Below are 56,253 nucleotides of genomic sequence, written 5' to 3' on the forward strand. Positions count from 1 at the left end.
CTGCAACTGCTCTCCGGGCTGGTCGGGTTGCTGCTGCTGCCGGTGCTGCTGGCCGCGGTGCTGGAGGCCCTGGGCACGTTCCGCAGCGCGTCCACGCTGCGCAAGCCTCCTCGGGGGCTCGGCGGGCACGTGGTGCTGCTCGGGCTCGGCAAGATCGGGACACGCGTGCTGACGCGGTTGCGGGAGCTGCACATTCCCGTGGTGTGCGTCGAGTCCGACCCGGAGGCCAGGGGGATGGCCACGGCGCGGCGGCTGCGGGTGCCGGTGGTGCTCGGGGATGTCACCCAGGAAGGGGTGCTGGAGGCCGCGAAGATCCATCGGGCGCACGCCCTCCTGGCGCTGACCAGCGCGGACACGACGAATCTGGAGGCCTCGCTGTACGCGCGGTCCGTGCGGCCCGATCTGCGGGTCGTGCTGCGGCTGTACGACGACGACTTCGCGACCGCCGTGTACCGGACGCTGCGGGCCGCGCATCCGTTCGCCCTCACCCGGAGCCGGAGTGTGTCGCATCTGGCCGCGCCCGCGTTCGCCGGGGCGATGATGGGGCGGCAGATTCTGGGGGCGATTCCGGTGGAGCGGCGGGTGCTGCTGTTCGCGGAGGTGGAGGTGGCCGGGCATCCGCAGTTGGAGGGCCGGACGGTGGCGGAGGCGTTCCGGGCGGGGGCCTGGCGGGTGCTGGCGCTGAATACTTCACCTCCTGGGCGGCGAGGGGATGACGAGCCGGAGGGTGAGGAGCGGGTGCCGGCTTCGGGGCTGGTGTGGGATCTGCCTCCTACGTATGTGCTGGGGGTTGGGGATCGGGTGGTGCTGGCGGCTACTCGGCGGGGGTTGGCGGAGTTGCTGGGGCGGAGGCGGCGGGAGCGGGCGGGGGCGTAGACGGGGGCGTAGACGCCGGTTCGCTGCGCGGCTCGGCGTGACACGTCACCCGGCGTCGGTGCTGAGGCCGGGGCGTGGCGCAACCCGGCGCAGCGGGGTGCCGCCCGCGCCCACCCGTGCCGCCCTTAGCGGCACGCATGCCCGCGGGAGGGGGCGGGGGGAACTGCGCGACCGGCCACCGGACGCCCGCAGCCGCCGGCACCTCGCGCACCCCCGAGCTACTGGGCGTTCGGCCGCTCCTTCAGGTACCGCTCCGCGAACTCCAGTTCCAGCCGCACCTGCTTGATCCGTTCGTCCACCACCAGTGAGCCGTGCCCGGCGTCGTAGCGGTACACCTCGTGGATCGCGTTGCGCTTCTCCAGGCGCTTGACGTAGTTCTCGATCTGGCGGATCGGGCAGCGGGGGTCGTTGACGCCGGCCGAGATGTAGACCGGGGCCTTGACCTGGTCGACGTAGGTCAGGGGCGAGGACGCCTCGAAGCGGTCGGGGACCTCCTCAGGGGTGCCGCCGAGGAGGGTGCGGTCCATCGCCTTCAGCGCTTCCATCTCGTCGTGGTACGCCGTGACGTAGTCGGCGACGGGGACCGCCGCGATGCCCAGGGTCCACGCGTCGGGCTGGACGCCGAGGCCGAGGAGGGTGAGGTAGCCGCCCCAGGAGCCGCCGGTGAGGACGATGCGGTCGGGGTCGGCGAGGCCGGAGGCGACGGCCCATTCGCGGACCGCGGCGATGTCCTCCAGTTCGATGAGGCCCACGCGGTGCTTCAGGGCGTCGGTCCAGGCGCGGCCGTAGCCCGTCGAGCCGCGGTAGTTGACGCGGACCACCGCGTAGCCGTGGTCGACCCAGGCCGCCGGGCCCGCCGCGAAGGAGTCGTTGTCGTGCCAGGTCGGGCCGCCGTGGATGTCGAAGACCGTGGGGAGCGGGCCGCTGGTGCCCTGCGGCTTCTGGACCAGGGCGTGGATGCGGCCGCCGGGGCCCTCCACCCACACGTCCTCCACCGGCACCGAGCCGGGTGACTTCATGCCGGGCGGGTCGAGCACGACACCGCCGGTCGTGGAGCGGAGCGCCGACGGTTCGGCGGCCGAGGACCACAGGTACTCCACGCTGCCGTCGGGCCGGGCCGTGGCGCCGGAGACCGTGCCGGGCGGGGTCGGGATCTCCGACAGGGCGCGGCTCGCCAGGTCGTAGCGGAACAGCTCGCTGCGGGCCTCGAAGCCGTGCACGATGAGCAGGCCGGTGCCGTCCGGGTACCACTCGGCGCTGACGTCGCCGGGAAGCTCCAGCGCCAGGTCCGTCTCCTCGCCCGTGGCCACGTCCCACACCAGGGGCTCCCAGCGGCCGCGTCGCTGGTGACCGATGAGGAGGCGGGTGTCGCCGTCGACGGGGGCGAAGCCGAGGACCTCCAGGCCGAGCTCGCGGGTACCGCCCTCGGTGTCGTCGAGGTCGGCGACCGGGGTGCCGTCGGGACGCAGGACGCGCAGGGCCGAGTGCATCGCGTCGCCGTGCTCGGTGTGCTCGACGGCGATGAGCGAGCCGTCGTGGGCGAGGTCGCCGACGCCGGCGGACTCGCGGTGCCGGTAGATCTCCACCGGGTCCTCGCCGGTGCGGACGAGGTGGATCGTCGTACCGTCCTCGTCCGTCGAGCGGCCGACGACCGCCGTGCGCCCGTCGCGGCCGAGGGCGAGGCCCGCCGGGTAGGAGGCCTCCAGCCCGGGGGCGGCCGGTTCGTCCTCGCCGCCGGCGAAGGGCTGGCGGCGCCAGACGCCGAACTCGTCGCCGTCCTTGTCGTCGAACCACCAGATCCACGCGCCGTCCGGCGACAGCACGCCGTCCGTCGTGCCGTTCGGCCGGTCCGTCACCTGGCGCTGGTGGCCCGTCGACCTGTCCCACGCGTACAGCTCGTACGTCCCTGTCGCGTTCGACACGAACAGGGAGCGGTCCGGAGCGTCCTCCGCCCAGTCGGGCAGGGACACCCGGGGCGCCCGAAAGCGCTTCTCCCAGTCCGGCATCCGCTCCTGCTGTCCCGCCTGTACCACTAGCTCGTGCTGGTCCCGCTGGTCCCGCGCATCGGACGCGTTGCTCTCAGTCATGACCCCATACTGCCCGCCTCGACCGACATCGCGCTGCCGAGGCCCCCAGCCTGTGGATAACCTCCACCTATCCCCCTTCCCGGCAGGTCAGGGCGGATTGTCAGTGGCTGTCTGCACACTGCTCGACATGACCGGTCTACGCAGGACCGTCGAGGGGTTCCGGGCCGCGGCCGAGGTCCGGGCCTCGGTGCGGGACGAGACGCCCGAGGATCCGTCGCGGCGGGCCGACGGCCGCATATCCACGGTCACCGCTTTCCGACCCGGGGTCTGCGACACCCCGGCATGACGAGAGCCCCCGGCCGGACCGGGAGCACCGGCCGGGCGCCGCCGGTCCGCGCCCACCCCGCAGGCCGGACCCTTCGGGCAGCCCCGTACCTTTGGGGTGTGTACCGGTTTCTGCTGACGCCCCGATGGTGGGGGATCAACGTCTTCGTGCTGTTGTCCATCCCCTTCTGCATCTTCATGGGGTCCTGGCAGCTGGGCCGGTTCGAGGACCGTGTGCAGGACCACCGCACCGCGACCGAGCAGGTCGCCGAGGCGCGGAGCGAGGCGCCCCGGCCGCTCGCGAAGATGCTGCCGGTGACCAAGGCGACGTCCGGCAAGCAGGTCACCGCGACCGGCCGCTACGGCAAGCAGCTGCTGGTGCCGGGCCGGGAGCTCGACGACAAGCGGGGCTACTACGTCCTGACGCTGCTGCGCACCGGCTCGGGCGAGGCGCTGCCGGTCGTCCGCGGCTGGCTGCCCGGCTCACCGGACGCGGCCCGGGCCCCCGCCCCGCCCACCGGTGAGGTCACGGTCACGGGGGCGCTCCAGGCGTCCGAGAGCCCGGGCGACAACGGCGTCAGCGCGCAGGGCGGGCTGCCGTCCGGGCAGACCGGGGCGATCAGCGCGGCGTCCCTGATCAACCTGGTGCCGTACGACGTGTACGACGCGTGGGTCACGCTCGCCGAGGGCGACTCGGGCATGAAGGCGGTGCCCGCGAGCGCCCCGCCGGACTCGGGGCTCGACCTGAAGGCGTTCCAGAACCTCGGCTACACCGCCGAGTGGTTCGCCTTCGTCGGATTCGTGATCTTCATGTGGTTCCGGCTGCTGCGGCGCGAGGTGGAGTTCGCCCGGGACGCGGAGCTGGGCCTGGTCCCGGGCGAGGAAGAGCAGAACGAAGAAGAGCTGGACGAGAAAGAGCGGCGGGCGCCGGCCGTCTGACCGCGGCATCGGCTGTCTGACCGCGGCACCGGCCGTCTGACCGCGCCCTGGTGCTCTACGCGCCCGGCAGCACGCCCGTCCAGTACACGGTCCCCGCGCACGCGTTGGACACCGTGACCGAGCTCGCGCCCGAGCCCGTACCCGGCGTGTACGTCACCGCCACGCTGCCGTCGGCCGTGCCCTCCTCCGTGGCCAGCTGCGGGGCCGTGCCCGTCTCGCCGCCGGTGGAGGTGCCGCCCGTCTCCGTCGTGTCGCCCGTCTGGGTGGGTTCGGGGCTGGGGTCGCCGGGGCCGCCGACGCTGCCGCCGGGGGTGGGGCAGGTCTCCGTGGGGACCCAGGCGAACTTCACGTCGTAGGCGGCTCCGGGCTCCAGCACCAGCTGGGCGGCCTCCAGGGACGGGTCGGGCAGGCCCGCCGCCGCGTCCCCGGCCGCGTGCCGGGCGGTGCTGACCTTGCTGATGTCGGCCGCGCCCTGCGGCAGCGCGCTCACCGAGCCGGGGCCGGTGACCGTACAGCTCGCCGCGGAGACGTTGGTGACGCGGAAGGAGCCGTAGACCGCGCCCGTGGAGTCGGGGGCGGCGCTGCTTCCGGCGGCGGGGCCGAGCTGGGCCGCGGTGCACGCCGCGATGCCGGCGGCGGTGGTGGAGGAGGGGTCGGCGCCCTGGGTCGCGCCGGCGGCGGCGCCGCCGGTGCCCTTGTCCTTGTCCTTCTCCTTCTTGTCGCCCTTTTGCTTGCCCTCGGTCTTGCCGGAGGAGTCGCCCGTAGCGCTCTCTCCGCCGTCCGGTCCCTTGCCCTCGCTCGCGCCGCCCTGGGTCTCGGAGGCGTGGCCGATGGCGGACGGGTTGGCGTCGGAGCCGGTGGAGTTGGAGACGTGTACGAGCGCGGGGACCGCCGTGCCGACGAAGAGGAAGGCGGCGGCCATGCCTACGACGGCCTGCCGCTTGCGGGTCCGCCGCTGGGGCACCGCCTTGCGGAGGTACTCCAGCGTGCCGTCGCGCGGTTCCACCTCCTGCACCACTTGGTGCAGCATCGAGCGCAGGTCCAGCTCGTCCGAGTCGAACCCCTTGGGGCTCTGGTCGTCGGGGCCGTGGTTCACAGTTGCGTTCCCAGCGTGCGATTGCTTCGGATCTTGCCCGTGCGGCCTGGTCGGCTCGTGCCGGCCGGGCCCGTCACGGCCCGCGCTGTCCGGGGTGCTCATGCCGACGCCTCCATGGCCAGCCGGAGCGCCGCGATGCCGCGCGAGCCGTACGCCTTGACCGAGCCCAGGGATATGCCGAGGGTCTCGGCGACCTGCGCCTCGGTCATGTCCGCGAAGTAGCGCAGCACCAGCACCTCGCGCTGGCGGCGCTGCAGCCCCTTCATCGCCTTGATGAGGGAGTCGCGCTCCAACTGGTCGTAGGCGCCTTCCTCGGCACTGGCCATGTCGGGCATGGGCTTCGACAACAGCTTCAGGCCGAGTATGCGGCGGCGCAGCGCGGAACGCGAGAGGTTGACGACCGTCTGCCGCAGGTAGGCCAGGGTCTTCTCGGGGTCGCGGACCCGCTTGCGGGCCGAGTGGACCCGGATGAAGGCCTCCTGGACGACGTCCTCGCAGGAGGCGGTGTCGTCGAGGAGGAGGGCGGCGAGACCCAGCAGCGAGCGGTAGTGCGCGCGGTAGGTCTCGGTGAGGTGGTCGACGGTGGTGCCGGCCGCCGCCTCGTTCTCGGCACCGTCGCGCTGGTTCGGTATGCGGGCCGGCCGCGCCGCGGGCACGGGCGCGATCACCGGCATGCCACCGGGCGTACCGGCCATGCGGGGTCGTAGAGCCGCCGGACGGGGCGGTCGGAGGACCGTGCCGCGTGCCGAACTGAAGTCGAGTACCTCTGCCACGCCTGTTGGACACGCTCACCCCGGTGAGGGTTGTACGTGCCGGGCGTCACTTTCACGCCGACCGTCGCCGTGGACGGTCTACCCGCGTCAGGCTGCACAACAGATGGTGCGTCAAATGCCCTCATGCGTCCCGCTCTTCCCCTATGTCCAATTATGAACGGACGTCCCCACGCCCGGTTCCAGGCGTCCCCACGCCTGATGAAGCGCTTGCGGCCGAAGGGCGACCGCAAAGACGCTCCCCGCCCTCCGCACGGTTGCGGAGGACGGGGAGATAAATCCTCTGATGCCGAAGCGCCCTGGACAAGTGGTCCGGACCATCGATCAGCTCACATGTCGTACACAGATCCTACAAACCGCCTACGACACAGACAGCTCGGCGGCCACCACCTCGGCGATCTGCGCGGTGTTGAGCGCGGAGCCCTTGCGCAGGTTGTCCCCGCACACGAAGAGTTCGAGCGCCGTGGGGTCGTCCAGCGCCCGCCGCACCCGGCCGACCCAGGTCGGATCGGTGCCGACGACATCGGCGGGGGTCGGGAACTCCCCGGCCTCCGGGTTGTCGAACAGCACGACACCGGGCGCCGTGGCGAGGATCTCGCGGGCCCCCTGGACGGTGACCTCGCCCTCGAAGCGGGCGTGCACGGTCAGCGAGTGCGTGGTGATCACCGGCACCCGGACACAGGTGACGGCCACGGGCAGCTCGGGCAGGCCGAGGATCTTGCGGGACTCGTCCCGGACCTTCAGCTCCTCGGAGGACCAGCCGTCGTCGCGTGCCGAACCGGCCCAGGGCACGACGTTCAGCGCGACCGGCTCCGGGAACGGCCCGGTGTCGTCGCCGACGGCCCGCCGTACGTCACCGGGGCCGGCGCCCAGCTCCGTGCCGGCGACCAGGGACAGCTGCCGCCGCAGGGTGGCCACGCCCTCCCGCCCGGCGCCGCTGACCGCCTGGTACGAGGAGGCGACGAGCTCACGCAACCCGAACTCGGCGTGCAGCGCGCCCAAGGCCACGATCATGGAGAGCGTCGTGCAGCTGGGGTTGGCGATGATCCCGCGCGGCCGCATCCGCACGGCGTGCGGGTTGACCTCGGGCACGACGAGCGGCACGTCCGGGTCCATCCGGAACGTGCCGGAGTTGTCGACGACCACCGCGCCCTTGGCGACCGCGAGCGGCGCCCACCGCTCGGCGACCTCGTCGGGGACGTCGAACATGGCGACGTCGACCCCGTCCAAGGCCTCCTCGGTGAGCGCCATGACCTCGGTCTCCTCGCCGCGCACGGCCAGCTTGCGACCGGCCGAGCGGGGGGAGGCGATCAGCCGGATCTCGCCCCAGACGTCGGCCCGCTGGGACAGGATCTGGCGCATGACCGTGCCGACGGCCCCGGTCGCGCCCACCACGGCAAGCGTCGGACGCCCGGACCTGCCGGTCCGGGCGTCCTGTCGGAGGTGGGCCATCAGCGGCCGGTGCCTCCGTAGACGACAGCCTCGTCGCTGTCGGAGTCGAGCCCGAAGGCGGTGTGCACGGCGCGGACGGCCTCGGGTACGTCGTCGGCGCGCGTGACGACCGAGATGCGGATCTCGGAGGTCGAGATCAGCTCGATGTTCACCCCGGCGTCGGACAGCGCGCCGAAGAAGTCGGCCGTGACACCCGGGTTCGTCTTCATTCCGGCGCCGACCAGGGAGATCTTGCCGATCTGGTCGTCGTAGCGCAGCGAGTCGAAGCCGATGCCGGCCTTGTTCTTCTCCAGCGCGTCGATGGCCTTGCGGCCGTCGGTCTTCGGCAGCGTGAAGGAGATGTCCGTCAGGCCCGTGGAGGCCGCGGACACGTTCTGCACGACCATGTCGATGTTGAGCTCGGCGTCGGCGATCGTGCGGAAGATCGAAGCCGCCTCGCCCGGCTTGTCCGGCACACCGACGACGGTGACCTTGGCCTCGGAGGTGTCGTGCGCGACACCGGAGATGAGAGCCTGCTCCACCTGCTTCTCCCCTTGCTGCTGCTTCTTCTGAACGACTGGCTCGTTGCTGACCCACGTGCCCTGGAGTCCGCTGAAGCTGGACCGGACGTGGATCGGGATGTTGTACCGGCGGGCGTACTCCACGCAACGGTGGAGCAGCACCTTCGATCCGGACGCCGCCAGTTCGAGCATGTCCTCGAAGGAGATCCAGTCGATCTTCCGGGCCTTGGTCACCACGCGCGGGTCGGCGGTGAACACGCCGTCGACATCCGTGTAGATCTCGCAGACGTCGGCGTCGAGGGCGGCGGCGAGAGCCACCGCCGTGGTGTCGGAGCCGCCGCGGCCGAGGGTGGTGATGTCCTTGGTGTCCTGGCTGACGCCCTGGAAACCGGCCACGATCGCGATGTTGCCGTCGTCCACCGAGTTCTTGATCCGGCCCGGCGTGACATCGATGATGCGCGCTTTGTTGTGGACCGAGTCGGTGATGACACCTGCCTGGCTTCCGGTGAACGACTGGGCCTCGTGGCCCAGCTTTTTGATCGCCATGGCCAGCAACGCCATGGAGATCCGCTCTCCGGCCGTCAGCAGCATGTCGAGCTCGCGCCCGGCAGGCATCGGGGATACCTGCTCGGCGAGATCGATCAGCTCGTCCGTCGTGTCGCCCATCGCGGAAACCACGGCAACCACCTGGTGGCCGTTCTGCTTCGCTTCCACGATTCGCTTGGCGACGCGCTTGATGCCCTCGGCATCGGCTACGGAGGAGCCTCCGTACTTCTGCACGACAAGGCCCACGTGCGCTCCTCGCTCAATCCGTCTCTATCCGCTCATACGCATTCGTACCGCGGTCGGCTCAGTCTAACGAGCGTCCGAAAATCCCCTCCGCGATATCGCATGGTGAGATTTCCGGGGTACTCGTTCAGAGCTGCTCATGCCCACCTGGACACAGGCCACGCGAGAAAGTGCCCGGCGTCACAATCGTCCGTCGACCGGCCCCGGTAAGCCAACTTTCAAGCACTAGGGTTCGGCTGTGCGTGTACTCCTGGTGGAAGACGATGAGCCGGTCGCCGAATCCCTGCGCCGTGGGCTGAGGCGCTACGGCTTCGAGGTCGAGTGGGTGACCACGGGCGCGGCGGCGCTGCGGCACGAGGGCCCCTACGACGTCGTCCTGCTGGATCTCGGCCTGCCCGACACCGACGGCCTGGACGTCTGCAAGGCGCTGCGCGAGCGCGGCGACGTCCCGATCATCGTGATCAGCGCCCGCAGCGACGAGACGGACCGGGTGGTGGGCCTGGAGCTCGGCGCGGACGACTACGTCTCCAAGCCGTTCGGCGTCCGGGAGGTCATCGCCCGGATACGAGCGGTCATGCGCCGCACGCAGGCCCGTACGCCCGGGCCGGGCGCCCCGGCCGGCGGCCCCGACCGCTACGGCACGCGCCTGACGATCGACCGCAAGGCCGCCCGGGTACGCCTCGACGGCGAGGAGGTGGCCCTCGCGCCCAAGGAGTACGACCTGCTGGCCTTCCTCACCGAGGAGCCCGGGGCGCTGATGTCGCGCGAGCAGATCATGGAAGCGGTCTGGGACGCCAACTGGTTCGGGCCGACCAAGACGCTCGACGTGCACGTGGCGGCGCTGCGGCGCAAACTCGCCGGAGCGATCGCGATCGAGGCGGTGCGCGGGGTCGGCTTCCGGCTGGAGATCGTCAAGGACGGGCTGGAGATCGTCAAGGACGTCGGGACCTCATGAACCGGCAGCTCATCCGGAGCTACATCCTCCTGGTCGCGGTGGCCATCTTCCTGTTCACGGTGCCGGTCGCGTTCACCCTCACCAAGCAGCTGCGGGACGACACCAGGCAGTCCGTCCTGCGCGAGGCGAACACGATGGCACTGCTGCTGAGCAACGGCACCGGCGCCTCGTGCGAGGCCCTGACCGAGGTGGCCAGGGCGTACGGCGACGTACAGGCGACCCCCACCGCCTCCTGCGACCCGAAGCTGCCGGAGCCCGCCGCGGACGAGGCGCTGACCCGGGCCCTGGAGAAGAACGAGGTGACGACGGACTGGGGGTCCGACTTCGTCTGGGGCGAGCACCTGGAGGTCACCGTCCCCGCGCGGAGGGACGCGGCCGTGCGGATCGTCTACTCGACCTCGGACATGACCAGGCGGCTCTGGCAGATCTGGGGCTTCCGGGCCGGGCTCGCGGTGGTCGTGCTCGCGGCGGCCGCCGCGATCGGCGCGTTCGCCGCCCGCCGCATCACCCGGCCGCTGCGCCAGCTCAACGACATGGCCAGCAAGTTCAGTGACGGCGACCTGACCGCCCGCTCCCCGGTGACCGGGCCGCCGGAGACCCAGACCCTCGCCCGCACCCTCAACCAGGGCGCGGAACGCCTGGACACGCTGATCGCCGCCCAGCGCATCTTCGTGGCGGACGCCTCCCACCAGCTGCGCACCCCGCTCACCGCGCTGCGGCTGTCCCTGGACAACATCGCGGACGGCGTGGACGACGCGTTCGTGCACGAGGACGTGGAGCAGGCGACGGCCGAGGTCGTCCGCATGAGCCGCCTGGTCAACGGGCTGCTGGTGCTGGCCCGGGCCGAGGCCAAGGTGACGGCGGCCGAGCCGCTCCCGCTGATGGACCTCGTGCGGGAACGGCTCGCCGTGTGGAGACCGGCCGCCGACGAGCGCGGAGTCACCATCGCGCTCAGGGGGAGTGCCGACGGCCGGCCGTCTGTGCTGGCCAGCCCCGGTCATCTGGACCAGATGCTGGACAACGTGCTCTCCAACGCCCTGGAGGTGTCACCGGACGGCGGGACGATCACCGTCCGCGTGGACCCCGGGGGCGATGTGGTGGGGGTGTCGGTCCTGGACGAGGGGCCCGGCATGTCGGACGCCGAGAAGTCCCGCGCCTTCGACCGGTTCTGGCGCGGCCAGGGCCTGACCGGGAAGTCCGGTTCGGGCCTGGGTCTCGCCGTCGTCCGGCAACTGGCGACGGACGACGGCGGAACCGTGGCGCTCACCGACGCCCCGGGCGGCGGCCTGTGCGTGACGATCACGCTACGGGCGGCGCCCCACCGTGCCGGTGGCTGAGGCCCCTTCAGGTGCTCACCCCTCGGGCATCTTCGAGGAGTGGTGGTTCACGATCAGCCACGTGCCGTCCGGCTGCTTCTCGTAGGCGTAGGTGTAGCGCGCCTTGACGTCGCTCTTCTCCCCCGACTCCGGGTCGGTGAGCGCGAACTCGTACACACCCGTGTCGATCACGCTGTTCCGGTCGAGGACGTTGACGACGGACTCGATCTTCTTCCCGTGCGGCTTGTTCTTGAGGAAGTGCTCGAAATAGTCGACGATCTCGGCTCTGTCGGTACGCACGTTGTCGGAGACGGTCGGCAGCAGGACCGCGTCCTTCGCGTACAGGTCGGCGACCTTCTTCGGGTCACCCGTCCGCAACGCGCGGTTCCAGTTGTCGAACAGCCCGAGCACCTGCGCCTTGGTGACCGGCTTGGCGTGCTGCCTGCCCTTGCCCCCGGAGTCGGCACCGGCGACCCCGGCACCGGCGGCGAAGGTGCCGGCGGCGACGACGGCCACAGCGGTGGCGACGGCGACGCGCTTGCGTATGGACGTGGCTGCGGGACGGCGGGTCATGTTCATCTCCGGTGGGATCGAGTGGAGTTGCTGAGGTGACTCCAGACTCGCGTTTCGCCGGTTAGGGCCCGTGCAGCGGACGTACAGGGGAGATGCAGGATGCCCCCAACTCTCACCGCCTCCCCCGTACCGCCCGGATCACCTCGGCCAGGGCGGCCAGAATCCTGGCCCGGTCCTCGGACTCGGTTCCGTCGAGCGCGGAACGCACGAACAGCACGGACGCCAGGGCGACGATCAGCAGGGTGAGGACGCTGCACACGCACAGGGCGGCAACGAGAAGCGGATCCATTGCGGCTCCTTCGAGGGCCTCGGGACGGCGGGAACGTCCACGAAGGTGCCGGGAGGGACCGGCCGCCGAGTCGGGCAATCTGCGCGATCGGGCGTTGCTCCGCAGGTCAGCTCGGTAGCTTGGAACTTTCCGAGTCGGCCGAGTCGCCCGACTCGGAACCATCGGGGGCGGCGCGAGCACACGGGTACGGGGGCCATGAAGGAACCACACACCTACTGGACGGAACTGGCCAGGCTGCTGCAGCTGGCCGAGAAGCCCGACCCGGCCGCCGTGCACGCGGAGATCCGGGCAGTCCTGGCCTCCCCCCGTGGGGCCCCGTCGGACAGCAGCGTCGCGGACTGGGTGGAGATGCGCAGAGTCCCCCGCTCCGACGCACGAGTGGTGCTCTTCGTCGCCGCCCTGGAGAGCATCGCGCGCCGGAGGAACCCGGCCCTGCGCATCCCGACGAAGGAACACTGGCGCACCCTGGCGGCGCGGGCACGCGCGGAGCGCGGCAAGGGCAACGGGCTCACCGGCCCGGGTGTTCCTCCCCCCGCCATGTCCCGTACCTCCGGAGCCCGGCCGTGCTGGCGGGAGGACGTCACGGGCTCCCCGGCCTGGCGGCTGATGGGGCCGGGCGCGACGGAGCAGGCCGAAGCCCTCAAGGCACAGGCCCGAAGAACCGCCGACCGGCTGGCGGAGCTGTACGACGAGGCGCGGGCGGAGCTCGCCGACGACCCCTGGCACGACGTCCACTTGGCCCGGCGGATCTCCCGCTGGACGAACTGGCTCATAGGCCTGCTCCGGAGCGGCGGCACGGTCCTCGTCTCCCCCGCCGAGGCCACCCTCATCGCCCTGCTCCCCTTCCTCCATCAGGCGCACCGGGCACGGACGGCGGCCGAACTGTCCCGCGTCGGTCCGACGGACCTCGGGCAGCGGACCGCGCCGGACGAGGAACGGCGGCTGTACGAGGTGCTGCTGGCCGGCAATGAACGGCTCGTCCGGCGGGCGGAACTGGGTGCGCTGAAGGACCGCCCCGACGGGCGGCGCGAGATCGGATGGTGGCTGTTCCACCAGTGGGCGGGACGGCAGCCGGGGCGGCTCACGGAGTTCCTGTCGGCGGTGGGCGCCGAGGGCACCGGCCTCGAGGCCGTACTCGACCCGGAGCTCCTGGCGCGCCTGCTGGGCTCCGCCCACTCCGGACCCAACGAGTTGTTCGACACCGCCCGCCCGGACCATCTGCGCGAGTACCCCTACCAAGTGGACTTCGACGGCCGGGACTTCCAGGACGTGCGGGAACGGCTGGTGGGAGCCCTCTTCGCCGTCGCACACGGCATGGCGATCGAGGCCACGGACCTCTCGTCGGTGATCATCCGGCACGTGGGCGTTCCCGACCCCCTCGACCCGGCGAGGCTCCTCGCCACGGTGGACAAGGCCTCCTGGCAGCCGCGTGGGGAGGGAATCGGGCTCAGGGCCGGCTGCGGCCATCCCGCCGTGGTGGCCGCCCTCACCGAGCACACCCACCGGCTGGAGTCCCTGCTGCGGTCCGTGCGGCGGGCGGTGGCGCCCGGCTTCGACGCGCTGCCCCTGTACACGGGTGCCGAGGAGGTCCGTGAAGTCGACACCGCGGGCAAGGCCGTTCCCGTCGGCGGTGTCATCCGCTTCCGGCTCGACGAGGAACGCGTCCAGGAACTCCTCATGGGGGAGAACCTCTACCGCGACCGGTCCCTCGCCATCCGCGAGCTCTACCAGAACGCCCTGGACGCCTGCCGCTACCGCCGGGCCCGGTCCCAGGCCGCCGAGAGCGTCAGCGGGTACCGGGGACGGATCGACTTCACCCAGGGGTACGACAAGGACGAAAACCGGCACTACCTGGAGTGCAGGGACAACGGCGTCGGCATGGACGAGGTCACCCTGTCGGAGGTGTTCTCGCAGGCCGGCGTACGTTTCACGGATCTTCCGCGGTTCCAGGAGGAACGGCAGGAGTGGCAGAGCCGTGGCGTCACCATGCATCCGAACAGCCGGTTCGGCATCGGCGTGCTCAGCTATTTCATGCTCGCCGACGAGATCCGGGTGACCACCTGTCACATGAACGGTGCCGACGGCCGCTTACGCGAGATCACGGTCCTGATCAGCGGCCCCGGCCACTACTTCCGGGTCCGGCCCACCGGCCGTGCGGGATCCATCGGCACCACGGTCCGCCTGTATCTGCGGGACGACGACAAGGCGCCCTCCTGTGTCAGGGAGTTGCGCAGGCTCCTGGGCATCGCGGAGTTCGCGACCACCGCCCGGCAGGGCGGGCAGACCGTGACGTGGGAACCCGGTGCGCCGCGCCCCCGGGAGGCACTCGGGCTGCGAACCGACGGCTTCGAGGCCCACGGCCGCCTGGTCTCCTGGCCTGCCGGACCCGACGGGGCGGACGGCCAGGTCGTCTGGTGCCGGTACGGAGGAGGCGTCCTGGTCGACGGGATCCACACCGAACCCCGGGTACGGCGAGGCGTGCTGACCGATCCGGGCGATACGCGCCGGCTGCGCGGTGCCGTGGTCAACCTCACCGGCAGGACCCGGCCCCGCCGGCTCTCCGTGGACCGCACGGAGATCCTCGACACCGACGTCTGCGCGGACGTGGAGTCCCTGCTCAGGGCCGCGCTGCCGGCGCTCCTCGCGGCCAACCCCCCGCTTCTGGACGCCGAGTGGCTCGCCGAGATCGCGGGCCACAGTCCCCGGCTCGCCGACCTCGTGACGGAGGCGGCGGGCGCGGCCGGGTACGAGATGGAACTCCACGGCCATCGGTCGGCCATGGCCGCCACCGGGTTCTTCCCCCTGGACATCCTGACCGTCCACCAGCGCGACTCCACCCTCAGGGACTACGCGGCGGCCCTCGGCGAAACCCCGGCCGGGAGAGTGGGCGGCACCATGGACGACCGCATCCTGCTCTGGCGGCTGCTCGCCCACCGGCCCAACGCCGAGCTGACGGCACTCGCGGCGGTCGTTCCGGAGTTGGAACAGGTGGAGCGGGTGCTTCCCGCGCTTCCGTCCGACGTCCTCGCGTGCACCCCTGTCCTCGATGTCTGGAACGAGCGCCACTGGCCCTTCCGGGACATCGAGAGCGACCTGGCCGCTCCGGGGCACGCGCTGTTCCTGGCCGGCATCCGTGGGATCACCTACCGCGAGGCCGTGGAGCGCATGCGGGACCTGCGCCTGGCGACACCGAGCCCCACCGAGGAGGATCCCCTCGTCGACGAGATCAACCTCGCGCTCCTCAGCAGTAACCTGACTCCTCCACTCCCCCGCTCTCGTGGTTCGCTGTCGTCCTGGTTCCGCGGCGTCGGCACAGTGCCCCCGGGGCACCTGCTCAAGGCCCGTGTCGAGTTCGGCATCAGTCTCGGTGAGGCCGCCCGGCGCATGAGGGCGTTCGGACTCACCGTCCCGGAACCCGACCCGTCGGCGGAGGACCTGGACGAGCGGGCACTCGTCCTGCTCAGCCGTGACCTCAACGGCCGCAGCCCCTGGCTCGGAGTCCGCCGACCAGTGGCTCCCGGGCACCTCCTCAAAGCTCACCGCGAGCTCGGCATCGGCCTCGGCACCGCCGTCCAGTGGCTGAGGTGGTTCGGCTTCACCGTCACCGCGGACGTTCCCCTGCTGGAAGCCGCGGACGACAAGACACTTCGTCTGGTCAGCCACCAGCTGCGCGGGAAGGATCCGCTGGACCCCGAAGAGCCGGTTCCCCTCGGCCATGTGCTGCATGCCGCAGCCGAGTTGGAGCGGACGGTGCCCGACGTCGCACGGGACCTGCGGGCCCTCGGCTTCCGTCCGGAACTCGCCCCCGCCCGGGAAGAGCAGGCCGACGACTTCCTCCGGCGGAGCACGGAATGGGGGTGGGGCGCCCGTGAGTGGCGAAGCCTCGGCGAGAAGGACGCGATCCCGCCCGGCGTACTGGCCCGCGCCTCATCCGCGCGGGACGTGCCCCCGCCCGAGATGGCCCGGTGTATCGAGGCGCTGGGACTCCCCACACCCTCCGCGCTGCCGGACCGGGCGAACGACACGGACGTGGTGCTCCTCAGCGCCCACGCCAACGCCAAGGCCCCCTGGATCCGGGCGGACGATTCCATGACGGTCCATCAGGTGGCCAGGGCGTCGATCAAGACCGGACTCCCGCCGGCGGAGGTGGCGTCCCGGCTGCGCGCCTACGGTCTCGTACCACCGGACATCTCCTTCCCTCCGAGCGCCGAGCCCAAGGACGACATCCTGCTCGAGGTGGTGCGGCACCCCGGGACCTCCGGGGAGCCGCTCTCCCCGGACCGGCCGGTGTCGGTACACCACGTGGTCCTGAAGTCCGGCGGCCTCGGCATGCCCCCGCGGGCCGTCGTCGACCGTCTCGCCCAGTACGGGCTGATCGCTCCGCTCGAGGCGGCACCGGAGGACGCCTACGCGTTCGACCACTATCTCCTCGGCATGGACGACGAGACCAAGCAGCCGCTCGACGAAGGCCGGCCCGTGCCCCTGCACCATCTGGTCGCCGTCGCCCCGAGGCTGTCCAAGAAACCCCACGAGATCGCGGAACGACTGTCCGCGTTCGGTTTCCGGGTCCCCGAGGACCGGATCGGCCTGCTGGACGAGACCGACCACCAAATCTCCCGGCTGAAACCCGCCCCGGGCAAGCGCACCCCGCCCGCCGTCCTCGGCGAGCCGATCTCCGACTTTCTGTACATCGCCCGCCACTTCGGCCTGCCCGCCCGGGAACTCGTGGAGCGGCTGGAACGACTGGACGTCGATCTCCAGCGCGTCCGCGCCGCCGTCCGCGCCGCGCTGCCCGACGTACCCGGCCTGGTCATGGCGCGGGAGCCGGGCACCGACCGGCCGGCCGAGGCTACTTGACCTCGCGCATCCCCAGCGGCCCCGCGATCTCCTCCACCATGACCCGGCCCGCCTCGAATTCCAGCGTGTCGTCGCCCATGCCCTGGTCCGTGTCCAGGCCGTCGAGTTCGGCGAGGGGCTGGTTGAGGCGGACGTGGGCGAGGACCGACTGGAGGGCGCGGAGGGTCGCGGAGGCGGTGGAGCCCCAGTTGGAGAAGTAGGAGAACTGCCACCACCACAGGGCCTCCGTGGTGCGGCCCGCGCGGTAGTGGGCCATGCCGTGGCGCAGATCCGTGATGACGTCCGTGAGGTCGTCGGAGATCCGGGCCGGGACCGGGGCCTTGCGGGGCTCGTAGGGGTCGAAGACCTCGGAGTAGATGTCGATCGGGTCGAGGAGGCGGGCCAGGTTCTCGCGGAGTTCGTCGACGTCCGGCTCGGGGCCCGAGTCGGGCTCGTAGCGCTCGTCCGGCACGATGTCCTCGTGCGCGCCGAGCCGGCCGCCGGCCAGGAGGAGCTGGGAGACCTCCAGGAGGAGGAAGGGCACGGCCGATTCCGGCTCGTCGCCCTTCGCGACCTCCGTGACGGCGACCAGGAAACTCTCGACCTGGTCCGCGATCTGGACCGCGAAGTCGTCCGGGTTCTGGTCGGTCGCGTGCAGCGTGGCGTCAGACATCTAGGAGTCGTCTCCCCTCGAAGGCGCGGCCGAGGGTGACCTCGTCCGCGTATTCCAGGTCGCCACCCACCGGGAGGCCGCTGGCCAGGCGGGTGACCTTCAGGCCCATGGGCTTGATCATGCGGGCGAGGTACGTCGCTGTCGCCTCGCCTTCGAGATTCGGATCCGTGGCGAGGATCAGCTCGGTGACCGTGCCGTCGGCGAGCCGGGCGAGCAGCTCCCTGATGCGCAGGTCGTCGGGCCCCACCCCGTCGATCGGGCTGATCGCGCCGCCGAGGACGTGGTACCGGCCCCGGAACTCACGCGTCCGCTCGATCGCCACGACGTCCTTCGGCTCCTCGACCACGCAGATGACGGCGGGGTCGCGCCGGGTGTCGCGGCAGATGTTGCACAGCTCCTCCTGCGCGACGTTGCCGCAGGTCGCACAGAAGCGGACCTTCGCCTTGACCTCCATGAGGGCCTGGGCGAGGCGCCGTACGTCCGTCGGTTCGGCCTGCAGGATGTGGAAGGCGATCCGCTGGGCGCTCTTGGGACCGACGCCGGGCAGCCGCCCCAGCTCGTCGATCAGGTCCTGGACCACGCCTTCGTACAACGGACTGCCCTTCCTGGGACTTCGGGTTCTTCGGGGTCGTTCGTCGCGTACGGCCTTTCCGTACGTACGGTAGTTGTCCGCCGCCCGTCCGAGGAAGGCGGCGGGCGTCTCAGAACGGCAGACCGGGGATGCCGCCGCCGCCCAGACCCTGCGCGAGCGGGCCCAGCTTCTGCTGCTGGAGGGCCTGCGCGTTCTCGTTGGCCGCCTGGACCGCCGCCACGACCAGATCGGCCAGGGTCTCGGTGTCGTCGGGGTCGACCGCCTTCGGGTCGATCTTCAGGGCGCGCAGTTCGCCGGCGCCGGTGACGGTCGCGGTCACCAGGCCACCGCCCGCCTGCCCGTCGACCTCCGTCTGCGCCAGCTCCTCCTGTGCCTGCGCCAGGTCCTGTTGCATCTTCTGGGCCTGCTGGAGCAACTGCTGCATGTTGGGCTGGCCACCACCGGGAATCACGATCAGCTCCTTGCTCGGTACGGGTTTTCCCGTTCGGCACGAGCCTACGTGGTCAGGCCTGCCGTCGCCCCAGCACTCTTTCGAGTGAGTCCCCCTCGCGCCCTATACCGGATCAAGGAATACTTCCGGGCGGAAAAGTGGCGAAAGCTGCGTCTTCGCCACCCATTGGGGGGTAGGAAGGGTCCGGCGCGTCAGGTGGGTCGTCCGTCGCGCAGTGTGATTCGGCGTGAACCGCGCGTGGTCGTACAGGGTCGTACATGGTCGTTCGTGGTCAGTAGGGAGTGCCGGGTGGGTCAGCCGGAGATGCAGCCCGAGGTGCCGCCTCAGGACGGACGGGGCGAGGGGGCGACCCGGCCGCGGCCGGGCGATCTGACCGGGCGGGCCTTTCCGCTCGGGGACTGGGGCGAGCCGGCGGCCCGGCTGGACGAGCTGTACCGGTGGGTGGAGCGCGGGGCGCTGCGGACGGCGGCCTGGTATCTCGAGGACCGGGTGTGGAAGCGGCGGTGCGCGCGGGTGCTGCGCTGCGGGGCCGCGGCGGGGGCGGTCACCGGCGTCGCGCTGCCCCTGCTGGATCTGACCGGTGCCGTGGGCGGGGTCGCGCCCTGGGGGTGTCTGGCGCTGCTGCTGGGGGTGGCGTGTGTGGCCGCCGACCGGTATTTCGGGGTGACGTCGGGCTGGATGCGGGACGTGGCTACCGCGCAGGCCGTGCAGCGGCGGCTGCAGGCGCTGCAGTTCGACTGGGCGGTGGAGTGTGTGCGGGAGGTGCTGGGGCCCGCGGAGGGGACGGCCGGTGAGGCCGCCGAGCGGTGCCTCGCGGTGCTGCGGAGGTTCACCGAGGACATGAGTGAGCTGGTCCGGGTGGAGACCGGGGACTGGATGGGCGAGTTCCGGGCCGGGGGTGCGCCGGTGGGGGTGCAGGCGGTGGTGTTGTCCGGTGGGGGGCGGGGGGCTGAGGTGGGGGGTGTGAACGGGCGGTTCTCCGTGCCGCCGGCGGGGGGTGCGCGGCCGAACATGCCTCGGCAGCGGCCGCCGGAGCCGCGGTGACCGGTGCTCGGGGTTGTGGCTGGGGGCGGGTGGGTGCGCAGCCCGGCGTTGCGGGGTGCCGCTGCGCCCACCCGTGCCGCCCCCAGCGGCACGCATGCCCGCAGCTGGGGCGGCACGCATGCCCGCAGCTAAGCGTCCTGCGCGCACAAGGTCAGGCCCTCCGGGGTCCAGCACGGGACGTGGCCGTGGGTGCGGGTGACGTCCTGGCCGTTGCCTCGGGAGAGGTAGGTCAGGAAGCTCGATGCCAGGGAGTCGGCCGGGGGGCGGCCGTAGGTGTAGGCGTACTCGATCTCGCGGTACGGGTAGTCGCTCGTGCCGTGTTCGATGGCGTCGACGGAGGCGGGGTCGCCGTCCAGGCGCAGGGAGTGCAGGCCCTTCGCGCGGGCGGCGAGGTTGAGTTCGCTGTAGCCGACGGCGCCCGGGAGGCCGGCGACCGTGGTCAGCACCTGTTCCGTGGAGTCGAGTTCGCAGCGGATGACGGCCGCCGTCGGGTCGTCCTTGTGGACGCAGTCGACGGAGGAGTTGGCGATCTCGCCCCGTCCCAGCACCCGGCGCTGGAAGACCTGTCTCGTCCCGGAGCCCGCGTCCCGGCTGACCAGGTGGACGGGCAGGTTCGGGCCGCCGAGCTGCTTCCAGTTGCGGATCTCGCCCCGGTAGAGCCGCCGTACGTCCGCCGTGGAGAGGTTCTTCAGGCCCACGTCGTCGTTGACCACCAGCGCGAAGACGGACACCGCCACCCGGTTCTCGCGCAGTTCGGGCAGGCCGGCCGGCTTGGGGCCGTCCGAGAGGGCCACCAAGGGCGGTGAGCCCCGTCCGTCCCGTGCCGCCTCGGCTCCGGCCGCCGCGAGCTCCCGGATCCCGGCCGTCGAGCCGTGGGTGTCCACCTCGATGGCCGGGTCGCCGCCGCAGTCCCGTTCGTACTTGGCGGCCACCTCGCGCAGGACCGGCGCGAAGGCGGTCGAGCCGGTGAGGGTGAGGGTGCCGCTCGCGCAGCCGATCGGGGGCGGGTTGTCGTCCTGGACGACGACGATCGCCGCCAGGGTGACCACACTCACCGTGAGCGCGAGGGTGATCAGCCGCGCCGCCCGGCTGAACAGCGGCGGCTTGTCGTCCGGCGTGGCACTGCGGTTGGGGTGCACCTCGCCGTCGCGCAGGCCGCCGACCAGCCGGATCTCGTCGCCGACATCGCCGCCGGCGAGCAGCACGAGCAGCTTGAAGTGGTCGCCCCGGTTGAGCGGGACGCGAGGGATGCGCAGGGTGTTGCCCTCGTAGGCGAAGCCGCGGGCCGCGGTGAAGTGGTCCATGAGGTGGTCGGTGTCCGACGGCTGGGTCACCGACACGCCCCGGACGGTGCGGCCCGCGAACACGGCGGTCAGGCCGTGCAGTTCGGGGCCGGTGTAGTCGTCGCGGTCGATGCCCTGCGAGCCGTCGTTCTCGACGCGCAGCAGGACGAGCGTCGCGTCGGACATGTCCGGGGCCTCGTCGAACAGGCCGAGACGGCGGTTGGCGCGGCCCGAGCGCACGTCGTCGCCGATGGGGTTGTCCATCTGCACGCGGTAGCCGACGCGTTTGCGGCGCGGCACCCGCCGTTCGTACCAGACCATGACGCCCGAGGCGATGATGCCGAGGAGGGCCGTCGCCACGGCCACGAGGTTCTCCGCGCTCAGCCACTCCATCGTGCGTGCCCCCGCCGCCGCCCGGACGAAATCGATCGCCTGGTCACCGTACGGCTGTACGAGCGAGTATCCGGATTTCGTCGGCTTGAATTCGCCGGACGTTCAACGACTGCCGGGGAACCGGGAGTTGGTCATTCCTTCGAGTACGTCAGCTGCTCCCCGCTGCTCGTGTTCACGCGCTGGAGCGTGTAGTCCGTCAGGAGGGTGACCTCGGTGGCCTCGCCCGGTGTGCAGGCGGAGCGCGGCTGCCCGACGGTCACGGTGGACGGGCCGATCTTCAACGGGCCGTCGGAGCCGGGGTCGTCGGTCAGCTCGCCCTCGAAGACGCAGTGGTAGGTGCCGCCCGAGGCCGTGGGGCCGTCCGCCACGAGGGACAGGACCGGGTCGCCGGGCTCGCCCTGCCGGATGGTCAGGGAGCGGGTGTGCTGCCCGTCGGCGTTGTCGATGGTGGTGGTCCAGGTGCCGAGGTACGCCGTGGGGATCGCGCCGTTCGCCGGGGAGGCGGTGGTGTCCGCCCGCGAGGCCTCCGGGGAGGGGCCGGAGTCCGTGGGGGCGCCGGTGTCCTGCGTGGGGGTGGGGCGGTCATCGGCCCGGTCGCCCTCACGCCCCTGCATCAGCGCGTACACCGAGCCGCCCGCGGCCAGCGCGACGACCAGGGCGATCGCGACGAGCAGCGCGGTGGAACGGCCGCTTCGGGGCGGCTCCTGCGCGGGGCCGTAGGGCGGGGACGTGCCGTACGGGGGCGGGCCGTAGGGCGGGGTGGAGCCGAGGCCGCCGCCGAGGCCGCCGCCGTGGGCGGGGTAGGCGGGGCCGGGCTGGGGGTGTTGCTGGGGGTAGCCGTAGGCCGGTGCCGGTGCCGGTGTCGGGTACGGGGGCGGGGGTGCGTATGGGGCGGGCCGTACGCCCTGGCCCGCGACCATGGTGGGCAGGTGGTTCAGCGGTGGGCCCTCGCCCGGTTGGCCCGGCGGGGGCGGAGCGGTGGGTGCCTGTGGCACGGGGTTCGGTGACGATTCGTCGGCGGCTGGGGCGTGTTCGGGGGTGGCGCCGGCTCCGTACTCCGGCTGCGGGCCGGCGGGGGCTGGTCGCGCCCCCGCGGCGGAGCCGCCTGTGTCACTGCCCCGCGCCCCTTCCAAGGGCCCGTCAGCCGCACCGGCCCCCTCCGGGTCCTCCGCGTCCAGCAACCGCACCGCGTGCCGCCCCAGTTGGGCGACCAGTGCTCCCGGCAGCCACGGGTCGAGGGCGCGGCCGTCGGAGACGGTGTCGTCGGCGCCCGTGCGTTCCAGGACGCGGTCGAGGGTCGGGCGGGCGGCGGGGTCCTTGCGCAGGCAGTCGCGAACCAGGTCGGCGATGCCCTCGGGGACGCCCGTCAGGTCCGGTTCCTCCTGGGCGATGCGGAACATCAGCGCGTGCACACCGCTGCCCGCGGTGCCGAAGGGGAGGGCGCCGGTCGCGGCGTAGGCGAGGACGGAGCCGAGGCAGAAGACGTCGCAGGCCGGGGTGATGCGGTCGCCCCGCACCTGCTCGGGCGCCATGAAGCCGGGCGATCCGACGAGCGCGCCGGTGCGCGTGAGCCCGCCGTCCGTCACGGTCTCCAGGGCCCGTGCGATACCGAAGTCGATGACGCGCGGGCCGTCGATGGTGACCAGCACGTTGGACGGCTTGAGGTCGCGGTGGACGATGCCGGCGGCGTGGATGTCCTTCAGCGCGTGCGCGAGCCCGGCCGCGAGGATGCGGACCGTCCGCTCGGGCAGGGCACCGTGGTCGTGCCCGACGACCTGCTGGAGGCTCGGCCCGGCGACGTACCCGGTGGCGACCCACGGCACGGTCGCCTCGGTGTCCGCGTCCAGCACCGGCGCCGTCCAGTACCCGCCGACCCTCCGCGCGGCCCGCACCTCCTGCCGGAACCGCTCCCGGAACTCCTCCTGCGCGGCCAGTTCCTCGCGCACGAGTTTCACGGCGACCGTACGGCCCCGCTCGGAGCGGGCCAGATACACCTGCCCCATGCCGCCGGCGCCGAGCCGCGCCAGCAGCCGATAGGCACCGATGCCTACGGGATCCCCGGGCCCCAGTTTCTCCATCGCTCAGCCGCCTTCCCCCCACACGTGAGCAACAGATCGAGAATAGTGCGGGGGCGGGGCGGGGTGACCTGGGCGAACTCTACGGTTCCGTAACAGGCGGACCCGCCTGGTCGAGCACCGTGGACAGACGTTCCAGCAGCCGCACCGCCTCCGCCAGTTCCACCTCGCCGAACGCCTCGGCCAGCCGGTCGGCGAACTTAGCGTGCCCGGGGTCGATCCGGGCGATCGCCGCGCGTCCCTCCTCGGTCGGCGCGAGGAGCTTGGCGCGGCGGTGCGCGGGGTTCGGCCGGTACTCGGCGAGGCCTCGCTCCACCAGCAGGTCGGCGATGCGCTGGACGCTCTGCCGGGTGATGCCCATGGCGCGGGCGATGCCGGAGACGGGCAGCGGCTCCCCGAGGACCGCGCCGAGCACCTGCCACCAAGCGGCGGTGAGCCCGGCCGGCTTGGCCAGTTCCTCCGCGACGGCGAGGAACTGGCCGTTGAGCCTGAACACCCCGAGGGCGCCGCGGCTGAACAGGTCCTGACGCTCCCGGCTCACAGGGCGCCGGCCTTCTCCAGCACCGCGTACGCCGCCGGGTCGGAGTCGTGGAACAGCCGGTACCAGGCGTCGAGCACCTCGCCCTCGTAGACCCCGAGCAGCCGGAGGATCTCCCGGGCGAAGGCGACGGGCTCGGTCGGGCCGGCCGTGACCAGGGGGCCGTCGGTGACGGCGTCGGTCTCGACGTAGCGCTCGCCGCCCGCGTAGCCGGTCGCGGCCAGGTAGAAGGAGACCGCGCTGGTGTGGTCGCGGTCGTCGAGCAGGCCCTCCCGGGCGAGTCCGGCGGTGGCGCCGCAGATCGCGGCGACCGGGACGCCCGCTTCCAGGAAGGCCCGGGCCTTGCGGGCGAAGGGCGCGAGGTCGTCGCTCGTGTCCCAGAGGTCGGCGCCCGGGAGGATCAGCAGCGCGCTGTCCTCGGGCCGTACGTCGTCCAGAGCCGCGTCGGGCTGGACGCGCAGTCCGCCGATGCTGGTGACGGGGGCCGTGGTCGGGCCGACCGTGCGGATCGTGTGGCCGGCGCGGGCGAGCTGGGCCGTGGCGTGGCCGGTCTCCCAGTCGGCGAGGGTGTCGTAGACCGCGAGATGGACGGGCTTGGCGCTCATGACTCCTCCAGGAGTTCGAGTATGACAACATACTGTCGACTCGACAGCATGTTGTCAATAGGTCCTCCGTGCGACACCTCCCCGTCGACAACCTGTCGCGGAAACCCCCGGACCTCACACACGACGCCGATTTTCCGCCCGCACCCCGCATGCCTACGCTCGCCCGCATGACCCCTCAGCCGAACCCCGAAGCCGGCGCCGCCGTCAAGGCCGCCGACCGTGACCATGTGTTCCACTCCTGGTCCGCCCAGGAGCTCATCGACCCGCTCGCCGTCGCCGGCGCGGAGGGGTCGCACTTCTGGGACTACGACGGCCGCCGCTACCTCGACTTCTCCAGTGGGCTCGTCTACACGAACATCGGCTACCAGCACCCCAAGGTCGTCGCCGCGATCCAGGAGCAGGCGGCGAAGATGACGACGTTCGCGCCCGCGTTCGCGATCGAGGCACGGTCGGAGGCCGCACGGCTGATCGCCGAGCGGACCCCGGGCGACCTGGACAAGATCTTCTTCACCAACGGCGGCGCCGACGCCGTCGAGCACGCGATCCGGATGGCCCGTCTGCACACGGGCCGCCCGAAGGTGCTCTCCGCGTATCGCTCCTACCACGGCGGCACGCAGCAGGCCGTGAACCTCACCGGCGACCCGCGCCGCTGGGCCTCCGACAGCGGCACGGCCGGGGTCGCGCGCTTCTGGGCGCCCTACCTCTACCGCTCCCGCTTCTACGCCGAGACCGAGGAGCAGGAGTGCGCGCGGGCGCTGGAGCACCTGGAGACGACGATCGCCTTCGAGGGGCCCTCGACGGTCGCGGCGATCATCCTGGAGACGATCCCGGGCACGGCCGGGATCATGGTCCCGCCGCCCGGCTACCTCGCCGGGGTGCGCGAGATATGCGACAAGCACGGGATCGTCTTCGTCCTGGACGAGGTCATGGCCGGGTTCGGGCGGACCGGTGAGTGGTTCGCGGCCGACCTGTTCGACGTCACGCCCGACCTGCTGACCTTCGCGAAGGGCGTGAACAGCGGCTATGTGCCGCTCGGCGGTGTCGCGATCTCCGGTGCCATCGCGGAGACGTTCGGGAAGCGGCCCTACCCCGGCGGTCTGACCTACTCCGGGCACCCGCTGGCCTGCGCGGCGGCCGTGGCGACGATCAATGTCATGGCGGAGGAGGGCGTCGTCGAGAACGCGGCCCGGCTGGGCGCGTCCGTCCTCGGGCCGGAGCTGCGCGCGCTCGCCGAGCGGCACCCCAGCGTGGGTGAGGTGCGCGGCACCGGCATGTTCTGGGCGCTGGAGCTGGTGCGCGACCGGGAGACGCGCGAGCCGCTGGTGCCGTACAACGCGGCCGGGGAGGCGAACGCGCCGATGGCCGCCTTCGCCGCCGCCGCGAAGGGCGGCGGGCTGTGGCCGTTCGTGAACATGAACCGGACGCATGTGGTGCCACCCTGCAACATCAGCGAGGCGGAGCTGAAGGAGGGCCTCGCGGTGCTGGACACGGCACTGTCGGTGGCCGACGAGTACACGGTGTGAACAGGGACACTCGGAGTTATCAGTACGCGGAGTAAACACCTGTAAACCCGTCAGTAACCGACAACCTCGGCCCTCATTCGAACGCGTAAGGTGGCGTGCTCGTAGACATATACGCGCACGCCACCCGAACGCGACGAGGGAGACGCCCTGACCATGCCCGGCAGTACCGGCAACGGCGCCGTGACGCGCAGCACCCTGCGCCAGCAGATCGCGGACGCGCTCCGTGACGAGGTGCTGGCCGGTCGGCTCCAGCAGGGGCAGGAGTTCACGGTCAAGGAGATCGCCGAGCAGTACGGGGTGTCCGCGACGCCGGTGCGCGAGGCCCTGGTCGACCTCTCCGCGCAGGGGCTCCTCGACGCCGACCAGCACCGCGGCTTCCGGGTCCGCGAGTACTCGGCCGAGGACTTCCGCGGCATGATCGAGGCCCGCGACCTGGTCATCGAGGGGATGTTCCACGCCCTGACCTCCGGGCAGCGGGCCTCGCTCCAGCCCGACGACCCCCGGGTCTCCGCCGTGCTCGCCGGGGTCCGGCGGCGCGGCGAGGAGGCCCAGCGGGCCGCCGCGGCCGGTGACCTCACCGTCCTCATCGGCTACGACCTGCGCTACTGGCGCGAGCTCGCGGCCCTCTTCGGCAACCCGTATCTGGGCGACTTCCTGCACCGGCTGCGCGTCCAGACCTGGGTCGGCGCGGTGCAGCATCTGCGCCGCCTCCCCGACCTGCGCGGCGAACTGTGGGCAGGCCACACCTCGCTGGTCGACGCCCTGGCCGCCCAGGACACCGGCACCGCCCGGTCGATCATCTCCGGCTACAACTCGCACTCGCTCGCCCTGATCGAGCGCCTCTCCTCCTGATGGCCTGCGTCGCGGCTGTCCGTATGGGTATGGGACATGCACGACAGGAGCCTGAGCCGTGCCGCACCGATACCCTTCCCTGACCACCGTGCCAACCGACGCCACCCGACCGCTGAGCTGAGCGAGGAGCCTTCTTTGGCCTGTGACCTGTGGCTGGTACCGCTCGTCGACGTCTTGTGCCACACGCCGGACAACCCGTTCGCCGAGGAACTCGCGCAATACAACAAGGTGCTCGCCGAGGCCGGGTTGCCGCCGGTGCCGGTGTACCAGTACATGCCGGGCCTGTCCGGCGAGGTCGCCCCGGTCGCGGGCTTCGACTACGACGCGCTGCACTTCCTGCGCCGCGCCTATCTGCTCCAGGTGTGCGGCCTGCCGGTGACGCCCGTGGACGAACTGGGCGGCGACTACGAGCAGTTGCTGGAGATGTTCGAGTCGACGGCCCAGCAGTCGCACCTCGTATGGCACTACGACCACGCGGGCGCGTACGTCCCCGTCGACTTCCCCAGCCCGCTCGCCGACGACGATCTCCTCGCGGGCGGCGGCCCGCTGGGCTCCTCGCACGCCCTGCTGCGGGAGCTGGAGACGGTCGCCCCGGCCCTCGGCATCGACCCGGCCAACCCGCCGGCGGCGCCCCAGGCGCCCCTGGCCCCCACGGAGCTGGAGGAACCCGCCGTCCCCGCCCCCTACGACCCCAGCCCGTTCGCCCGCGAACGGCACGTCTGGCTCGGGCTGCACGCGGCGGTGACGCGGAGTCTGGCGCAGGGGTCGATGATCGTGTTCAGCTGAGAGTGCGCTGCTCGCGACAGGGGAGAACGGGAAACGGCAGCACCCTTCCCCCGCAGCACGGCCGTCAGTTCTGCTCGACGATGCGGATCGTACGGATGCCTGTGCCGCGGTAGCGGGTGGGCGTCCGGGTCAGCACGGGACGGCCGTGCGGCCACTCGACGGTGGGCAGGGCGAGGTGCAGCACGTGAGCGCCGCTCCAGTCCGGCTCGTCCTTGCCGAACGCATCGTCGTCCCCGCCGGCCGCCGTGCCCAGCCGCTTCCCCACAGCGGTCGCGGCGGGGAAGTCGAGCCCTTCGATGTCGACGGACGGCAGCGCGCCGAGGTGCTCGGCCACCCCGGCCCGCTCCCGCTCGGCGGCGGCGAGGCTGAGCGCCGGGATGTACACGCGCAGCGCGGGGTCCTTCCCCGCCTCGACGACGAGCCGGGAGGCCATGCTGTTGCCCGCGCCGAGCGCCAGGGCGGCGGTGTCGTCGAAGACAACGGCACGCGGCAGCGGGTACGGGGCCTTCTCGGTCACTGGACCTCCCCGATGCGCCCGGCCTCCAGGTCGGCCCACAGCCTCTCGCCGGCCTTCTCGTCCTCCTCGGTGTACGGCCTGTCGAGGAAGTGCTCCTCCACGTACGCCTTGGTCTCTTCGTACCGCTTGCGCAGCTCATCCTTGGTGGGCGTGGCACCTGCCAGCTCCGCCACGAGGTCCCGCATGCTGATGCCGCGGTCCCGGGCCAACTCCTGGAGGCGGTCACGGACAGCGGGGTCGACCTTGATCGTGGTGTCAGGCATGAGGGCAGTATACCGATGGTATACCGCCTCGGGGCGTACGAGTGCGACGATCATCCATGTTCCGTTTCTTCGCAGGGTCCGGCGCGCGGATGCGGGCCGGGCGTCTCGACAGGGGCTACGCGGAAGCTTGTTGACGGGTCAGCGGGTGCTGGTGGCGGAGCCGGTGTTCGACCAGCGCCGCGGGCGAGGGCACGCGCGAGGGCAATTCGCCGGTGAGCGCCGCCCGCACCCCCGCATCGCTCGTCCCCGCGTCCCACCACTCCACCACCAGCGGCGCGAGCCGCCACACCTGGGAGGCGCCCAGGGTGAGGCAGGGATGCGTGATGCCGAGCGAGCCGAGCAGGCGGGCGGCGTGGAGCGTGCGCTGACTCGACGAGCCGGGCGCATCGGGGGCGGGGGTCCGCACTTTTTCAGGTTCACCCGCCGGTGGCTCACATTCGTACGGAGTGTCGAACACCTCGTAGACGTCGTAGCCGGAGTGGCGTCGACCCCACCCCCGGCCCGCATCGGCCACCGTCCGCAGATACCGCGATTTCTCCAGCTCGCGCACGGCACGAGCGATCCGGCCCCGGCCTTCCCCGCGACACTTGGCGAGCGCGCGGGCGGTGACGCGGGTGCCGGGCGGGAGCGTCAATAGGTACGTCAGTACGCCCACCGCGCACCAGGAGAGGCTCCGGTCATGGAGAAGAGAGTGCGACAGGGATGAAATGGCGCGCGTGGGCGCCGTACGATGAACGCGCATCGGGAGGTGTTGCTCCTGGTGTCGAGCCCCCGGGTGTTGCTGCACCGCGGGGGCATTCTTCTGCTGCCGACTTGGCTTGTTGGCGCGACTCTATGGCCACGCAGAGCGACGAACGCAAGCCGGAACTGGGTTTTCCCAGGCGGCAGTTCACACATTTCACTCGGCGGAGTGAAGGGCGGCGAGGAGCAGCCGCGGGTGGACCGGGCGGTCGGCGGCCGTGGGGCGGTCCGCCAGGAAGGGGGCCAGGTCACACCGTCGAGAGCAGGGGACCGGGATGTACGAGATGCGGTTCGGGCCCGCCGTGAGGGGGGTGACACCGGATGGCCACGAACGGTGGGACGCGCCGCCCAGGACTACGGTTCTCCATGACCCCGAGCAGCCGGCCGGACAGGTTCGGATACGGGTAGCGGCCACTTGTGACCGGTTGACTTCGGTTGAGTTCGGGGATGACCGCAATGGCGCGGGGTGAGAACAAGACGGAGACGGGGCGGGCCGCCTTCACGGCGGAGCGTCAGCCGCAGGACTCGCGGTAGGACAGATGAGGGAGGAGTCCTTCCCACTGGTCCTTCGGGACGCTGAGTGGGTACGACTCGCACATCTGCCGGTAGATGCGGTCGGTGTCGAAGTCCAGGACGTAGGCGTTGTCGTCGGCCAGGGAGTTGCTCGACCCTCGGTCGAAGGTCACCGCCAGCCAGCTGGGGCCCTCGGGCGAGCGCGAGGGCGGCACGCGGACTTCCTTCGCGTCCGGCAGCTCCACGAACTCCGGGAAGTCCCACCTGCCGTCCGGGCCCACAGTCCAGATGCGGTACGGCATGTGCGTCACCACGTGACGGCCGTCCGGGGCCATGGAGACACGGGTGACCGCGCGGTCGAGCCGAAGATCGTGCGTCTTCCTGGGGTTCTTGGGATGGGTGACGTCCCAGAAGTGGACGGTTCCGTCACTGAGGGACGTCGCCAGCTCGCCGTTGGCCAGGGGGAAGTACCTGCCCGGGGCCGCAGGGATCCGGCCGCCTCTCACGGGGTGCGCGGGCCGGCTCAGGTCCCAGAGGCGGATCTCGTTGCCCGAGGCCTCGGTGATGAGCTGCTGGGACGCGTCGTCGTACATCGCGCTGCCCATCAGCGCCGCTTCTTCGATGAGCCCGCCCTTACGCGGCCTGGCCGGGTCGGAGACATCCCACAGTCTGAGGTCCTCCCCCTTCTCGACGGTCACCAGTGTGTCGTTCCCCGCGAACCACAGATCTCCCGATCGGAGGAGGTCGCCGCTCACCGGCGCGTCGACCGTCGCCCGGCGTACCGGGTTGGCCGGGTCCCGGACGTCGTACAGGGCGATGCCCCGCTCCTCCGCCGAGCCCGCCGCCAGCAGTTTCTTGTCTGAGCTGACCACGACACGCGGGACATCGGCGGTGAGCGGGATGGCGGCGCCCCTCCTCGGTTGGCCCTCGGGGCCGAATTCCCAGAACTGGAAGGTGTGCTCCAGGCCTCCGCTCCACTGGTGCGCGAGGATGACGGGCTTCTTGTTCGCGTTCAGGAAGTACTTCGCCTCCCAGCCCTCCGGCAGGGTGTAGCGGACCTTCGGAGCACGGAGGTCACTGATGTCCCACACCCGGGTCGGGGCCGAATGGTCCGCGCTGGGGCTGCGGGCGACGACCAGCCTGCCGTCGCTGCTGAAAGCACTGGTGCCTGATTGAAAGGGGGCGACCGGACTGCCCTCGATCACAGGTGCCCAGGCCCGGCCGGGCCACAGCCGTATCTCTCCGCCCACGTCACCGGATGCCAGATACCGGCTGTCCGGACTGTAGGCGACCGACTGGGCCGGCTCGCCCGTCGGCAGCGGGTCGCCCAGCGGCCGGTCCGCCACCTCCGACAGCTTCCCGGTCACATCGGCACGCTGAACGCCGAACCCCCTGTCAGCTCCGGCGAGGAGTTTGCCGTCCGGGCTGAAGCTGAGCGACGGGATGCCGAGTGTGTCAGCACCCCAGCGGTCGCGGTACTCCTCCACCTCGACGCGCCGCAGTTCTCGTCCGCCCTCCGTCTCCCACCAGGCGACCTTGCCGCTGCCCCCGGTCGCGACGACCAGGTCGCGCCTCGGATGCGCCGCGACCGCCATGACCGTCTCGGCCGACTCGGTGTCCCGGAGCACGGGCCGGTCCGGATCACCCAGGTCCCACAGCCGCACCTGGGCGGGTGCCTTGCTCCGCCCTTCCCCGACCCCGTTACCGGTGATCAGGTGGTCTCCGTCGCGCGTGAAGACCAGCGAGATCACGGCCGCCTCGGCGATCGTCCGCTGCGACCGCAGCGACGGGCTGGAAGGATCGCTCACGTTCCACAGCCGCAGGCGTCCCGCCTTGCTGCCCGCCGCCAGCGTCCGGCCGTCCCCGCTGAACGCGAGGGCGTAGGTCTGGCCCTTGGTGATCGATCGCCGCGCCACCCGCCCGGGGTTCTGTGCGTCCGTGGTGTCCCACAGCGTCAGTGACGTCGCCGTCTGCGCGGCCAGCAGCCGCTGCCGCGGGTGATAGGCGATGGCCGCGCCGCCGTCCACCGAGATCCGGCCCGCCTCCACGGGCGCAGACGGCTTCGAAACGTCCCACAGCCCTACCTTCCCGTCCCCATGGCTGGCGGCCAGCACCTCGCCGTCAGCGCTGAAAGCCAGTTGGAGGACCGGCTCGTGTTCCTTGTCGGCGGGTGTGAGGTGCGCCGGCGCCACCGTCGTGGCCGCCGCGTACAGGCTCGACCGGGTCTCCGAGGTCGCCGCGGTGCGGTACGCGGCGAGGCTGAGCCGCAGCGCCGTCTGCGGGTCGTGCTCGCGCATGGCGTCGGCCTGCGCGGCGAGCTCCCTGGCGATCAGGTTCCGTTCCCGGTCGGCCGCCTGGCCGTTCTCGTACGACGCCCAGCCCGCCAGCACCCCGGCCACCAGCGCGAGGGCGGCCAGCCCGGCGATCCAGGCGCGGGTGACCGATCGTCTGCGTTGCCCCGCCCGGTCGGCGGCGGCGACGAAGTCGCGTACCACCTGACGGACGGGCGGACGGGCCGGCCCTTCGGTCTCCACCAGCGCTTTCGCCTCGTCCAAGCTGGTGCCCGTCCACAGTCCGCTGCCGTGCTCGGACCAGGACTCCGCCGCCTCCGTCAGCCGCCGCAGCCGAAGCAGATCGTCGCGCACCTCGTCGATCCAGTCGCGCAGCCGCTGCCAGGCATACAGCAGTGAGTCGTGGCCGAGCTGTGCCCCGCCCTGCTCGTCCACGACGACCAGGCGCGCGTCGGCGAGGCGGCGCAGCAGGTCCTCGGAGCCGGTCAGTTCCTCCCGTGGCGCCCGGCGGCGCACCAGCCGTCCCTCGCCGTCGGCCACGCGGACCATGGCCAGCGTCAGTTGCCGCAGGCGGCCCTGGCCGTCGACGTCGAGGTCGGCATAGATCCGCTCGGCGGTGCGGGCGACGGCGTCACGGATGCCGCCCGCCTCCTGGTAGGCGGCGTAGGTGAGGGTCGTACCGCGTCGCCGGAGCCATATCTCGCGCAGGACGTGGGCCAGGAACGGCAGTGCGGCCGCGTCCCCAGGGCTGCTGCCCGCACGTTCCTCGCTCACCTCGCGCCGGAGGATCTGCGGGACGCCCTGCTCCCACTCCAGTCCCTCGTACCGCGCCGGTCCGACAATGGCCGCCTCGATCTCGGCGTCGTGGAGCGCGGGCACGGTGAAGTGCTCGCGCGCCACGAGCGGACCCAGGTGACCGTCGCGCAGGGCGTCGTCGTGGTAGTCGGCGCGCAGGGCCAGCACGATCCGGGGACCGTCGGACGCGGTGAGCGCGGCCGCGAATCGCCGCTGCTCGGCGGGGTCGGCGCCGTGCGTGAAGTACTGCTCCAGCTGGTCCACGACAAGGACGCCGGGTGGCGCCGTGGCAGCGGTGCCGGTCTGCCCGAACTTCCCCCGTTCCAGGTCCCGTTCGACCTCCGCCACCGGCCGCCCCATCGCCGCCGCCCAGGCCGCGGCCAGCGCCCGCAGCGGATGCGCCCCCGGAGCCGCCACGATCCGGACCGGCCCCAGCCCCGCCTCGTCGGCCGCCACGGTCAGCCCCGCCCGCAGCAGCGAGGACTTGCCGACACCCGAAGTGCCGATCACCGCCAGCGGCTCACCGGGCCGGGACTGCGCCACCCGCCGCAGCAGCTCGCGGGTCACCTGCTCGCGGCCGAAGAAGAGGTGGTGCTGCTCGGGCAGGAAGGGCACGATGCCCGGATAGGGGCTGACCGCGTCCGGGTCCGCGGCGGGGCCGGCCTCCGCCGCGGGACGGGGAGCGTAGCGGCCGTTCGCCGTGAGAACCAGCTCCGCCATCCGCGCGGTGCCGCCGCCGTAGGGCCGGGCTGGGCCGCCCTGGAGGCGCTGGTCGAGGAGCCGGTAGAGGCTGCCCGGGGTCATCAGGCGGGGCCCGCCCGTGTCGCCGTAGCGCAGCAGGCTGAGCAGATGGCCTGTGAACAGGGTGTGCTCGGCACCCTCGGGAGCGTATGCGAGGGTGTCGCGCTGAGCGGAGGCCAGCAGGTAGCTGCCCTGGGGCCGGCTGCCGCCGAACGGATCCGAGGTCGTCGGACGGGTCGGCTCGCGCGCGTTCCCGGCGAAACAGCAGTCGAGCACGATGAGCGGATCCGCGGGCCCGTCGCTCAGATAGCGCTCGATCTCGGAGTACGGCACCGAGTGCGCGGTGTCGGTGAGGGAGCTGGTGGCGGCGGTGGCGAGATAGAGCCGCCCGCCCGGCCCGCGCAGTCCGTGGCCGACGTGGCAGAAGACGACGACTCCGCTCTCGTACCGCCCCTGTGTGGGCCCCGCGCGGTCCACGGCCTCGGCGAGGGCCGCCAGCACCTCGCTCGGCGACCGCGGGTCGCACAACAGCCGTACCCGGTCGCCCATGCCGCACTCCGTGGCCAGCACCTCGGCCAGGGCCCGCGCCGACGGTACGGCGGACGGCAGGGGGCGCAGCAGGTCACCCGGGTGGTTTCCGGTGCCCACGACCACCGCGTGGCAGCCCGGCCCGGTCAGGTCCGGCCTCCCCCGTAACGGCACGCTCAGTTCTCCCGTCCGGCCGGGCGGCTGCCGGGCCCCTCCCCGGTGTCCGGCGCGTCGGCGGCCGACGGCTGCTGAAGGGCCTGCGTCACCCGCTGGGCCAGGTCACTGGTGCTTTCGGCCGTCAGACCGCGCACCTTTTCGGAGGTGACCACGATCTGGGTCCCGTCCGGCTGGTTGATGGTGACCGTCTGGTTGCCCCGGCGGTTCTGCAACCACATCACGACGGCCGCCCCGACGGCCGCGGTCGGCCCGCCCGGTGCCAGCAGCAGGCTCAGCACCTCGCTCCACGCGCCCATGGCTCCCGGGGGAGCGCCGGCCGGCGCCTCCCGCCGGACCAGGCCCCGCAGCTCGGGATCCTGACGCAACCAGTCGTACAGGTCGTCCGTGGCGCCCGCGCGCTCCCCGGTCTCCGTCGCGACAGCCAGTGTGATGCGCACCTTGCTCCTTCGGCGAACACCAGTACCCCACAGCAACTGAAGCTACAAAACTAACATCCCCAACTACCCGCGCAAACGGAGCAGTTGGGGATGCGTCGTGAATGACCGGAGGTCACCCGGGATCAGAGGAACGAGTTGATCTCGATGGTCTCGTCCCGGCCCGGACCCACGCCGATCGCGGAGATCGGGGCGCCCGACATCTCCTCCAGCGCCTTGACGTAGGCCTGGGCGTTCTTCGGCAGGTCGGAGAAGGACTTGGCCTTGCTGATGTCCTCGCTCCAGCCCGGCAGCATCTCGTAGACCGGCTTCGCGTGGTGGAAGTCGGTCTGGGAGTACGGGAGCTCCTCGACACGCTTGCCGTCGATCTCGTACGCCACGCAGACCGGGATCTGCTCCCAGCCGGTGAGGACGTCGAGCTTGGTGAGGAAGAAGTCGGTCAGGCCGTTGACGCGGGTCGCGTAGCGGGCGATCACCGCGTCGAACCAGCCGCAGCGGCGGTCGCGGCCGGTGGTCACGCCCTTCTCGCCGCCGATGCGGCGCAGCGCCTCGCCGTCCTCGTCGAAGAGCTCCGTCGGGAACGGGCCCGCGCCGACCCGGGTCGTGTAGGCCTTGAGGATGCCGATGACCCGGCTGATCTTCGTCGGGCCCACGCCGGCGCCGGTGCAGGCGCCGCCCGCGGTCGGGTTCGAGGAGGTGACGAAGGGGTACGTGCCGTGGTCGATGTCGAGGAGCGTGCCCTGGCCGCCCTCGAAGAGGACCACCTTGTCGTCCTCCAGGGCCTGGTTCAGGACCAGGACCGTGTCGGAGACGTACGGGCGGAGCTTCTCGGCGTAGGCCAGCAGCTCCTCGACCACCTGGTCCACGGCGATCGCGCGCCGGTTGTAGAGCTTGGTGAGGACCTGGTTCTTGATGTCGAGGGCCGCCTCGACCTTCTGCGTGAGGATCGACTCGTCGTAGAGGTCCTGCACACGGATACCGACACGGTTGATCTTGTCCGCGTAGGTCGGGCCGATGCCGCGCCCGGTCGTGCCGATCTTGCGCTTTCCGAGGAAGCGCTCCGTCACCTTGTCGACCGTGACGTTGTACGGCGTGATGATGTGCGCGTTGCCGCTGAGGAGGAGCTTGGAGGTGTCGACACCACGCTCGTTCAGACCGCTCAGCTCGGAGAGCAGGACCGACGGGTCGACGACGACACCGTTACCGATGACCGGCGTGCAGCCGGGAGACAGGATTCCGGAAGGGAGGAGGTGCAGTGCGTACTTCTGGTCGCCCACGACCACCGTGTGGCCGGCGTTGTTGCCGCCCTGGTAGCGCACTACATAGTCCACGGATCCACCGAGCAGGTCGGTGGCCTTTCCCTTGCCTTCGTCACCCCACTGAGCACCGAGCAGCACAAGTGCGGGCACGCGCGTACACCCCTTCCGGGCGGGGCATGTCCATGGTCGAGGGCGAACGCGGCGGTGTACCACCGTGTGCACCGCGACCGCCGTTGGCCGCCAACCGTCGGACCGGATGCCCCGGAATAGACGAAGCCCCTGGCGCAATAGCGCAAGGGGCTCTTGCACAAAGATGCTACCCGAGGAAGCGAGGCATGGCCGAGGTGGCGATATCTCCGACGTCCGAGCAGCTGCTGGTGGTCATAGACCCGGTCGCCCGCCGGACGGACAACGAGTCCGTGCGGATCGCGAAAGACGTGCTCAGCGGGGGTGCCGGCACGAAGGTGTGCCTGCCGGAGGGGCCGGAGGAGTTCGCCCGGGCGCTGGCCCGGCGGGGCTCGCGGCGCCCGGTGGTGGTGGGCGACGACCGGGCACTGATCCGCGCGGTGTCGCTGCTGCACCGGCACCGGGAGCTGTCGGGGTGCGCGCTGTCGGTGGTGCCGGTCGGGGGCGTGCTGTCCCTCGCGCGTTCGCTGGGGGTGCCGACGGGGACGGTGGCGGCGGCCCGGGCGGTGCTCGACGGGGTCGAGCGGCGGATGGACCTGATGGTCGACGACAGCGACGGGGTGGTGCTCGGCGCGTTGCGCATACCGCCGCTGTCGCCCTTCCCGGCGGCCGAGGGCCCCGAGGACACCACGGGCCGCCCGTGGCTGCGGACCTGCCAGTCCCTCGTCCGGACCCTGGTGCCGGCCGGCCGCCCCTCCCGGTTCGTCGCCGCGCCGGAGCCCGGGCCCTCCCGGCTGCGGGTGGAGGTGGACGGCGAGACCCTCGTCGACCTGCACCAGCCGGTGGAGGCGGTCTCGGTGTCCCCCACGGCCTCCGGAACGGCCTCGGTGGAGGTCCGCCCCGTGTCCGTGGGCGCCGAGGCCTCTCCCCTGCTCGCCCAGGGCCGCACGGTGACCGTCTCGGGAGCGCACTTCCGCTACCGCGCGGACACGGTGGTGTCGGGGCCGGTGCGGACCCGGACGTGGAGGGTGCGGGAGGGGGCTTGGGGGCTGACGGTGCCGGCGGGGGCCTGAGTCAGCTCTCGGGGGGCTGGAATCCGGTGGTGTCGAGGGTGCAGCCGAACGGGTCCGGGATGTCGAGCTTCTCCCCGAAGGGCTTGGAGAGCCGGAGCTCGTAGCCCTTCGCCGACGGGGACCCGTAGACGACGGCCTGCTGTTCCTGCATGTCGAGGATCAGGTAGACGGGGACACCGGCCTTGGCGTAGACGTCGACCTTGTCGGTGAGGTCGTCGGTCCGGGTGGAGGGGGAGGTCAGCTCGGCGACGAAGGACAGGCTTTCGCCGTCCAACTGGTTCCTGTCCGTCTCGAAGACGCGTTCATGGGCCGCATGGATGTCCGGCCCGAAGGCCCGCTCGTGCCCTGGAAAGACATAGAGAAACGGCGAACGCTCGATCACGTGCCGCTCGGGCAGATGCGGCTCCAGTTGGCTGCACACCAGACGCATGACGCGCCGGTAGTACCCCTTCGACCACGGCGACACGACGATGTTCCCCCTGACGATCTCGGCTTTGTAGCCGTCGGGCACGTTCAGCTCGTCGAGTGCGCTCAAGAGCTCCTCGAAGCCGCTGTGGGGCTTGGTACCGCTCATCACCGGTCGCTCTGCCATGAGTGTCATGATGCGCCCTCCCCTTGGATGCAGACCATCCACCACTCAGTGTAGCCAGCCGGTCACTCCACCCCGAACGTCTTCTCCCGGTGCACCCGCCAGCGCTCCATCATCGACCCGACCTCGCCCTGGAGGAATTCGAAGAACGCGAGGGTCTCGGAGAGGCGGCGGCCCGCCGGGGTCGTGGCGCCGAGGCTGGTGACGCCCTCGCGCAGGGCGCCTTCCCAGCGCTTGAGGACGGCCTCGCGGTTGGTGAGGGCCTCGTACCACTGGTCGCCGTGGACGCGGTAGCGCTCGCGGCGGGAACCGGGCTCCCGTTCGCGGGAGACCATGTGCGTCTGGGCCAGGTAGCGCACCGCCCCGGACACCGCCGCGGGGCTGATGCGCAGCTGGTCGCCCAGTTCGGCGGAGGTCAGCGAGCCCTCGTCGGAGGCGAGCAGCGCGGCGAAGACCCGGGCGGGCATCCGCGGCATACCGGCCTCGACGAGCTGCGCCGCGAAGGACTCCACGAACCTCGACACGGCCTCCGCGTCCCGGCCGCCTCCGGCTGATTCCGTCATGTGATCCACCCTATCCGCGATTCATACGCTTCCTTAACTTCACAAATTTCTGAAAGAAACGTACGTTCTGAAGCATGACGCAGGCCATCACCGTCTCCGGACTGCACAAGTCCTTCGGGCGGACACACGCTCTCGACGGGCTCGATCTGGAGGTCGCCCCCGGCGAGGTCCACGGCTTTCTCGGCCCCAACGGCGCCGGGAAATCCACCACCATCCGCGTCCTGCTCGGCCTGCTGCGCGCCGACTCGGGCGCCGCTCAGGTGCTCGGCCGCGACCCGTGGACGGACGCGGTCGAGGCGCACCGCCGTATCGCCTACGTCCCGGGGGACGTGACGCTGTGGCGCAACCTCTCCGGCGGCGAGGTCATCGACCTCTACGGCCGTCTGCGCGGAGGACTGGACACGAGGCGCCGCGCGGAGCTGATCGAGCGCTTCGAACTCGACCCCACCAAGAAGGGCCGTACGTACTCCAAGGGCAACCGGCAGAAGGTCGCCCTGGTCGCCGCGTTCGCCTCGGACGTCGATCTGCTGATCCTGGACGAGCCGACCTCGGGGCTTGATCCGCTGATGGAGGAGGTCTTCCGGCGGTGCGTCGAGGAGGAGCGCGACCGGGGCCGGACCATCCTGCTCTCCTCCCACATCCTCAGCGAGGTGGAGGAGCTGTGCGACCGGGTGAGCATCATCCGCAAGGGCCGTACGGTCGAGACCGGGTCGCTCGCCGACCTGCGGCATCTGACCCGCACCAGCGTGGTCGCCGAACTCGCGGGACCGCCCAACGGGCTCGCGGAGCTGCCCGGCGTCCACGACCTCGACGTGCGGGGGCGCCGCGTCCGGCTCCAGGTCGACACCGACCGGCTGGACGGCGTCCTGCGGTCGCTGAGCGAGTCCGGTGTGCGGTCGCTGACGTCGACGCCGCCGACGCTGGAGGAGCTCTTCCTGCGGCACTACCAGGAAGAGGCGGACGGGGTGGCGGCCCGATGACGGCCTTCGCGGTGCGGCCCGGCAGCTCACGCCAGCTGGCCGGGACGGGCACGCTGCTGCGGTTCGCGCTGCGCCGCGACCGGCTGATGATCCCGGTGTGGATCGGGGTCAACGCCCTGATGGTCCTCTCCATGCCGGGCACGCTGGAGGGCCTGTACGGCACGGCCGCCGAACGCGCCGACCTGATCCGGCAGGTGGCCGCCAACTCCTCTCTGCGCGCGATGATCGGCCCGGTCTTCGACGACTCGATCGGTGCCCTGACGGCCTGGCGGGTCGGCGTCTACGCGGGCGTCCTGGCCGCCGTGATGAGCCTGCTGGTCGTCGAGCGGCACACTCGGGACGAGGAGGAGAGCGGCCGTCAGGAGCTGGTGGCGTCCGGGATGGTGGGCCGCCGGGCCTCCCTGACGTCGGCCCTGCTGGCGGCGGCGGTCGCGAACGCGGTACTGGCGCTGCTGGTGACGGCCGGACTCGCCGGGCAGGGTGCGGCCGGGGCGCTGGCCCTGGGCCTCGGGATCGCCGGAGCGGGGATGGTCTTCGCCACGATGGCGGCGATCGTCGCCCAGCTGACGGAGAGCGCGCGCCTGGCCCGGGGGCTGACGGCGGCCGTGCTGGGCACGGCGTTCGTGCTGCGCGCGGCGGGCGACTCGGCGGAGGATGGGGGCACCTCCCAGGCTTTCGGCACTGGGGGAGGTTCGTCGGTACTGACGTGGCTGTCGCCGCTGGGCTGGCTGGAGAACCTGCGGCCGTACGCCGACGAACGCTGGTGGGTGCTGGCGCTGCTCGCCGGGGCGGTCCTGCTCCAGGGCGCGGTGGCCTACGCGCTGGCCGGCCGCCGGGACATCGGCATGAGCTTCCTGCCCACCCGGCCGGGTCCGGCGACCGGCCGTCTGGGCAGCGCGGGCGCGCTGGCCTGGCGGTTGCAGCGGGGCGGTGTGCTGGGCTGGAGCGTCGGCTTCCTCCTGGCCGGGGTCGTCTACGGCCGTATGACCGAGGGCGCGGCCGAGCTGGTCGGCGACAACGACAACGCCCGGCGGATCTTCGAGCGGATGGGCGGCCGGTCCGGCCTGACGGACGCGTTCCTGGCGTCGATGGTCGGCATGCTGGGCCTGGTCGCGGCCCTGTACATCGTGGCGTCGGTGCTGCGTCTGCACGGCGAGGAGACGTCGGGCCGGGCGGAACCGGTCCTGGCGAACGCGGTCGGCCGCCTGCGCTGGGCCGCCGGGCACCTGGCGATCGCCTTCGGCGGTTCGGCGCTCCTCATGCTCCTGGCCGGCCTCGGCCTCGCCGTCGGCTACGGCAAGGAGATCGGCCCGATCCTGGGGGCGTGCCTCGTTCAGCTCCCGGCGATCTGGGTCATCGGCGGCCTCGCGGTCCTGCTGACCGGCGTACTGCCCCGGGCGGCAGCGGCGGCCTGGGGTGTCGCGGGAGCGGTGCTGCTGATCGGCTGGGTCGGACCCGCGCTGGACGTGCCGCAGGCGGTGCTGGACCTGTCTCCCTTCGGCCATCTGCCCAAGTTGCCCGGCGGGGAGATGGCGTGGGAGCCGGTGCTGGTCCTGCTGGGGCTGGCGGCGGCGCTGGTGGGCGCCGGCCTGGCGGGATTGCGGCGCCGGGACATGACGACCTGAGCGGCGACGCCGGGACATGACGGCCTGAGCGGCGGCGCCGGGAACTGCGCAGCGGCCCGCGTACGTCCATGCCGGGCATGGGACAACGTACGCAGGCCGCGACGGGATGTCTGACCGCTGCCGTCGGCGCGGGCGCGGGACTCGCGGTGTGGGCCGTCGGCGTCCGGAAGCGGCTCTGGCGGTTCGAGGCGGCCCCGGACTGGAGCGTGCTCTACGCGGAACTGCCGCTGGCGCTCCTCGGCGGGGTCGCCGTCGCCCTGGCGGCCTGGGCCCTGCTGCGGCGCCTCAGACCGCGACGCTGAGCCCCTCAAGACCCCTGATCACGAAGTTCGGCTTGCGATCGGGCTCGGCGGCCAGTCGCAGGGTCGGGGCCTTCTCCAGCAACGCCCCCATCGACGCGGCCAGTTCGATGCGGGCCAGGGGTGCGCCGATGCAGTAGTGGATGCCCGCGCTGAAGGAGATGTGGGGGTTGTCCGTGCGGGTCAGGTCGAGGCGGGCCGGGTCGGAGAAGGCCCCGGGGTCGTGGTTGGCGGAGCCGAAGAGGAGGGCGATCTCCGCGCCGCGCGGGATCGTCGTGCCGGCGACCTCGATGTCGTCCAGGACCCAGCGTTCGAAGAGCTGGAGCGGGGTGTCGTAGCGCATCAGTTCCTCGACGGCGGTGGGGGCGAGGGTGTGGTCGGCGCGCAGGGCCGCCAGTTGGGGCTCGTTGCGGAAGAGCGCGTACCAGCCGTTGACCGTGGAGTTCACCGTGGCCTCGTGGCCGGCGTTCAGCAGGAGGACCGCCGTCGAGATCATCTCCTGCTCGGTGAGGCGGTCGCCCTCGTCGTGTGCCTCGATGAGGCCCGAGATGAGGTCGTCGCCCGGTTCCTTGCGGCGGGCCGCGATCAGTTCGCGCAGATAGCCGGAGAACTCGACCGACGCCCGGACCGCCTTCGCCGCCGTCTCCTGCGACGGGTTCAGTTCGTACATCCCGCAGATGTCCGCCGACCAGGGGCGCAGCGGGGCCCGGTCGGACTCCGGGATGCCGAGCATCTCGGCGATGACCGCGACGGGGAGGGGTTCCGCCACGTCCCTCAGCAGGTCGCCGCCGCCTCGCTCCACGAGCCCGTCGACCAGCTCCCCGGCGAGCTCGGCCACGTACGGCTTCAGCCGCTCCACCGTGCGCGGCGTGAACGCCTTCGACACCAGGCGCCGGATCCGGGTGTGGTCCGGCGGCTCCAGGTCGAGCATCCCGTGGTCGTTGAGCGTGTGGAACGGCTCCTGCTCGGGCGGCGGCGCCGTACGGCCGAACTCCTCGTGCGTGAAGCGGTGCTGATACGTCCGGCCGAGGCGCCGGTCGCGCAGCAGGGCCGAGACGTCCGCGTGGTGCGGGACGAGCCACTGGTTCGTGGGCTCGTAGTAGTGCACGCGGCCCCGAGCACGCAGCTCGGCGTAGGCGGGGTACGGGTCGGCGAGGAACGCCGGGTCCCACGGGTCGAACGCGAGGTCGGAAGCAGCTGCCATGGACGGACGCTAGCCCAGACCCCCGTCTCCGACCAGGGGTGTTCCGGCATGAACGGGCCCCGCCCTCCGGCTAGCCGGGCGTCACCAGACGCGCCTCGTACGCGAAGACCGCCGCCTGGGTGCGGTCCCTGAGGCCCAGCTTCACCAGGATCCGGCTGACATGCGTCTTGATCGTCGACTCCGCGACCACCAGCCGCCCGGCGATCTCCGCGTTCGACAGCCCCTGCGCGATCAGGACCAGCACCTCCGTCTCCCGCTCGGTGAGGTCCCCGTATGCCGCCTGCGCGGAGGGCATGAGGCGCGGGGTCTCGGAGAGCTTGGAGAACTCGGTGATCAGGCGCCTGGTCACCGAGGGTGCCAGGAGGGCCTCCCCGGCGGCCACGATCCGCACCCCGTCGGCGAGCTGGCGGGCCGAGGCGTCCTTGAGGAGGAAGCCGGAGGCTCCCGCGCGCAGCGCCTGGTACACATACTCGTCCAGGTCGAACGTGGTGAGCACCAGCACTTTCGCCGCACCGTCGGCCGCGACGATCTCGCGGGTCGCCTCGATGCCGTTCAGCTCGGGCATGCGGATGTCCATCAGCACGACGTCCGGGGCGAGTTCGCGGACCTTCGCGACGGCCTCCCGGCCGTTCACCGCCTCGCCGACGACCTCGATCTCCGGCATCGCGTTCAGCAGGACCGAGAAGCCCTCGCGCACCATCATCTGGTCGTCCGCGATCAGCACGCGAATGGTCATGCGTCACCCTCGTCCGGCAGGGCGACCGGCAGGAACACCGCCACCTCGTAGCCATCGTCGTCCGTGCGGCCCGCCGTCATCTCGCCGTTCAGCATCGACACCCGCTCCCGCATGCCGGTGATGCCGTGTCCGGCGCCGGGCGAGGGCTTGATCAGGCTGGGGTTCGGCGGCGGGCCGTTGACTATGCGCAGCCCCAGCCCGCCGAGCACGTAGCCGATCTCGACGCGGGCGGTCGCGCCCGGCGCGTGCCGCAGGGTGTTGCTCAGCGCCTCCTGCACGATGCGGTACGCCGACAGTTCCACGCCCTGCGGGAGTTCGCGCACCGCCCCGGTCACCGCCTTGTCCACGGCCAGCCCGGCGTCCCGCACATTGGCCAGCAGCCCGTCCAGGTCGGCGAGCGTGGGCTGCGGGGCGTCCGGGGCCTCGTAGTCCTCGGCGCGGACGACGCCCAGGACGCGGCGCAGTTCGGTCAGGGCCGCCACCGCGTTCTCCCGGATCGTGGCGAAGGCCTTCTCCAGCTCCGGCGGCGGGTTCTCCACCCGGTAGGGCGCGGCCTCCGCCTGGATGGCGACCACCGACATGTGGTGGGCGACGACGTCGTGCAGCTCGCGGGCGATCGTCGTGCGCTCCTCCAGCAGGGTGCGGCGGGACCGCTCGTGCGCGGTGACCGTCTGCTGGGCGGTGACCTCCTGCACGGCGTCCCGGCGGATGTGCCGGACGGTGACGCAGAGCAGGACCAGCGCCGAGACGATCAGCATGGCGCCGGAGTTGCTGCCGTACATGGAGGTCGGGGCTATGCCGGAGTCCGCGACGATGGCGTACAGCGCCGTCAGCACCCACATCCACCCGGCCGTGCGCGGCCTGGTGCGCATCGCCACCACCGTCAGCACGGTCAGATGGCTGACGAAGCTGCCGGCCGCCCACGGCCATTCGAACCAGCGGCTGCCGACCACGGCCACGATCGGGGTGGAGATCATGGAGGCCCAGAACGCCCCCACCGGCCGCACCATGGTCAGCAGCACCGGAACCGCGCAGAACAGACCCATCAGCGCGGCGGGTCCGCCGGAGTCGACGGTGGCGAAAGCCACGGAGATCAGGGCCGCCGCGACGATCAGGGCATGTGGCGTCCAGGCCGCGTACTCCCGCAGGCGGCCGGGCAGCCGCCGGGCGAACCGCCCGTCGGTGCGCCGGCCGGGCAGCGGCCGGTAGGCGAAGGCGTCATGGATGAGGTCCTGCCGCAGCCCGCGCAAGGAGTCCACCGCCACCCGGTACTCCGGGCTGCGCGGCTCGGCCCCGGCCCCCGGTGGCGTGCTCTGGATGTGAGTCGTCTCGGTCACGTACAGAAAGGTATGCGCCCTCCGAGCCCCGGTCGTCCCCAGTGAGAGGGGTTCCACACCGTCCCTCTCAGGTACTACGGGGGCTCCCGGTGTCAGTACCCCGACGGCCGCACCAGCCCCGACTCGTACGCGAACACCGCCGCCTGCGTCCGGTCCCTCAGCCCCAGCTTCACCAGGATCCGGCCCACATGCGTCTTCACCGTCTGCTCGGCGACGAACAGGTGCCGGGCGATCTCCCCGTTCGACAGGCCCTGCGCGATCAGGGAGAGCACCTCCGTCTCCCGCTCGGTCAGCTCGCCGACGCGTTCCTTCAGCGGGGAGCGGGGCCGGCCGTCCAGCCGGGAGAACTCGGCGATCAGCTTGCGCGTGATGACCGGGGCGAGCAGCGCCTCACCGGCCGCCACCACCCGGACCGCCTCGGCGAGCTGCTCCGACGACGCGTCCTTCAGCAGGAACCCGGAGGCCCCGGCACGCAGCGCGTCGTACACGTACTCGTCGAGGTCGAAGGTGGTCAGGACCAGCACCCTGATGTCCGGGTGCGCGGCGGTGATGTGCTCGGTGGCCTCGATACCGCCGACCCCGGGCATGCGGATGTCCATGAGGACGACGTCCGGGGCGGTCGCGGCGGCCTGCGCGATGGCCTCCCGGCCGTTCCGCGCGTCGCCGACGACCTCTATGTCGGGCTGGGTGCCGAGCAGCACGGTGAAGCCCTGCCGGACCATCGCCTGGTCGTCGACGATGAGGACCCGGATGGGTTCGCCGCTGCCGCTCGTCATGGGGTTCCTGCCTCGGGGTCTGGGTCGGGGTCGGGGAAGTGGTAGGTGATCCGGTCGGTGCCCGGTGTCGCGTCGGCGGGCGGAGTGTCCGGGAGGAACGCGGTGACCTTGAAGCCGTCCCAGTGCCACGGGTGCGCCGTCATGGTGCCGCCGAGCATGGCGACCCGCTCCCGCATGCCGAGCAGTCCGTGCCCCGCTCCCTTCGAGGGCGACGCGGGCCCGGTCGGCCGGGAGTTGACTATCTCCACCTCAAGACCGTCCGACTGGTACGTGAGACGGACCTTGGCGCTCGCGCCCGGCGCGTGCCGCAGGACGTTGCTCAGGGCCTCCTGCACGATGCGGTACGCCGACAGCTCCACGCCGGGCGGCAGCGGGCGCCGCTCGCCGTTGATCTCGGTGGTGACCTCGCGTCCGGCGGCCCGGGTGTTCTCCACCAGCGCGTCGAGCCGGTCGAGGGTGGGCTGCGGGGCGTGCTCGGCGATGCCGGTGCCGCCGCCCGGGCCGCCGAGCGTCTCCCCCGGTCCGGGGTGCTCCGAGCGCAGCACGCCCAGCACCCGGCGCAGCTCGGTCAGCGCCTCCACGGCGTTCTGCCGGATGCCCGCGAGGTTCTCCTTCAGCTCGTCGGGCGGGTTCTCCACGAGGTGCGGGGCGACCTGCGCCTGGATGGAGATGACCGACATGTGGTGCGCCACCACGTCGTGCAGCTCCCGCGCGATACGGCTGCGCTCCTCCAGCAGGGTGCGCCGGGTGCGCTCCTCGGCGGTCAGCGTGGTCTGCTCGACGAGTTCCGCGCGGGCCTCGCGGCGGCCGCGCAGGGCGGTGCCGACGACCACGGCGAAGGTGGCCAGGGCGAGCGCGAGCGTGCCCGTGGCGTCGTGGTCCACCCGGATCCACAGGTTCTCCAGGCCGTAGGTGACCAATGCGGTCACGACCAGTGCCGCCACCGAAGCCCGGGTGGGCACCCGCAGCGCGAGCAGCAGCAGCACGAGCAGCAGGCCGACGATCCCGGCCGCGGTCCAGGGCCAGGTGTAGGTCTCCAGATCGATGTCCAGCCGGCGGTACAGCATGACGGCGCCCGTGAAGAAGGCCCCCAGCGACAGCCACCACGCCGGCACCGGCCGCCACAGCGCCAGCACCACGGCGCCACCCTGCGCGCCCGCGACCAGGAGGGCCGGCCCGTAGCTCAGATGGCCGTTGTCCATCATGTCGCCCAGACCGGCGACCGTGACCCCGAACGCGGCCAGGCACACCAGCCCGTGCGGCAGCCAGCGCAGCCAGGTGGAGGGCGGCAGCGGGTCGGCCCGGGCCGTCCACAGGTCCTCGCGCAGCGCCCGCAGCCAGCTCCTGAAGCGCGCTCGCGGCGCGCGGCCCGCCCCCGTGTCCGTCACGCGGCCCAGCCTAGACATGGCGCGCCCCCGCCGCTGTCCCCCGGCCGGACGGACGGTGCGCCCGCACCACCCGCGACCCGCGGCCCGGGTCGCCACCCCGTTCGAAGGAACGGAACGCGGCGCAGCAGACCGCCAGGGCCAGCACGAACACGGGAAACCACAGGAGCCGGGCCCCCACCCAGTCCAGGCCGTCGGGCCGCGTGTGCAGCCCCGGGAGCCGGCCCGCGAGGAGGCCGGTGGCCGTCGTGGCCATCAGGGCCGTCTGGTGCCACAGGAAGACGGTCATCGCCGACAGGTTGACGAGCGCCACCGCCGCCCAGGCCACGGGCCGGCGCATCGCGCGGCGCAGGCGCCCGCGCAGCAGCAGGGCCAGACCGCACTGGGCCAGGCCGAAGATGACGACGGCCAGCGTCGGCGGGTCCAGGTTGGACATGCCCTCGCCCGGCACGCCGACCATCGAGGCCGGGTAGCCGGCGAGCACGACGAGCGCGGCGGTCGCCGCCGCACCGCAGCCGAGCAGCACCCAGCCCGCGCGCCGGCCCTCCAGTTCACCCCGGGTCCACGCCGCGCCCAGGGTGTAGGGCACCATCCAGCCCGCCGCCACGTTCACCCAGCCCAGCCAGGCGGGGCCGCCCAGGCCGAACCGCACGAGGTCCACATGCAGTACGACGGCCAGCGGCCACAGCGGGTTCAGCCGGGCCAGCAACGGAGTCGCCGCCGTCAGCACGGCGAACACCACGAGGAACCACAAGGGGGACAGCGCCAGTTTGACCAGCGTCCGGACCGTCCCGAACTCGGCGCCGGACAGCAGCAGCGCGCCCGCGGCGACCGTCCACAGGCCGAGGACGGCCGCGACCGGCTTGAACAACCGGGTCAGCCGGCCCGTCAGCCAGCGGTGGTACGGGACGCCCCGGGCACGGGCCGAGGCATACCCGCGCGTGGCGACATGGCCGCCGACCAGGAAGAACACGGCGAGTGTCTGGAACATCCAGGAGACGGGCGTCAGCCAGGGCATGTCCCTGAGCGGACTCGCCGTGCGCAGAACCCGGCCGTCGGAGACCAGAGCGGTGACCAGCCAGTGCCCGAGGACGACACCGAGCACCGCGGCGGCGCGCAGGGCGTCCACGGCCCGGTCCCGGTCGGCCGGGGTGGCCCCGCCGACGCGGTCGGCGCCGCGGAGCACCAGCTGCCGGATCCGTCGTACGCCCATGTCAGTCATGGGTCACCGCCTCGGTCTCGCCCAGGACGATCCGGGTCAGGTTGGTCAGGGAGGCCGTGCCGGGCCTGAAGTAGTCGCTGTGGCCGCCGTCGCCGGCCGCGAAGACCCGGGCGCCGAAGGCCGGCGAGACGGGGTCGGTGCCGAAGCCGACGGTGGTGCCGAACAGGTCCGTGCTGACGTGCGGGACGTTCGCCACCCAGTCGTCGCCCCCGAGGGCCGCCCAGACGCGGGCGCGGGTGCGCAGGCCGGCGGCGGAGTCCGCGCCGGTGCCGGGGCTGCCGACGAGCGCGAGGTCGTCGACGGCGAGCCCGGCGGCGGCCCGCCCGCAGACGACCGAGCCGTACGAGTGGCACAGCAGCGAGATACGCGGTCCGTCGCCCGCTACGGCGCGCAGTTCGGAGACCAGGGCGCGCAGCCGCGGGGCCGCCTGCTCCGCCCTGCCGGTCGTGGTGACCGTCGTGCTGACCGTGCCCGGCGTCTCATAGCCCAGCCAGGCCACCACCGCGGTGCGCGTGCCCGCCGGGGCCTGCCGGACGAGCTGCCCGTGCAGCGCGGCGGCGGCCGCGCGGAACCGGCCGTAGGTGTCGAGGCTCGTGTCGGAGCCGGGGACCAGGACGGCTATCCGGTCGGCCCGGGCGAGGTCGCCCAGGACCTCCGTGACCCGTCCGGAGCCGCGGCCGTCGAAGGCGAGGAGGTGCCGGGCCGGGGCGGCCAGGGAACGGTCGGTCGCGGCACGGGCCCGGGCGTGATGGCCCGCGGCCATGCGGGCCGCCGCGGCGGCGTTGGCTCGGTTGGCCGCGTACGCCTCGTCCAGCGTCGACGCGCTGAGCGGAGCGAGAGTGGCGGGTGCGGGAGCGGGGATCTCCGGCCGCACCGCCCCGGAAAGAGGGAGAACCACCGCACCCGTGACGAGGGCGGCGAGCGCGGCTCTGCGCCATCGGCCGCCGCGGCGCCGAAGGCGGGGGCGGCTACCGCGGCCGTCGCCTCGGCCGTCTGGGCCGCCGCTACGGCGGTACCTCGATGCGAACCCCATGGTCGTCCTGCCCCCTCCAGCGCACCCGGCCATCGGGTCTGCACGGAAGGGAAGTTACGGAGCGGGACTCGTCGTCCGCGTCCCACCGGGGAACTCACCTGCGGAGTAGCTCTCAAGTACTACGGGTATGCCCGGGGACCCACCCAAGGGTTCCCACGAGCAGGCCTCTCACCAGGCCAACTGCTCGATCTCCTGCGCCACCACGGCACACGCGTCCGCAGCGGGGTCGATGAGCGGGAAGTGCCCGACGTCCTCCAGCAGCGTCACCCCCACCATCTCCCCGGCCTTCGCCGCCGCCTCCGCGTACGACTCGGCGACCGTCTGCGGCACATCCAGGTCCGCGCGCCCCTGGACGAGGGTGGTGGCGATGCCGGTGGGCAGCAGCAGCGCCGGGTCCGCGTACGGCTGCCGCTCGGCGAAGTGCTCGTCCCCGCCCAGGAGTTGGCGTACGGCACCCCCGCACACGTCCAGCTTGTCGGCGACCGCGAGGTCCGCGATCGGCGCGAGGGCGACCACGCCCCGCAGCGCCGCCGAACCGCCACCGCGCCAGGGCGAACCGGGCGGCAGGACGTGCCGGGCAGCGCCCCACAGCGCGAGGTGCCCGCCCGCCGAGTGGCCGGTGAGGACCGTACGGCGCGGGTCGGCCTGCGGCAGCAGCTCCCGTACCAGCGCCGGAAGGGCGTCCAGCGCGGCGGCCACGTCGTCGAAGGTGTCGGGCCAGCGGCCCGCGAGGGAGTCGTCGTCGCCACCGCACCGGTACTCGGCACTGGCCACGGCCAGTCCGCGACTAGCGAGGAAGGCCGCGAACGGGCTGATGTGACGCCGGTCGTACGGCGCCCGCCACGCACCGCCGTGCAGCACGAGGACGACCGGGGCGGGCCCGCCCGGGCCGGCCTCCGCGCGCGGGGCGTAGAAGTCGATCACCTGGTCGGGGTGGTCGCCGTAGGCGGCGGTGGCGTCGGGGCCGACGGGCTCGTGGGAGAACACCGACTTCTCCTCGGCAGCGGCCCGTGCTGCTGCGACGTCGTCCGTCATGCTCCAACCTTCCAGCGAAACGAGCGAGAACGTACGGGCGGACCAGGTCAGAAGTCGGCCGTTGGCCGGGACGGTACCAGGCACGTGACATGCGCGGACACGTGGATGTCACGCTGGGTGAAGATCGGGCGGTTCAGCCGATTCCTTGCGTCTGCGGCGAGTTGACGACGAACGGCCGGCCGGAGAGGGACGGCCGGCCGGGAACGTACGGCCCCCGCATCGGCAGGGGCCGTCCGTCACGGGCGGCTCACGTCCTCACCAGCGCCGGGCTCACCGCCGGCCTCGACCTGTGTCCGCATCCGCGAGGGCCAGCGTCTCCGCCAGCACCCGTGCCGCCCGCTCCACGTCCGCGAAGCCCACGTACAGCGGCGTGAACCCGAAGCGCAGCACGTCCGGCGCCCGGAAGTCGCCGACCACACCCCGCTCGATCAGCCGTTTCATCACCTCTCCGGCGTCATCGCAGCGCAGGGCGACCTGGCTGCCCCGCTCCGCGTGCGCCACCGGCGTCAGGGACTCGACCCTGCCCTCGGGCACGTACTCCGCCACACACCGGAGGAAGAAGTCCGTCAGCGCGAGGGACTTGGCCCGCACCGCCTCGACCGCTACCCCGTCCCACACCTCCAGGGCCGCCTCCAGGGCGAGCATGGAGAGGATGTCGGGCGTACCGACCCGGCCGCGCGGCGCACCGGAGGCCGGTTCATAGGCGGGACGCATCCCGAACGGCTCGGCGTGCGAGTTCCAGCCGGGCAGCGGGGAGTCGAAGCGGTCCTGCAGCTCCCGGCGTACGTACAGGTAAGCCGGTGAACCCGGGCCGCCGTTCAGGTACTTGTAGGTGCAGCCGACAGCCAGGTCCACCCCGTGCTCGTCGAGCCCGACCGGCAGCGCGCCCGCGCTGTGGCACAGGTCCCAGACGGCGAGCGCGCCCGCCTCGTGCACGGCGGCCGTCAGCACCGGCAGGTCGTGCAGCCGGCCGGTGCGGTAGTCGACGTGGTTGAGGAGGACGGCGGCGGTACGGCCGGACAGCGCGCCCGGCACCTGGGCCGGGGTCACCGGCCGCAGGGTACGGCCGGTCATCCGCGCCGCCGACTCCGCGATATAGCCGTCGGTCGGGAAGGTCGTGGCGTCGACGAGGATCTCGTCGCGATCGTCCCCGGCGAGGCGCACCGCCCCCACAAGTGCCTTGAAGACATTGACACTCGTCGAGTCGCCGACCACGACCTGCCCAGGTGCCGCCCCGACCAGCGGGGCGATCCGGTCACCGATCCGCTCGGGCGCCGTCCACCAGCCGCTCTCCTCCCAGGACCGGATGCGCAGCTCGCCCCACTGACGCCGTACGACGTCCTCGACCCGTCCGGGGACGACGGCCGGCAGGGCGCCGAGCGAGTTGCCGTCGAGGTAGACGCCCGCGGCGTCAGCCGCGTGATCGGACACAGCATCGAGGACGAATCCGTCGCGCATGCCGCGCAGTTCGTCGGCGGCGTCCAGCTTCTCCGCCGTGACAGCCAGTTCAGACATAGGACCGCGCCGTCCACAGCTCGGGGAACACGTTCTTCTGCGCCCGCTTCTCCAACCAGGCCACCCCGGCGGAGCCGCCCGTGCCGGTCTTGGATCCCATCGCGCGGCGGGTGGCGACCAGATGGTCGTTGCGCCAGCGCCACACCAGCTCGGCGACGTCGCTCAGCGCCTCGCCCAGCCGGGCGACCTCGTCGCTCTCGTCACCCGAGTAGACGGCCGTCCAGGCCGCCTCCACCTCCGGCGACGGCTCGTAGCGCTTCGCCACGTCGCGCCGCAGCACGGCCTCCGGGACGTCGTACCCGCGCCGCGCGAGCAGCCGTACGACCTCGTCGTACAGGCTCGGCTCGTGCAGCGCCTTCTCCAGCTCGGCGTGCACGCGCGGCGCGCCCCGGTGCGGGACGAGCATGGACGCGGACTTCTCGCCGAGCAGGAACTCCATCCGCCGGTACATCGCCGACTGGAAGCCGGAGCCCTCGCCGAGGGCGCTGCGGTACGAGTTGAACTGGGCGGGCGTGAGCTGGGCGAGCGGCCTCCAGGAGGCGTTGAGGGCCTCCAGCTCGCGCACGGACCGCTTCAGCGCGGCGGTCGCGGTGGGGATGTCGTCGCCGCGCAGTGCCCGCGCGGCCGTCTCCCACTCGTGGACGATGACGGTGAACCACAGCTCCATCACCTGGGTCGTCACCAGGAAGACCATCTCTCCCGGGTCGTCCGAGAGGGTGTGCTGGAGGTGGGTGAGCACGTCCGCCTTGACGTAGTCCTCGTACGGCGTCGTGCCTTGGAAATCGAGATGCGGGGTCTCGGGCTCGTGAGCCTCAAGGGACATCGCTGTCTCCTGCGTATAACTCCGGGTAGCGGTCCGCCCCTGCCGAATCCGACACGGGGGCCCCGGTCCCCACGGGCATCTTCCGCAATCGTCCCCCGGAACCGCAAGGCCCGCCCGCCGGCCGGACGGGCCTCGCGTACACAGGCTGTCGTCAGCCCAGGACCTGCGCCGCCGTCGGCGAGGAGTCCTTGAGGAACTGGGAGCAGCGCTCGTACTCCTCCTGCTCGCCGATCGCCTGCGCGGCGCGGGCGAGGGCGTGCAGGGCACGCAGGAAGCCGCGATTCGGCTCGTGCTCCCACGGCACCGGGCCGTGGCCCTTCCAGCCGCTGCGGCGCAGCGCGTCCAGGCCGCGGTGGTAGCCCGTACGGGCGTACGCGTACGACTCCACGGCCGCGCCCCGCTCGAACGCCTCGTCGGCGAGCTGCGCCCAGGCGAGCGAGGAGGTGGGGTGCGCGGCGGCGACGTCGACCGGCGCGGTACCCGACGCGAGCAGTTCCCGCGGCCCGGGGTCGTCGGGCAGATGGGTCGGGGGCGGGCCCCCGAGAAGGTTCTCGTGAATGGACATGCCTCAAGTCTGAGGCATCGAGGACCGCTGCGGCGTCGTGGAGGGGGGTGGGTGCGCAACACGGCGCAGCGGGGTGCCGCCCCTACCCCAACCGCTTCCGCACCGGCTCCCCCTCCAGCGGCGGCGACACGACACCCCCGTGCCGCAGACACTCCGGCCGCTTGCACCCGGGCGGAGGCCTCCGCACCGTGGCCCCCGCGATCAGCGCCCCCACCACCAGCGCCCCCGCACACCACCCCATCGCCCGCCCGAACGCCGCGTCGAAGGCGGCCGGCTCCCGGTACGCCTCCTCCCCCATCCCGGCGAGCAGCGGCAGCGCGGCCACCGCCACCAGCCCCGCCGCCCGGGCCGCCGCGTTGTTGATGCCGCTGGCCAGCCCGGCCCTCGCGACATCCACGGAACCCAGCACCGTCGCCGTCAGCGGTGCGACGAGCATGACCATGCCCAGTCCGAGCACCAGCAGCGCCGGCAGCACATCGGCCCAGTACGACGCCCCCGGCCCCACCCGCAGCATCAGCAGCATCCCGACGGCGCACAGCAGCGGGCCCGCCGTCAGCGGGATCCGCGGCCCGATCCGGTCGGCCAGCTCCCCGGACCGCGCGGACAGCAGCAGCATCAGCACGGTCGTCGGCAGCAGCGCCGTACCGGCCCCGAGGGCGGAGTAGCCCACGACGACCTGGAGCTGAAGCGCCGCGAGGAAGAAGAACCCGCCGAGGGCCGCGTACACACACAGCGTGACGATGTTGATCACCGTGAACTGGCGGGAGGAGAAGATGTCCGTCGGCATCATCGGATCGGGCCTGCGCCGCTCCACGACCACGAACGCGACGGCCACGGCCACCCCGGCCACCGCCGAGAGGGCCACCACCCAGCCGCCCTCACCGGCCTCGATCAGCGCGTACGTCAGCAGCGCCAGTGCCACCGCCCCCAGCACGGCCCCCAGCACGTCGAACCGGCCGCGGGCCCCCTCTCCGCCCGACTCGGGGACGTGCCGCAATGCCACCGGCACGCACACCAGCGCCAGCGGCACGTTCAGCAGGAACACCCACCGCCAGCCCGGCCCGTCCACCAGCCAGCCGCCGACGAACGGCCCGATCGCGGCGCCGACCCCGCCGAAGCCGGACCACAGACCGACGGCCCGGCCCCGGTCGTCGGGGTGGAAGGACGCCTGGATCAGCGCCAGCGAGCCGGGCGTGAGCAGCGCACCGCCGACCCCCTGCAACGCCCGCGCGGCGATCAGTGTCCCCGCGCTCGGCGCGATCCCGCACAGCAGGGACGCCACCGCGAACCACACCACCCCGACGACGAACACCTTCCGCCGCCCGAAACGGTCCCCCAGGGCACCGCCCAGCAGGATCAGCCCGGCCAGCGTGACCATGTACGCGTTGACCGTCCACTGCAGGGCGGACAGGTTCGCGTCGAGGTCGCGGCCGATGCGTGGCAGGGCGACGTTGACGACGGTCGAGTCCAGCAGGGCCATGCTGGAGCCGAGGACGGTGGTGAGCAGGATCCACTTGCCCTGCGGGGAGGCCAGCCGGACATCGGGCATGCAGGGAGCATACGGAAGAGCCCGGCACCACAGGAGGTGCCGGGCTCAAGCGACGAAAACCGGGGAATTACTTGATCTTCGTGCCGGTCGAGCGGAGGTTGCCGCAGGCCTCGACGACGCGCTTGGCCATGGACGCCTCGGCCAGCTTGCCCCAGGTGCGCGGGTCGTAGGTCTTCTTGTTGCCGACCTCGCCGTCGACCTTCAGGACGCCGTCGTAGTTGCGGAACATGTGGTCCGCGACCGGGCGGGTGAAGGCGTACTGGGTGTCCGTGTCGAGGTTCATCTTCACGACGCCGTTGTCCAGCGCGGTGGCGATCTCCTCGGCGGTGGAGCCGGAGCCGCCGTGGAAGACGAAGTCGAACGGGGACTGCTTGCCGAACTTGGCGGCGACGCCCTCGTTCAGCTCCTTCAGCAGCTCGGGACGGAGGACGACGTTGCCCGGCTTGTACACACCGTGCACGTTGCCGAAGGACGCGGCCAGCAGGTAGCGGCCCTTCTCGCCCAGGCCGAGGGCCTCGACCGTGCGGATCGCGTCGTCGACGGTCGTGTACAGGGAGTCGTTGATCTCGTGCGAGACACCGTCCTCCTCGCCACCGGTCGGGGTGATCTCCACCTCGAGGATGATCTTGGCGGCGCGGGCGAGCTCCAGCAGCTCCTGCGCGATGGAGAGGTTGTCGGCCAGGGTCTCGGCCGAGCCGTCCCACATGTGGGACTGGAACAGCGGGTTCAGGCCGGCCTCGACGCGCTTCTGGGAGAGCGCCAGCAGCGGACGTACGTACCCGTCGAGCTTGTCCTTCGGGCAGTGGTCCGTGTGCAGCGCGATGTTCACCGGGTACTTCTCGGCGACGATGTGCGCGAACTCGGCCAGGGCGACCGAGCCGGTCACCATGTCCTTGTTGTACTGACCGCCCAGGAACTCGGCACCACCCGTGGAGATCTGGACGATGCCGTCGCTCTCCGCCTCAGCGAAACCGCGCAGGGCCGCGTGCAGGGTCTGGGTGGAGGTCACGTTGATGGCCGGGTAGGCGAACTTTCCTGCCTTCGCCCGGTCCAGCATCTCGTTGTAGACCTCGGGAGTTGCGATGGGCATGCGTCCGCTCCTTGTATCTGCGGGTTGGGGTACTGCGCTCTTTTCGGCCCTGACCTAGACCTTGGGATGCGACGTCATCGTCGGCCCCATCTTTCCAGACTTGGCCGGAAGGTCCAGGCCACCGTCCACGCCCTGGTCAGGTCCCGGTCAGTCCAGGCCCAGCTCGTCCTTCGAGAAGGCGAAGAGGTACGGCACCCCGGCACCCTCCTGGATCTTCTCCGCGGCGCCGGTCGCCCGGTCGACGATCGTCGCGACGGCGACGACCTCGGCCCCGGCCTCGCGCACGGCCTCGACGGCGGCCAGCGGGGAGCCGCCGGTGGTGGAGGTGTCCTCGACGACCAGCACCCGGCGGCCCTTGATGTCCGGGCCCTCGACGCGCCGCTGCAGCCCGTGCGCCTTGGCGGCCTTCCGTACGACGAACGCGTCGAGCCGCTTTCCGCGCGCGGCGGCGGCGTGCAGCATGGCGGCGGCGACGGGGTCGGCGCCCATGGTGAGCCCGCCGACGGCGTCGAAGTCCAGCTCCGCCGTCAGGTCCAGCAGCACCTGCCCGACCAGCGGCGCGGCCTCGCCGTCGAGCGTGACGCGGCGCAGGTCGACGTAGTAGTCGGCCTCAAGACCCGACGACAGGGTCACCTTGCCGTGCACCACGGCCTTGTCCTTGATCTGCTGCAGCAGCGCGCCGCGTGTGTCCGTCATGCCGCCCAGCTTAGAGGCGCCGCCAGCTCCAGGTCGTGGTGGCCTCCAAGGGCTCCAGGGGCGTGACCAGGCGCGGCAGGGTGTTGAGGCCGTTGGGCGGGCCGGTCTGCGGCTCCACGCACACGGCCGCCTCCTGTTCGTCGTAGACGACGACCCACTCCTCGCGGCTCGCCACCCTCAGCTCCAGCTGCCCGGGCCAGGTCAGGGTGACGTCGA

At 72.1% G+C, this 56,253-nt stretch carries 51 protein-coding genes (2 of these 51 running past the window's edge); 14 read left to right on the forward strand and 37 right to left on the reverse strand.

Annotated elements, in window-relative coordinates:
• Window positions 1-876 carry the final stretch of an NAD-binding protein gene (locus tag ACFZBT_RS12175; RefSeq protein ID WP_391101710.1) on the forward strand. It extends 1,023 nt beyond the left edge of the window, so 876 of the gene's 1,899 nt are visible here — the last part of the coding sequence; its start codon lies off the left edge, out of view; its stop codon occupies window positions 874-876.
• Between the two features lie 218 nt (window positions 877-1,094).
• Here the strand turns inward: ACFZBT_RS12175 and ACFZBT_RS12180 are convergent, their stop codons facing one another.
• Window positions 1,095-2,963: a prolyl oligopeptidase family serine peptidase gene (locus ACFZBT_RS12180; RefSeq protein ID WP_391101712.1), complete on the reverse strand. Its 1,869-nt coding sequence runs from the start codon at window positions 2,961-2,963 to the stop codon at window positions 1,095-1,097.
• 127 nt (window positions 2,964-3,090) lie between these two features.
• On the opposite strand from ACFZBT_RS12180, the gene ACFZBT_RS12185 reads away from it, so the two are divergent.
• Window positions 3,091-3,249, forward strand: coding sequence for a hypothetical protein (locus ACFZBT_RS12185; RefSeq protein ID WP_391101714.1), 159 nt, complete (start codon window positions 3,091-3,093; stop codon window positions 3,247-3,249).
• A 98-nt stretch (window positions 3,250-3,347) separates the two neighbouring features.
• Entirely contained in the window at window positions 3,348-4,166 is an 819-nt protein-coding gene (locus ACFZBT_RS12190; protein WP_391101716.1) for an SURF1 family cytochrome oxidase biogenesis protein, read from the forward strand.
• 55 nt (window positions 4,167-4,221) lie between these two features.
• On the opposite strand, the gene ACFZBT_RS12195 is transcribed toward ACFZBT_RS12190, so the two are convergent.
• The 4 genes from ACFZBT_RS12195 to ACFZBT_RS12210 form a co-directional block, all read right to left on the reverse strand.
• Complete coding sequence (locus ACFZBT_RS12195) at window positions 4,222-5,262, reverse strand: hypothetical protein (protein ID WP_391101718.1); 1,041 nt, start codon at window positions 5,260-5,262, stop codon at window positions 4,222-4,224.
• Between the two features lie 98 nt (window positions 5,263-5,360).
• On the reverse strand, window positions 5,361-5,936 hold the full coding sequence (locus ACFZBT_RS12200; protein WP_391101720.1) for a SigE family RNA polymerase sigma factor: 576 nt from the start codon (window positions 5,934-5,936) through the stop codon (window positions 5,361-5,363).
• Window positions 5,937-6,392: 456 nt separating this feature from the next.
• Complete coding sequence (locus tag ACFZBT_RS12205; RefSeq protein ID WP_391101723.1) at window positions 6,393-7,484, reverse strand: aspartate-semialdehyde dehydrogenase; 1,092 nt, start codon at window positions 7,482-7,484, stop codon at window positions 6,393-6,395.
• On the reverse strand, window positions 7,484-8,776 hold the full coding sequence (locus ACFZBT_RS12210) for an aspartate kinase (RefSeq protein WP_391101725.1): 1,293 nt from the start codon (window positions 8,774-8,776) through the stop codon (window positions 7,484-7,486). The genes ACFZBT_RS12205 and ACFZBT_RS12210 overlap by 1 nt, the downstream gene beginning before the upstream one ends.
• 235 nt (window positions 8,777-9,011) lie before the next feature.
• Here ACFZBT_RS12210 and ACFZBT_RS12215 point away from each other — a divergent pair, with 235 nt between their 5' ends.
• On the forward strand, window positions 9,012-9,728 hold the full coding sequence (locus tag ACFZBT_RS12215; protein WP_391101728.1) for a response regulator: 717 nt from the start codon (window positions 9,012-9,014) through the stop codon (window positions 9,726-9,728).
• Window positions 9,725-11,065, forward strand: coding sequence for an ATP-binding protein (locus ACFZBT_RS12220; protein ID WP_391101730.1), 1,341 nt, complete (start codon window positions 9,725-9,727; stop codon window positions 11,063-11,065). The genes ACFZBT_RS12215 and ACFZBT_RS12220 overlap by 4 nt, the downstream gene beginning before the upstream one ends.
• A 15-nt stretch (window positions 11,066-11,080) precedes the next feature.
• On the opposite strand, the gene ACFZBT_RS12225 is transcribed toward ACFZBT_RS12220, so the two are convergent.
• Both ACFZBT_RS12225 and ACFZBT_RS12230 read right to left on the reverse strand, forming a co-directional pair.
• Window positions 11,081-11,617: an SgcJ/EcaC family oxidoreductase gene (locus ACFZBT_RS12225; RefSeq protein ID WP_391101733.1), complete on the reverse strand. Its 537-nt coding sequence runs from the start codon at window positions 11,615-11,617 to the stop codon at window positions 11,081-11,083.
• Window positions 11,618-11,729: 112 nt separating this feature from the next.
• Window positions 11,730-11,906, reverse strand: coding sequence for a hypothetical protein (locus ACFZBT_RS12230; protein ID WP_391101735.1), 177 nt, complete (start codon window positions 11,904-11,906; stop codon window positions 11,730-11,732).
• Between the two features lie 195 nt (window positions 11,907-12,101).
• Here ACFZBT_RS12230 and ACFZBT_RS12235 point away from each other — a divergent pair, with 195 nt between their 5' ends.
• Window positions 12,102-16,763, forward strand: a complete 4,662-nt coding sequence (locus tag ACFZBT_RS12235) for a hypothetical protein (protein ID WP_391101738.1) — start codon at window positions 12,102-12,104, stop codon at window positions 16,761-16,763.
• On the opposite strand, the gene ACFZBT_RS12240 is transcribed toward ACFZBT_RS12235, so the two are convergent.
• From ACFZBT_RS12240 to ACFZBT_RS12250, 3 genes are all read right to left on the reverse strand, one after another.
• Window positions 16,756-17,415: a DUF5063 domain-containing protein gene (locus tag ACFZBT_RS12240; protein WP_391101740.1), complete on the reverse strand. Its 660-nt coding sequence runs from the start codon at window positions 17,413-17,415 to the stop codon at window positions 16,756-16,758. The genes ACFZBT_RS12235 and ACFZBT_RS12240 overlap by 8 nt on opposite strands.
• A complete protein-coding gene (gene recR, locus ACFZBT_RS12245) occupies window positions 17,408-18,007 on the reverse strand; it encodes a recombination mediator RecR (RefSeq protein WP_003991835.1) in 600 nt (199 codons plus the stop codon). Before recR ends, ACFZBT_RS12240 begins: the two co-directional genes overlap by 8 nt.
• Before the next feature lie 109 nt (window positions 18,008-18,116).
• Complete coding sequence (locus ACFZBT_RS12250; RefSeq protein WP_078899404.1) at window positions 18,117-18,458, reverse strand: YbaB/EbfC family nucleoid-associated protein; 342 nt, start codon at window positions 18,456-18,458, stop codon at window positions 18,117-18,119.
• Between the two features lie 288 nt (window positions 18,459-18,746).
• Here ACFZBT_RS12250 and ACFZBT_RS12255 point away from each other — a divergent pair, with 288 nt between their 5' ends.
• Window positions 18,747-19,502: an SLATT domain-containing protein gene (locus tag ACFZBT_RS12255; RefSeq protein ID WP_391101742.1), complete on the forward strand. Its 756-nt coding sequence runs from the start codon at window positions 18,747-18,749 to the stop codon at window positions 19,500-19,502.
• A gap of 128 nt (window positions 19,503-19,630) precedes the next feature.
• Here the strand turns inward: ACFZBT_RS12255 and ACFZBT_RS12260 are convergent, their stop codons facing one another.
• From ACFZBT_RS12260 to ACFZBT_RS12275, 4 genes are all read right to left on the reverse strand, one after another.
• Window positions 19,631-21,178: a substrate-binding domain-containing protein gene (locus tag ACFZBT_RS12260; RefSeq protein WP_391101744.1), complete on the reverse strand. Its 1,548-nt coding sequence runs from the start codon at window positions 21,176-21,178 to the stop codon at window positions 19,631-19,633.
• Window positions 21,179-21,309: 131 nt separating this feature from the next.
• Window positions 21,310-23,256 carry a protein kinase gene (locus ACFZBT_RS12265; protein WP_391101746.1) on the reverse strand — a complete coding sequence of 649 codons (1,947 nt, stop codon included), beginning with the start codon at window positions 23,254-23,256 and terminating at the stop codon, window positions 21,310-21,312.
• 79 nt (window positions 23,257-23,335) lie between these two features.
• Window positions 23,336-23,794: a MarR family transcriptional regulator gene (locus tag ACFZBT_RS12270; RefSeq protein WP_391101748.1), complete on the reverse strand. Its 459-nt coding sequence runs from the start codon at window positions 23,792-23,794 to the stop codon at window positions 23,336-23,338.
• Window positions 23,791-24,396: a DJ-1/PfpI family protein gene (locus ACFZBT_RS12275; RefSeq protein WP_391101750.1), complete on the reverse strand. Its 606-nt coding sequence runs from the start codon at window positions 24,394-24,396 to the stop codon at window positions 23,791-23,793. The genes ACFZBT_RS12270 and ACFZBT_RS12275 overlap by 4 nt, the downstream gene beginning before the upstream one ends.
• Window positions 24,397-24,563: 167 nt before the next feature.
• Here ACFZBT_RS12275 and ACFZBT_RS12280 point away from each other — a divergent pair, with 167 nt between their 5' ends.
• The 3 genes from ACFZBT_RS12280 (at window position 24,564) to ACFZBT_RS12290 (ending at window position 27,557) form a co-directional block, all read left to right on the forward strand.
• On the forward strand, window positions 24,564-25,919 hold the full coding sequence (locus tag ACFZBT_RS12280; RefSeq protein ID WP_391101752.1) for an aminotransferase class III-fold pyridoxal phosphate-dependent enzyme: 1,356 nt from the start codon (window positions 24,564-24,566) through the stop codon (window positions 25,917-25,919).
• Between the two features lie 153 nt (window positions 25,920-26,072).
• Window positions 26,073-26,771 carry a GntR family transcriptional regulator gene (locus ACFZBT_RS12285; protein WP_391101755.1) on the forward strand — a complete coding sequence of 233 codons (699 nt, stop codon included), beginning with the start codon at window positions 26,073-26,075 and terminating at the stop codon, window positions 26,769-26,771.
• Window positions 26,772-26,906: 135 nt separating this feature from the next.
• Window positions 26,907-27,557 carry a hypothetical protein gene (locus ACFZBT_RS12290; protein WP_376388725.1) on the forward strand — a complete coding sequence of 217 codons (651 nt, stop codon included), beginning with the start codon at window positions 26,907-26,909 and terminating at the stop codon, window positions 27,555-27,557.
• A gap of 64 nt (window positions 27,558-27,621) precedes the next feature.
• On the opposite strand, the gene ACFZBT_RS12295 is transcribed toward ACFZBT_RS12290, so the two are convergent.
• The 6 genes from ACFZBT_RS12295 to ACFZBT_RS12320 all read right to left on the reverse strand — a co-directional run bounded on the left by ACFZBT_RS12295 (window position 27,622) and on the right by ACFZBT_RS12320 (window position 35,966).
• Window positions 27,622-28,074, reverse strand: a complete 453-nt coding sequence (locus ACFZBT_RS12295) for a hypothetical protein (RefSeq protein ID WP_391101759.1) — start codon at window positions 28,072-28,074, stop codon at window positions 27,622-27,624.
• Complete coding sequence (locus tag ACFZBT_RS12300) at window positions 28,071-28,337, reverse strand: hypothetical protein (protein WP_391101761.1); 267 nt, start codon at window positions 28,335-28,337, stop codon at window positions 28,071-28,073. The genes ACFZBT_RS12295 and ACFZBT_RS12300 overlap by 4 nt, the downstream gene beginning before the upstream one ends.
• Before the next feature lie 115 nt (window positions 28,338-28,452).
• Window positions 28,453-28,887 carry a hypothetical protein gene (locus ACFZBT_RS12305; RefSeq protein ID WP_391101764.1) on the reverse strand — a complete coding sequence of 145 codons (435 nt, stop codon included), beginning with the start codon at window positions 28,885-28,887 and terminating at the stop codon, window positions 28,453-28,455.
• Between the two features lie 703 nt (window positions 28,888-29,590).
• Window positions 29,591-34,120 (reverse strand): caspase family protein, encoded by a 4,530-nt coding sequence (locus ACFZBT_RS12310; RefSeq protein WP_391101766.1) that lies wholly within the window; start codon window positions 34,118-34,120, stop codon window positions 29,591-29,593.
• 2 nt (window positions 34,121-34,122) lie between these two features.
• Complete coding sequence (locus tag ACFZBT_RS12315) at window positions 34,123-34,560, reverse strand: hypothetical protein (protein ID WP_391101769.1); 438 nt, start codon at window positions 34,558-34,560, stop codon at window positions 34,123-34,125.
• 122 nt (window positions 34,561-34,682) lie between these two features.
• Window positions 34,683-35,966, reverse strand: a complete 1,284-nt coding sequence (locus ACFZBT_RS12320) for an adenylosuccinate synthase (RefSeq protein WP_391101772.1) — start codon at window positions 35,964-35,966, stop codon at window positions 34,683-34,685.
• Window positions 35,967-36,151: 185 nt separating this feature from the next.
• Here ACFZBT_RS12320 and ACFZBT_RS12325 point away from each other — a divergent pair, with 185 nt between their 5' ends.
• Entirely contained in the window at window positions 36,152-37,015 is an 864-nt protein-coding gene (locus ACFZBT_RS12325) for a diacylglycerol kinase family protein (RefSeq protein WP_391101774.1), read from the forward strand.
• 1 nt (window position 37,016) lies between these two features.
• Here the strand turns inward: ACFZBT_RS12325 and ACFZBT_RS12330 are convergent, their stop codons facing one another.
• Window positions 37,017-37,616, reverse strand: a complete 600-nt coding sequence (locus tag ACFZBT_RS12330; protein ID WP_391101776.1) for a Uma2 family endonuclease — start codon at window positions 37,614-37,616, stop codon at window positions 37,017-37,019.
• Between the two features lie 53 nt (window positions 37,617-37,669).
• Window positions 37,670-38,167 carry a MarR family transcriptional regulator gene (locus ACFZBT_RS12335; RefSeq protein WP_391101778.1) on the reverse strand — a complete coding sequence of 166 codons (498 nt, stop codon included), beginning with the start codon at window positions 38,165-38,167 and terminating at the stop codon, window positions 37,670-37,672.
• A 74-nt stretch (window positions 38,168-38,241) separates the two neighbouring features.
• Between ACFZBT_RS12335 and ACFZBT_RS12340 the strand changes: the two genes are divergently transcribed.
• The 3 genes from ACFZBT_RS12340 to ACFZBT_RS12350 all read left to right on the forward strand — a co-directional run bounded on the left by ACFZBT_RS12340 (window position 38,242) and on the right by ACFZBT_RS12350 (window position 41,074).
• Complete coding sequence (locus tag ACFZBT_RS12340) at window positions 38,242-39,147, forward strand: ATP-binding cassette domain-containing protein (RefSeq protein ID WP_391101780.1); 906 nt, start codon at window positions 38,242-38,244, stop codon at window positions 39,145-39,147.
• Window positions 39,144-40,772: an ABC transporter permease gene (locus ACFZBT_RS12345; protein WP_391101783.1), complete on the forward strand. Its 1,629-nt coding sequence runs from the start codon at window positions 39,144-39,146 to the stop codon at window positions 40,770-40,772. Before ACFZBT_RS12340 ends, ACFZBT_RS12345 begins: the two co-directional genes overlap by 4 nt.
• A gap of 77 nt (window positions 40,773-40,849) precedes the next feature.
• The gene (locus tag ACFZBT_RS12350; RefSeq protein WP_391101786.1) at window positions 40,850-41,074 is read left to right on the forward strand and encodes a hypothetical protein; all 225 of its coding nucleotides are present in this window, start codon (window positions 40,850-40,852) and stop codon (window positions 41,072-41,074) included.
• Here the strand turns inward: ACFZBT_RS12350 and ACFZBT_RS12355 are convergent.
• The 15 genes from ACFZBT_RS12355 to ACFZBT_RS12425 all read right to left on the reverse strand — a co-directional run.
• Complete coding sequence (locus ACFZBT_RS12355; protein WP_391101789.1) at window positions 41,058-42,275, reverse strand: cytochrome P450; 1,218 nt, start codon at window positions 42,273-42,275, stop codon at window positions 41,058-41,060. The two genes, ACFZBT_RS12350 and ACFZBT_RS12355, sit on opposite strands and share 17 nt — an antisense overlap.
• A gap of 70 nt (window positions 42,276-42,345) precedes the next feature.
• A complete protein-coding gene (locus ACFZBT_RS12360) occupies window positions 42,346-43,011 on the reverse strand; it encodes a response regulator (protein WP_391101792.1) in 666 nt (221 codons plus the stop codon).
• Window positions 43,008-44,348, reverse strand: coding sequence for a histidine kinase (locus ACFZBT_RS12365; RefSeq protein ID WP_391101795.1), 1,341 nt, complete (start codon window positions 44,346-44,348; stop codon window positions 43,008-43,010). Before ACFZBT_RS12365 ends, ACFZBT_RS12360 begins: the two co-directional genes overlap by 4 nt.
• Window positions 44,349-44,440: 92 nt before the next feature.
• Window positions 44,441-45,124 (reverse strand): response regulator, encoded by a 684-nt coding sequence (locus tag ACFZBT_RS12370; protein WP_391101798.1) that lies wholly within the window; start codon window positions 45,122-45,124, stop codon window positions 44,441-44,443.
• On the reverse strand, window positions 45,121-46,530 hold the full coding sequence (locus tag ACFZBT_RS12375; RefSeq protein WP_391101801.1) for a histidine kinase: 1,410 nt from the start codon (window positions 46,528-46,530) through the stop codon (window positions 45,121-45,123). Before ACFZBT_RS12375 ends, ACFZBT_RS12370 begins: the two co-directional genes overlap by 4 nt.
• Window positions 46,523-47,731 (reverse strand): acyltransferase family protein, encoded by a 1,209-nt coding sequence (locus tag ACFZBT_RS12380; protein WP_391101804.1) that lies wholly within the window; start codon window positions 47,729-47,731, stop codon window positions 46,523-46,525. Before ACFZBT_RS12380 ends, ACFZBT_RS12375 begins: the two co-directional genes overlap by 8 nt.
• Window positions 47,724-48,764, reverse strand: coding sequence for an alpha/beta hydrolase (locus ACFZBT_RS12385; protein ID WP_391101807.1), 1,041 nt, complete (start codon window positions 48,762-48,764; stop codon window positions 47,724-47,726). The genes ACFZBT_RS12380 and ACFZBT_RS12385 overlap by 8 nt, the downstream gene beginning before the upstream one ends.
• A gap of 168 nt (window positions 48,765-48,932) precedes the next feature.
• On the reverse strand, window positions 48,933-49,799 hold the full coding sequence (locus tag ACFZBT_RS12390; protein WP_391101810.1) for an alpha/beta hydrolase fold domain-containing protein: 867 nt from the start codon (window positions 49,797-49,799) through the stop codon (window positions 48,933-48,935).
• Between the two features lie 270 nt (window positions 49,800-50,069).
• Window positions 50,070-51,314, reverse strand: a complete 1,245-nt coding sequence (kynU, locus tag ACFZBT_RS12395; protein ID WP_391101812.1) for a kynureninase — start codon at window positions 51,312-51,314, stop codon at window positions 50,070-50,072.
• Window positions 51,307-52,137: a tryptophan 2,3-dioxygenase family protein gene (locus tag ACFZBT_RS12400; RefSeq protein ID WP_391101814.1), complete on the reverse strand. Its 831-nt coding sequence runs from the start codon at window positions 52,135-52,137 to the stop codon at window positions 51,307-51,309. Before ACFZBT_RS12400 ends, kynU begins: the two co-directional genes overlap by 8 nt.
• A 151-nt stretch (window positions 52,138-52,288) precedes the next feature.
• Window positions 52,289-52,702: a DUF3151 family protein gene (locus ACFZBT_RS12405; RefSeq protein ID WP_391101816.1), complete on the reverse strand. Its 414-nt coding sequence runs from the start codon at window positions 52,700-52,702 to the stop codon at window positions 52,289-52,291.
• Between the two features lie 82 nt (window positions 52,703-52,784).
• Window positions 52,785-54,251 (reverse strand): DHA2 family efflux MFS transporter permease subunit, encoded by a 1,467-nt coding sequence (locus ACFZBT_RS12410; protein WP_391101817.1) that lies wholly within the window; start codon window positions 54,249-54,251, stop codon window positions 52,785-52,787.
• Window positions 54,252-54,318: 67 nt separating this feature from the next.
• Window positions 54,319-55,341, reverse strand: a complete 1,023-nt coding sequence (gene fbaA / locus ACFZBT_RS12415; protein WP_391101819.1) for a class II fructose-bisphosphate aldolase — start codon at window positions 55,339-55,341, stop codon at window positions 54,319-54,321.
• Window positions 55,342-55,488: 147 nt separating this feature from the next.
• A complete protein-coding gene (pyrE, locus tag ACFZBT_RS12420; protein WP_391101821.1) occupies window positions 55,489-56,037 on the reverse strand; it encodes an orotate phosphoribosyltransferase in 549 nt (182 codons plus the stop codon).
• Window positions 56,038-56,047: 10 nt separating this feature from the next.
• Window positions 56,048-56,253: the 3' portion of an aldose 1-epimerase gene (locus ACFZBT_RS12425; protein ID WP_391101824.1), read on the reverse strand. It continues 592 nt past the right edge of the window; the window shows 206 of its 798 coding nt (coding positions 593-798); the start codon falls outside the window, past its right edge; it ends in the stop codon at window positions 56,048-56,050.

The sequence above is a fragment of the Streptomyces sp. NPDC008137 genome (assembly GCF_042957035.1).
Classification (GTDB): Bacteria; Actinomycetota; Actinomycetes; order Streptomycetales; family Streptomycetaceae; genus Streptomyces.

What these genes read in the sequence shown, in the direction of transcription:
- ACFZBT_RS12260 (WP_391101744.1), bottom strand. Translation starts at nt 21,178, where the DNA reads ATGGAGTGGCTGAGCGCGGAGAACCTCGTGGCCGTGGCGACGGCCCTC.
- ACFZBT_RS12200 (WP_391101720.1), bottom strand. Translation starts at nt 5,936, where the DNA reads ATGCCGGTGATCGCGCCCGTGCCCGCGGCGCGGCCGGCCCGCATACCG.
- ACFZBT_RS12340 (WP_391101780.1), top strand. Translation starts at nt 38,242, where the DNA reads ATGACGCAGGCCATCACCGTCTCCGGACTGCACAAGTCCTTCGGGCGG.
- ACFZBT_RS12355 (WP_391101789.1), bottom strand. Translation starts at nt 42,275, where the DNA reads ATGGCAGCTGCTTCCGACCTCGCGTTCGACCCGTGGGACCCGGCGTTC.
- pyrE (WP_391101821.1), bottom strand. Translation starts at nt 56,037, where the DNA reads ATGACGGACACACGCGGCGCGCTGCTGCAGCAGATCAAGGACAAGGCC.
- ACFZBT_RS12235 (WP_391101738.1), top strand. Translation starts at nt 12,102, where the DNA reads ATGAAGGAACCACACACCTACTGGACGGAACTGGCCAGGCTGCTGCAG.
- ACFZBT_RS12275 (WP_391101750.1), bottom strand. Translation starts at nt 24,396, where the DNA reads ATGAGCGCCAAGCCCGTCCATCTCGCGGTCTACGACACCCTCGCCGAC.
- ACFZBT_RS12285 (WP_391101755.1), top strand. Translation starts at nt 26,073, where the DNA reads ATGCCCGGCAGTACCGGCAACGGCGCCGTGACGCGCAGCACCCTGCGC.
- ACFZBT_RS12240 (WP_391101740.1), bottom strand. Translation starts at nt 17,415, where the DNA reads ATGTCTGACGCCACGCTGCACGCGACCGACCAGAACCCGGACGACTTC.
- ACFZBT_RS12360 (WP_391101792.1), bottom strand. Translation starts at nt 43,011, where the DNA reads ATGACCATTCGCGTGCTGATCGCGGACGACCAGATGATGGTGCGCGAG.
- ACFZBT_RS12230 (WP_391101735.1), bottom strand. Translation starts at nt 11,906, where the DNA reads ATGGATCCGCTTCTCGTTGCCGCCCTGTGCGTGTGCAGCGTCCTCACC.
- ACFZBT_RS12280 (WP_391101752.1), top strand. Translation starts at nt 24,564, where the DNA reads ATGACCCCTCAGCCGAACCCCGAAGCCGGCGCCGCCGTCAAGGCCGCC.
- ACFZBT_RS12400 (WP_391101814.1), bottom strand. Translation starts at nt 52,137, where the DNA reads ATGTCCCTTGAGGCTCACGAGCCCGAGACCCCGCATCTCGATTTCCAA.
- ACFZBT_RS12390 (WP_391101810.1), bottom strand. Translation starts at nt 49,799, where the DNA reads ATGACGGACGACGTCGCAGCAGCACGGGCCGCTGCCGAGGAGAAGTCG.
- ACFZBT_RS12335 (WP_391101778.1), bottom strand. Translation starts at nt 38,167, where the DNA reads ATGACGGAATCAGCCGGAGGCGGCCGGGACGCGGAGGCCGTGTCGAGG.
- ACFZBT_RS12410 (WP_391101817.1), bottom strand. Translation starts at nt 54,251, where the DNA reads ATGCCCGATGTCCGGCTGGCCTCCCCGCAGGGCAAGTGGATCCTGCTC.
- ACFZBT_RS12345 (WP_391101783.1), top strand. Translation starts at nt 39,144, where the DNA reads ATGACGGCCTTCGCGGTGCGGCCCGGCAGCTCACGCCAGCTGGCCGGG.
- ACFZBT_RS12380 (WP_391101804.1), bottom strand. Translation starts at nt 47,731, where the DNA reads ATGACTGACATGGGCGTACGACGGATCCGGCAGCTGGTGCTCCGCGGC.
- ACFZBT_RS12385 (WP_391101807.1), bottom strand. Translation starts at nt 48,764, where the DNA reads ATGGGGTTCGCATCGAGGTACCGCCGTAGCGGCGGCCCAGACGGCCGA.
- ACFZBT_RS12265 (WP_391101746.1), bottom strand. Translation starts at nt 23,256, where the DNA reads ATGGAGAAACTGGGGCCCGGGGATCCCGTAGGCATCGGTGCCTATCGG.
- kynU (WP_391101812.1), bottom strand. Translation starts at nt 51,314, where the DNA reads ATGTCTGAACTGGCTGTCACGGCGGAGAAGCTGGACGCCGCCGACGAA.
- ACFZBT_RS12375 (WP_391101801.1), bottom strand. Translation starts at nt 46,530, where the DNA reads ATGTCTAGGCTGGGCCGCGTGACGGACACGGGGGCGGGCCGCGCGCCG.
- ACFZBT_RS12220 (WP_391101730.1), top strand. Translation starts at nt 9,725, where the DNA reads ATGAACCGGCAGCTCATCCGGAGCTACATCCTCCTGGTCGCGGTGGCC.
- ACFZBT_RS12405 (WP_391101816.1), bottom strand. Translation starts at nt 52,702, where the DNA reads ATGTCCATTCACGAGAACCTTCTCGGGGGCCCGCCCCCGACCCATCTG.
- ACFZBT_RS12350 (WP_391101786.1), top strand. Translation starts at nt 40,850, where the DNA reads ATGGGACAACGTACGCAGGCCGCGACGGGATGTCTGACCGCTGCCGTC.
- ACFZBT_RS12185 (WP_391101714.1), top strand. Translation starts at nt 3,091, where the DNA reads ATGACCGGTCTACGCAGGACCGTCGAGGGGTTCCGGGCCGCGGCCGAG.
- ACFZBT_RS12300 (WP_391101761.1), bottom strand. Translation starts at nt 28,337, where the DNA reads ATGCCTGACACCACGATCAAGGTCGACCCCGCTGTCCGTGACCGCCTC.
- ACFZBT_RS12225 (WP_391101733.1), bottom strand. Translation starts at nt 11,617, where the DNA reads ATGACCCGCCGTCCCGCAGCCACGTCCATACGCAAGCGCGTCGCCGTC.
- fbaA (WP_391101819.1), bottom strand. Translation starts at nt 55,341, where the DNA reads ATGCCCATCGCAACTCCCGAGGTCTACAACGAGATGCTGGACCGGGCG.
- ACFZBT_RS12205 (WP_391101723.1), bottom strand. Translation starts at nt 7,484, where the DNA reads ATGGCCCACCTCCGACAGGACGCCCGGACCGGCAGGTCCGGGCGTCCG.
- ACFZBT_RS12330 (WP_391101776.1), bottom strand. Translation starts at nt 37,616, where the DNA reads ATGACACTCATGGCAGAGCGACCGGTGATGAGCGGTACCAAGCCCCAC.
- ACFZBT_RS12325 (WP_391101774.1), top strand. Translation starts at nt 36,152, where the DNA reads ATGGCCGAGGTGGCGATATCTCCGACGTCCGAGCAGCTGCTGGTGGTC.
- ACFZBT_RS12180 (WP_391101712.1), bottom strand. Translation starts at nt 2,963, where the DNA reads ATGACTGAGAGCAACGCGTCCGATGCGCGGGACCAGCGGGACCAGCAC.
- ACFZBT_RS12370 (WP_391101798.1), bottom strand. Translation starts at nt 45,124, where the DNA reads ATGACGAGCGGCAGCGGCGAACCCATCCGGGTCCTCATCGTCGACGAC.